General features: G+C 66.2%; 51 protein-coding genes, 1 other RNA gene and 1 pseudogene (1 of these 53 running past the window's edge). 24 read left to right on the top strand and 29 right to left on the bottom strand.

The features are described 5' to 3' along the window. The 11 genes from AX681_RS10860 to AX681_RS10810 form a co-directional block, all read right to left on the bottom strand. Positions 1-705, bottom strand: partial view of an Hsp70 family protein gene (locus AX681_RS10860; RefSeq protein WP_066660027.1) — the 5' end (the start) only. Its footprint begins 1,002 nt before the window's first position; only the first 705 of its 1,707 coding nucleotides appear in the window; the start codon lies at positions 703-705; its stop codon lies off the left edge, out of view. 82 nt (positions 706-787) lie between these two features. Then, positions 788-5,335 (bottom strand): CHAT domain-containing protein, encoded by a 4,548-nt coding sequence (locus AX681_RS10855; protein WP_066660033.1) that lies wholly within the window; start codon positions 5,333-5,335, stop codon positions 788-790. A gap of 71 nt (positions 5,336-5,406) precedes the next feature. Next, positions 5,407-5,803, bottom strand: an RNA gene (gene rnpB, locus AX681_RS10850) — RNase P RNA component class A. A 17-nt stretch (positions 5,804-5,820) separates the two neighbouring features. Further along, entirely contained in the window at positions 5,821-6,456 is a 636-nt protein-coding gene (locus AX681_RS10845) for a DUF2306 domain-containing protein (RefSeq protein WP_066660035.1), read from the bottom strand. Continuing rightward, on the bottom strand, positions 6,453-6,866 hold the full coding sequence (locus tag AX681_RS10840; RefSeq protein ID WP_066660038.1) for a hypothetical protein: 414 nt from the start codon (positions 6,864-6,866) through the stop codon (positions 6,453-6,455). Before AX681_RS10840 ends, AX681_RS10845 begins: the two co-directional genes overlap by 4 nt. Next, complete coding sequence (gene ilvD, locus AX681_RS10835; RefSeq protein ID WP_066682233.1) at positions 6,847-8,568, bottom strand: dihydroxy-acid dehydratase; 1,722 nt, start codon at positions 8,566-8,568, stop codon at positions 6,847-6,849. Before ilvD ends, AX681_RS10840 begins: the two co-directional genes overlap by 20 nt. Positions 8,569-8,575: 7 nt before the next feature. Beyond that, on the bottom strand, positions 8,576-9,307 hold the full coding sequence (locus AX681_RS10830; protein ID WP_066663090.1) for an N-formylglutamate amidohydrolase: 732 nt from the start codon (positions 9,305-9,307) through the stop codon (positions 8,576-8,578). Continuing rightward, positions 9,304-10,080 carry an enoyl-CoA hydratase/isomerase family protein gene (locus AX681_RS10825; RefSeq protein ID WP_231734940.1) on the bottom strand — a complete coding sequence of 259 codons (777 nt, stop codon included), beginning with the start codon at positions 10,078-10,080 and terminating at the stop codon, positions 9,304-9,306. The genes AX681_RS10830 and AX681_RS10825 overlap by 4 nt, the downstream gene beginning before the upstream one ends. Before the next feature lie 127 nt (positions 10,081-10,207). Continuing rightward, entirely contained in the window at positions 10,208-11,038 is an 831-nt protein-coding gene (locus tag AX681_RS10820) for a 4-(cytidine 5'-diphospho)-2-C-methyl-D-erythritol kinase (RefSeq protein WP_066663094.1), read from the bottom strand. Then, positions 11,038-12,558 carry a tetratricopeptide repeat protein gene (locus AX681_RS10815; RefSeq protein ID WP_066682231.1) on the bottom strand — a complete coding sequence of 507 codons (1,521 nt, stop codon included), beginning with the start codon at positions 12,556-12,558 and terminating at the stop codon, positions 11,038-11,040. The genes AX681_RS10820 and AX681_RS10815 overlap by 1 nt, the downstream gene beginning before the upstream one ends. 73 nt (positions 12,559-12,631) lie before the next feature. Then, positions 12,632-14,293, bottom strand: coding sequence for an electron transfer flavoprotein-ubiquinone oxidoreductase (locus tag AX681_RS10810; protein ID WP_066662526.1), 1,662 nt, complete (start codon positions 14,291-14,293; stop codon positions 12,632-12,634). A 115-nt stretch (positions 14,294-14,408) separates the two neighbouring features. On the opposite strand from AX681_RS10810, the gene AX681_RS10805 reads away from it, so the two are divergent. From AX681_RS10805 to AX681_RS10790, 4 genes are all read left to right on the top strand, one after another. Beyond that, a complete protein-coding gene (locus AX681_RS10805) occupies positions 14,409-15,143 on the top strand; it encodes a uracil-DNA glycosylase family protein (RefSeq protein WP_066662530.1) in 735 nt (244 codons plus the stop codon). Continuing rightward, the gene (locus AX681_RS10800; RefSeq protein WP_066662532.1) at positions 15,140-16,912 is read left to right on the top strand and encodes a lytic transglycosylase domain-containing protein; all 1,773 of its coding nucleotides are present in this window, start codon (positions 15,140-15,142) and stop codon (positions 16,910-16,912) included. Before AX681_RS10805 ends, AX681_RS10800 begins: the two co-directional genes overlap by 4 nt. Continuing rightward, entirely contained in the window at positions 16,902-17,429 is a 528-nt protein-coding gene (gene moaB / locus AX681_RS10795; protein WP_066662535.1) for a molybdenum cofactor biosynthesis protein B, read from the top strand. The genes AX681_RS10800 and moaB overlap by 11 nt, the downstream gene beginning before the upstream one ends. A gap of 69 nt (positions 17,430-17,498) precedes the next feature. Continuing rightward, complete coding sequence (locus AX681_RS10790; protein ID WP_066662537.1) at positions 17,499-18,569, top strand: PA0069 family radical SAM protein; 1,071 nt, start codon at positions 17,499-17,501, stop codon at positions 18,567-18,569. Positions 18,570-18,572: 3 nt separating this feature from the next. Here the strand turns inward: AX681_RS10790 and AX681_RS10785 are convergent, their stop codons facing one another. Beyond that, entirely contained in the window at positions 18,573-20,525 is a 1,953-nt protein-coding gene (locus AX681_RS10785) for an AAA family ATPase (protein ID WP_197424279.1), read from the bottom strand. A 276-nt stretch (positions 20,526-20,801) separates the two neighbouring features. On the opposite strand from AX681_RS10785, the gene AX681_RS10780 reads away from it, so the two are divergent. Both AX681_RS10780 and AX681_RS10775 read left to right on the top strand, forming a co-directional pair. After that, on the top strand, positions 20,802-21,275 hold the full coding sequence (locus AX681_RS10780; RefSeq protein ID WP_231734937.1) for a helix-turn-helix transcriptional regulator: 474 nt from the start codon (positions 20,802-20,804) through the stop codon (positions 21,273-21,275). Positions 21,276-21,377: 102 nt separating this feature from the next. Further along, positions 21,378-21,920, top strand: coding sequence for a DUF4199 domain-containing protein (locus AX681_RS10775; RefSeq protein ID WP_066662545.1), 543 nt, complete (start codon positions 21,378-21,380; stop codon positions 21,918-21,920). Positions 21,921-21,939: 19 nt separating this feature from the next. On the opposite strand, the gene AX681_RS10770 is transcribed toward AX681_RS10775, so the two are convergent. The 5 genes from AX681_RS10770 to AX681_RS10750 all read right to left on the bottom strand — a co-directional run bounded on the left by AX681_RS10770 (position 21,940) and on the right by AX681_RS10750 (position 29,689). Next, the gene (locus AX681_RS10770; protein ID WP_066662548.1) at positions 21,940-23,538 is read right to left on the bottom strand and encodes a long-chain fatty acid--CoA ligase; all 1,599 of its coding nucleotides are present in this window, start codon (positions 23,536-23,538) and stop codon (positions 21,940-21,942) included. 82 nt (positions 23,539-23,620) lie between these two features. Then, the gene (dnaE, locus tag AX681_RS10765; RefSeq protein WP_066662551.1) at positions 23,621-27,103 is read right to left on the bottom strand and encodes a DNA polymerase III subunit alpha; all 3,483 of its coding nucleotides are present in this window, start codon (positions 27,101-27,103) and stop codon (positions 23,621-23,623) included. 183 nt (positions 27,104-27,286) lie between these two features. Continuing rightward, positions 27,287-27,766 (bottom strand): glutathione peroxidase, encoded by a 480-nt coding sequence (locus AX681_RS10760; RefSeq protein ID WP_066662554.1) that lies wholly within the window; start codon positions 27,764-27,766, stop codon positions 27,287-27,289. After that, a complete protein-coding gene (locus AX681_RS10755) occupies positions 27,763-28,446 on the bottom strand; it encodes an ABC transporter ATP-binding protein (protein WP_066662556.1) in 684 nt (227 codons plus the stop codon). Before AX681_RS10755 ends, AX681_RS10760 begins: the two co-directional genes overlap by 4 nt. After that, positions 28,439-29,689, bottom strand: coding sequence for a lipoprotein-releasing ABC transporter permease subunit (locus tag AX681_RS10750; RefSeq protein ID WP_066662558.1), 1,251 nt, complete (start codon positions 29,687-29,689; stop codon positions 28,439-28,441). The genes AX681_RS10755 and AX681_RS10750 overlap by 8 nt, the downstream gene beginning before the upstream one ends. 321 nt (positions 29,690-30,010) lie before the next feature. Here AX681_RS10750 and AX681_RS21955 point away from each other — a divergent pair, with 321 nt between their 5' ends. Then, positions 30,011-30,508, top strand: coding sequence for a hypothetical protein (locus AX681_RS21955; RefSeq protein WP_156442848.1), 498 nt, complete (start codon positions 30,011-30,013; stop codon positions 30,506-30,508). A 98-nt stretch (positions 30,509-30,606) separates the two neighbouring features. Here AX681_RS21955 and AX681_RS10745 read toward each other — a convergent pair whose 3' ends face one another. Continuing rightward, complete coding sequence (locus AX681_RS10745) at positions 30,607-33,093, bottom strand: TonB-dependent receptor (RefSeq protein ID WP_231733799.1); 2,487 nt, start codon at positions 33,091-33,093, stop codon at positions 30,607-30,609. Positions 33,094-33,341: 248 nt separating this feature from the next. Here AX681_RS10745 and AX681_RS10740 point away from each other — a divergent pair, with 248 nt between their 5' ends. Then, on the top strand, positions 33,342-33,806 hold the full coding sequence (locus AX681_RS10740) for an Hsp20 family protein (RefSeq protein WP_066662567.1): 465 nt from the start codon (positions 33,342-33,344) through the stop codon (positions 33,804-33,806). Between the two features lie 107 nt (positions 33,807-33,913). Here the strand turns inward: AX681_RS10740 and AX681_RS10735 are convergent, their stop codons facing one another. Together AX681_RS10735 and secG are read right to left on the bottom strand one after the other, a co-directional pair. Continuing rightward, positions 33,914-35,551: a CTP synthase gene (locus AX681_RS10735; protein WP_066662569.1), complete on the bottom strand. Its 1,638-nt coding sequence runs from the start codon at positions 35,549-35,551 to the stop codon at positions 33,914-33,916. An 83-nt stretch (positions 35,552-35,634) separates the two neighbouring features. Beyond that, positions 35,635-35,973 carry a preprotein translocase subunit SecG gene (gene secG / locus AX681_RS10730; protein WP_066662625.1) on the bottom strand — a complete coding sequence of 113 codons (339 nt, stop codon included), beginning with the start codon at positions 35,971-35,973 and terminating at the stop codon, positions 35,635-35,637. A 202-nt stretch (positions 35,974-36,175) separates the two neighbouring features. Here secG and AX681_RS10725 point away from each other — a divergent pair, with 202 nt between their 5' ends. The 9 genes from AX681_RS10725 to AX681_RS10685 all read left to right on the top strand — a co-directional run bounded on the left by AX681_RS10725 (position 36,176) and on the right by AX681_RS10685 (position 44,942). Further along, positions 36,176-36,538, top strand: coding sequence for a MarR family transcriptional regulator (locus tag AX681_RS10725; RefSeq protein ID WP_066662571.1), 363 nt, complete (start codon positions 36,176-36,178; stop codon positions 36,536-36,538). Between the two features lie 73 nt (positions 36,539-36,611). After that, complete coding sequence (locus tag AX681_RS10720) at positions 36,612-36,848, top strand: SH3 domain-containing protein (RefSeq protein WP_231733800.1); 237 nt, start codon at positions 36,612-36,614, stop codon at positions 36,846-36,848. Further along, positions 36,845-37,777 (top strand): N-acetyl-gamma-glutamyl-phosphate reductase, encoded by a 933-nt coding sequence (gene argC, locus AX681_RS10715; RefSeq protein WP_066662574.1) that lies wholly within the window; start codon positions 36,845-36,847, stop codon positions 37,775-37,777. The genes AX681_RS10720 and argC overlap by 4 nt, the downstream gene beginning before the upstream one ends. Before the next feature lie 196 nt (positions 37,778-37,973). Continuing rightward, positions 37,974-39,431, top strand: a complete 1,458-nt coding sequence (gene zwf / locus AX681_RS10710) for a glucose-6-phosphate dehydrogenase (RefSeq protein WP_066662577.1) — start codon at positions 37,974-37,976, stop codon at positions 39,429-39,431. 41 nt (positions 39,432-39,472) lie between these two features. After that, positions 39,473-40,180 carry a 6-phosphogluconolactonase gene (gene pgl, locus AX681_RS10705; protein WP_066662580.1) on the top strand — a complete coding sequence of 236 codons (708 nt, stop codon included), beginning with the start codon at positions 39,473-39,475 and terminating at the stop codon, positions 40,178-40,180. A gap of 5 nt (positions 40,181-40,185) precedes the next feature. Continuing rightward, on the top strand, positions 40,186-42,009 hold the full coding sequence (gene edd, locus AX681_RS10700; RefSeq protein ID WP_066662586.1) for a phosphogluconate dehydratase: 1,824 nt from the start codon (positions 40,186-40,188) through the stop codon (positions 42,007-42,009). Between the two features lie 23 nt (positions 42,010-42,032). Beyond that, complete coding sequence (gene glk / locus AX681_RS10695) at positions 42,033-43,004, top strand: glucokinase (RefSeq protein ID WP_066662594.1); 972 nt, start codon at positions 42,033-42,035, stop codon at positions 43,002-43,004. Then, positions 43,001-43,609, top strand: a complete 609-nt coding sequence (gene eda / locus AX681_RS10690) for a bifunctional 4-hydroxy-2-oxoglutarate aldolase/2-dehydro-3-deoxy-phosphogluconate aldolase (protein WP_066662596.1) — start codon at positions 43,001-43,003, stop codon at positions 43,607-43,609. The genes glk and eda overlap by 4 nt, the downstream gene beginning before the upstream one ends. Before the next feature lie 52 nt (positions 43,610-43,661). Continuing rightward, entirely contained in the window at positions 43,662-44,942 is a 1,281-nt protein-coding gene (locus tag AX681_RS10685; protein ID WP_066662598.1) for an MFS transporter, read from the top strand. A gap of 3 nt (positions 44,943-44,945) precedes the next feature. Here the strand turns inward: AX681_RS10685 and mltG are convergent, their stop codons facing one another. The 6 genes from mltG to fabD all read right to left on the bottom strand — a co-directional run bounded on the left by mltG (position 44,946) and on the right by fabD (position 49,965). Further along, complete coding sequence (gene mltG / locus AX681_RS10680) at positions 44,946-45,914, bottom strand: endolytic transglycosylase MltG (RefSeq protein ID WP_066662629.1); 969 nt, start codon at positions 45,912-45,914, stop codon at positions 44,946-44,948. Between the two features lie 52 nt (positions 45,915-45,966). Beyond that, positions 45,967-47,226, bottom strand: a complete 1,260-nt coding sequence (gene fabF / locus AX681_RS10675; RefSeq protein ID WP_066662600.1) for a beta-ketoacyl-ACP synthase II — start codon at positions 47,224-47,226, stop codon at positions 45,967-45,969. A 113-nt stretch (positions 47,227-47,339) separates the two neighbouring features. Continuing rightward, positions 47,340-47,576, bottom strand: coding sequence for an acyl carrier protein (locus tag AX681_RS10670; RefSeq protein ID WP_066662604.1), 237 nt, complete (start codon positions 47,574-47,576; stop codon positions 47,340-47,342). A 103-nt stretch (positions 47,577-47,679) separates the two neighbouring features. Then, entirely contained in the window at positions 47,680-48,249 is a 570-nt protein-coding gene (locus AX681_RS10665) for a hypothetical protein (protein ID WP_156442849.1), read from the bottom strand. 31 nt (positions 48,250-48,280) lie between these two features. Continuing rightward, positions 48,281-49,018, bottom strand: a complete 738-nt coding sequence (gene fabG, locus AX681_RS10660; RefSeq protein WP_066662637.1) for a 3-oxoacyl-[acyl-carrier-protein] reductase — start codon at positions 49,016-49,018, stop codon at positions 48,281-48,283. An 11-nt stretch (positions 49,019-49,029) separates the two neighbouring features. Then, positions 49,030-49,965 carry an ACP S-malonyltransferase gene (gene fabD / locus AX681_RS10655; protein ID WP_066662608.1) on the bottom strand — a complete coding sequence of 312 codons (936 nt, stop codon included), beginning with the start codon at positions 49,963-49,965 and terminating at the stop codon, positions 49,030-49,032. Positions 49,966-50,152: 187 nt separating this feature from the next. On the opposite strand from fabD, the gene AX681_RS10650 reads away from it, so the two are divergent. From AX681_RS10650 to rplI, 5 genes are all read left to right on the top strand, one after another. Further along, a complete protein-coding gene (locus AX681_RS10650; protein ID WP_066662611.1) occupies positions 50,153-50,521 on the top strand; it encodes an RcnB family protein in 369 nt (122 codons plus the stop codon). A 175-nt stretch (positions 50,522-50,696) separates the two neighbouring features. Further along, positions 50,697-51,614: a hypothetical protein gene (locus AX681_RS10645; RefSeq protein ID WP_156442850.1), complete on the top strand. Its 918-nt coding sequence runs from the start codon at positions 50,697-50,699 to the stop codon at positions 51,612-51,614. Positions 51,615-51,757: 143 nt separating this feature from the next. Next, on the top strand, positions 51,758-52,126 hold the full coding sequence (rpsF, locus tag AX681_RS10640; protein WP_066662617.1) for a 30S ribosomal protein S6: 369 nt from the start codon (positions 51,758-51,760) through the stop codon (positions 52,124-52,126). A 5-nt stretch (positions 52,127-52,131) separates the two neighbouring features. Then, on the top strand, positions 52,132-52,356 hold the full coding sequence (rpsR, locus tag AX681_RS10635; RefSeq protein ID WP_066575653.1) for a 30S ribosomal protein S18: 225 nt from the start codon (positions 52,132-52,134) through the stop codon (positions 52,354-52,356). A gap of 12 nt (positions 52,357-52,368) precedes the next feature. Beyond that, entirely contained in the window at positions 52,369-52,959 is a 591-nt protein-coding gene (gene rplI / locus AX681_RS10630) for a 50S ribosomal protein L9 (RefSeq protein ID WP_066662620.1), read from the top strand. 256 nt (positions 52,960-53,215) lie between these two features. Here rplI and AX681_RS10625 read toward each other — a convergent pair. The 3 genes and pseudogenes from AX681_RS10625 to AX681_RS10615 form a co-directional block, all read right to left on the bottom strand. After that, positions 53,216-53,869: pseudogene (locus AX681_RS10625) on the bottom strand (DNA mismatch repair endonuclease MutL); the annotation flags it as partial. Between the two features lie 126 nt (positions 53,870-53,995). Then, a complete protein-coding gene (locus tag AX681_RS10620) occupies positions 53,996-55,243 on the bottom strand; it encodes an ABC transporter permease (protein WP_066682227.1) in 1,248 nt (415 codons plus the stop codon). Next, the gene (locus tag AX681_RS10615; RefSeq protein ID WP_066656494.1) at positions 55,240-56,166 is read right to left on the bottom strand and encodes an ABC transporter ATP-binding protein; all 927 of its coding nucleotides are present in this window, start codon (positions 56,164-56,166) and stop codon (positions 55,240-55,242) included. Before AX681_RS10615 ends, AX681_RS10620 begins: the two co-directional genes overlap by 4 nt. Before the next feature lie 41 nt (positions 56,167-56,207). Here AX681_RS10615 and queG point away from each other — a divergent pair, with 41 nt between their 5' ends. Next, positions 56,208-57,251 (top strand): tRNA epoxyqueuosine(34) reductase QueG, encoded by a 1,044-nt coding sequence (gene queG, locus AX681_RS10610; protein WP_066656493.1) that lies wholly within the window; start codon positions 56,208-56,210, stop codon positions 57,249-57,251. An 11-nt stretch (positions 57,252-57,262) separates the two neighbouring features. Then, a complete protein-coding gene (locus AX681_RS10605; protein ID WP_066656488.1) occupies positions 57,263-57,598 on the top strand; it encodes a hypothetical protein in 336 nt (111 codons plus the stop codon). Positions 57,599-57,671 lie beyond the last annotated feature (73 nt).

Raw genomic sequence — 57,671 nt, 5'->3', positions numbered from 1 at the left:
CGCTGCGCGCATCAATTCGTGCAGGACCGCCGGGCTGACCCGACTTCCGATCGTCGCCATGTCGAGCCGTGTCCGCGCGAATGCCGCCAGCATGTCATTGAAGTCTTCGCCACCCAGGCGGTTGTCTCCTGCCGAAGCGCGCACCTCGACCACACCGTCGAACACTTCGACGATCGAGACATCGAAGGTCCCGCCGCCCAGATCGAACACCAGAAACGGCTCGCGCTCCGCATTGTCCTGAATGCCGAAGGCCAGCGCCGCTGCGGTCGGCTCATTGAGCAGCCGCCGCACGTCGAGGCCGGCAAGCTCGCCGGCGCGGCGCGTTGCCTTGCGCTGGCGGTCGTTGAAATAGGCGGGCACGGTGATCACCGCCTCGGTCACCGGCTCCCCGAGAAAGGCCTCGGCATCGGCCTTCAGCCGACCCAGCACGATCGCCGACAGGTCTTCGGCGCTGAACTCGATCCCGCCGAGCCTGGTGAGTTGGCGCGTCCCCATGTAACGCTTGAACGCGGTCGCCGTGTCGCGCGGATGGGTCGACTGACGATCCCGCGCCGCGATCCCGACCAATATGGTGCCGTCTTCGGTCACGCTGACCGCCGATGGCGTCAGAAAGTCGCCGATCGCGTTCGGGATCAGCTGCGCTTGGCCATCCCGCCAAACCGCGACCGTGCTGTTGGTCGTTCCGAGATCGATCCCGATAATCATCTGAGCCCCCCACCCGGCGGAATCCGCCGTTGCGGGAGCTATCGCGAAGCGACGCCGCGCATCAAGTGCGAAGGCGTTCCGATTACTGCCAATTCCCCAGCAGCACAAACGGCGCCCAGTAAAATGGATGCGCGTAGCCGGTCACCGCCGGTCCCGTGGAGCCGCCCGGCGCCCCACGACCCTTGCCGCGATCGGCCCCCGTGCCGCCCTGCGCGCCCATCAAGGCGAGCTGCGCCTGACGCAGTGCTTCGGCCTTGCTGATCCCGCCTTTGGCATGGATCGCGTAGAAGCGCTGCATCAGCACTGCGGTCGATTCATCCGCCACCGACCAGAGCGAGGCGAGCACCGCCGACGCCCCTGCCTTTTGCGCCAGTTCGGCAAGGCTCGCATCCACCTCCGACCCGTTCTGGTTCCCGCCAGGCACGCCGGTCTGGCATGCCGATAGGGCGAGCAGATCGACATCGATCGCGGTGAAGCTCCCATCCTTGATGAACTCGGTCAGTGGCAGCTCCTTGCCCGTGCCGAGCAACAGGAAGGACTTGTCCGCACTGGCCGGGTCCAGCGCAAAGTGCGACGCGATATGGATCACGCGATAGCCACCCGCCATCGCCGCGCCGAGTGCCGCCCGGTCGAACGCGCCGTCCAGCCGAACCACGCCGGGCAGAACCCCGGTCGTCGCACCCTCGGCCCGGACGATCCCCGACAATTCGGCGGGCACTGCGGGCAAGGGGCTGAGCCCCGCCCCGCCCTGGCTCGCGCCCAGCGCCGCCACGCGCCATTCGGCCGCGTCCGACGGTCCCGTCTGCACCTCGTCGATCGACCGGAATGCGCTGAAGGCGTAACGCTCGGCGAGCCATTGCTTGCCGTCGTGGAGCGCCGCCATCGGCAGGTAGCGCAGCGCATCGTCGAGCGAGAGCATCACCTGTCGGATGCCTGCTGCCCGCAGCGCCCGGTCGACCGGCTCGAACATCGCCTTGTACAGCTTCGATGCCGGGTCGGTGATGAACACCGCCTTGTCGCTGATCGCCTGGCGGTAGAGGCCGATATCCTTCCGCATCGCGATCATGTCGACCGGCACCACGACCGACTTCTGATAATTGGCGGTGGTGATCAGCCAGTGGATACGGTCGGGCAGAACCACCGCGTGGAGCGCCGCGACGTCCTTGCCCAAGCGGCGCACGGTTGAAATGAGCCGTGGCTGGATCGCCGCCACCCGATCCGCTTTCGCCTGCTGGTCCGGGGTCAATGTGGCGTCGAGCCCGGCCACGACATTGGCCAGATCGCCAAGTTCGCTGCGGAAGGCGGTCTGCGCGGCACCCAGCGCGGTAGTCGCCGCGGCCAGTTCCTGCTGTTGCTCGGCGGTCAGCGTGCCCTGTCGCTGCAGCGCAACCAGCCGGTCGCGCGCAGCACCCGCCTGCGCCAGCGCAGCGGTCGCCGCGTCGAATGCGGCCATGCTCTGCGTCTGCTTGGCGTCGAGCGGCATCTGGTCGAACGCCTCGCCCTCGCGCCGTTTGTCGCGCGTGTAATTGTAGCTTTCGAAATCCTTGAGCATGGCCAGCACATGCTCGGCCTCGCCGAACCGGCCCATCTCCATGAAGATACCGGCAAGATAGCGGTAGCGGTCCTGATGGACGCGGATGAAGCATTCGCGGATCGACGGATCGAGGTCGGAGATGCGCTTGCGAGCGTCCTGCAGCTTGTTGACTGCGACCTTGGCGAAGAACAACGCCGCCTCGCGTCGCCCGCCCCCGCTCGCTTCCTTGGCAGCGCTCGACCAGTGGCACGAGGATTCGATCAGCGCGAAATAATTGTCGCGACTGCCGAAGCGGCTGGTGAGTGCGGCTTCCTTGATCGCGAGCGAGCGGACCTTGGTCGCCAGATACGCGTCCATCTTGCCGTAGAGAAGATAATGTTCCTCCAGGCTGCGAAACCCTTCGAACACGGCATATTCCGACCCATTGTCCACCGCAGCGTCGAGTTCCTTGCGCAGCACCGCCTCGCGCGCTTCGAACGTCGGCTCGGCGGCGGCACCCTCGGTCTCCGGGCCGATCGGGAGCGGGGTGAAGCCCTCAATCTTGGTCAGGCATCTGATCGTTGCCTGTGCCCCGCACGTGTCCTGCCATTTCTTGGCGTCGTCGCTGCCACGCCGCACCGCCTCAGCCAGCCAATAGCGCGCCTGCTTGACATCCGCGGCCATGCCCCAGCCCAGCGCCGACGCCCGGACCATCGCCTCCGCGCCCCCGCTCCATGGCGTCGCCGCCGCGTGCCGGAACCAGCGCAGCGCCATCGCCGGATCCTTGGCCACGCCGGAGCCGTATAGATAGGCTTCCCCCAATGCGACGCGCGCGCTGTAATCCCCGCAATGCACCGCCCAGCGCAGCAGGCGGATCGCCTCTTTCGGGTCGGCCTTGGTCCCGTCGCCGGCCAGATACATGCGCGCAAGCAGCACCGCATTGGCATAGCTCGCCGATGCCGCGCGCTGCATCCATTCGAATGCCTGGGCGCGGTCATAGTCCGGCGCACCGGCCCGCTCGGCCTCGCTGAACTCAAGCTCGCCTTTGTAGTAGAGCGCGAGGCTCAGCGCCGCATAACCCTCGCCGCGCCGATACGCCTCCTCCCACGCGCGCACCGCCTTGACCGCGCTCTTCTCGACCCCGAACCCCTTGAGGTGCAGATAGCCCAGCGCCCGCTGCGCATCGGCCGATCCGCGTTCTGCGGCGATGGTGAACCATTTGAGCGCGGCTGCGGTATCGCCCTTGCCATCTTCGAGCAGGCGCCAGGCCAGTTTGGCCGCCGGTTCCTTCATCCCCAGTTCGGCCAGCGCGGAGAAGGTCGCGACATGCGACGCGTCACCGTTGAAGTTGAACACCCGTGGCGTGTCGAATTGCGCGAGAAACGCAGTCCGTCGTTCCTCGGGCAACGCCTTGAACTCGGCGGTTCCGGCATAGCGTGCCAGCTCGCGCTGCGCCGCCTCCTGCAGCTGCAGGTCGATCATCAGCTTGAGCTGATATTCCTTCGCCACCGACGGATCGCTGGCAGCCTTGGTATACTGGACCGCGAGTGCGAACTGTTGTTTGGCCAGCTTGCCCGCCTGAAGCGCCTTTGCGACGCCGGTCAGCACCTTGGGGTCGGTCAGGGCGGCAATCTTTTGACGCCAGGGCGCGCTGTCGAATTTCAGTCCCCCGGTTTCGATCAAGGGGCCCGGATGCGCCAGCGCAGCCAGCGCCCAACCCGCGCCCTTGTCGGCACTGGTCGTCAACACGCGCAGCGCCGCTGCCCGGTCGCCATCATCCGGCGCGTCGCGTAGGATCACTTCGACGAGATCGGGTGCGGCATCTTCCTCACCGGCGGCGAGCGCCTTTTCATAATATTTGCGCGCCGCCTTCAGATCCATCGGCACCTGTTTGCCGGCCGCGAACACGTCCGCAGCTATCGCGATGTCCGTGGGGTCATCGCTTTCTGCCAGCTTGTGATAGAGCCGGATCGCCGCCGGATTGTCGCTCGGCACGCCGGTGAACTCGCTTGCGGCCAGATCGAAAGCGAGGCTGCGTGTCGCACTCATGCTGCCGAGATCGGCGGCTTTGCGATACCAAGCGCGGCCAGCTTCGAGGTCGCGCGGCATCCCTTTGCCATTCTGCGCCATGAAGCCAAGGCGCACCATCGCATCGGTGTCACCCGCATCCGCCGCCTTGCGATACCAGGAGATCGCCAGCTGGACATCGCTGACGAGACCAATGCCGTTTTCGTAGAACCACCCGAGGCGGTGCATCGCGCTGGTCTCGCCGCGGTCCACGGCCAGACGGACGAATTCCACTGCGCCCTTTTCGTCCTTCGGGCCGCCCCGGCCGTTCTGGAGCATCACGGCGTAGTTCTGCGCACCCCAGCCCGATCCCTGATCGGCCGCGATCCGGTACAGCCGCCGTGCTTCAACGAGATCCGTGGGCCCGCCGAGACCCGCTTCGGCCATATAGCCGAGCGCTGCCACCGCGTCCGCTTCGCCCAGCTGCACTGCGCGCTGATACCATTTGCGGGCGAGTGCAAAATCCTTCGGCACCCCCTTGCTGCCAAACCGGTAATGATCCGCGAGCGCCTTTGCCGCACCCGCATGGCCAAGCTCGGCCGCGCGCGCATAAGTGGCGATTGCGGCCGGAACATCGACCGGCGTCCCAGTGCCGTTCAGATAATAGTCCGCGAGCCGACCAAGCAGCCAGATGTTGCGCCCCTTCTCCCCCGACTTTGCGAGGGCAAAGGCGCGTGCGGGGTCCTTGGGTACGCCGCTGCCCGATTCATACATCGACGCCAGCGTGTTGACCGCCTGCAGGCTGCCGCCCGCCGCGGCACGCTCGATCAGGCGCAGCGCCGCCTTGTTCTCGCCCGCCTTGCTGAGCGCGCGCCCGAGATTGGCCATGACGGACGCATCGTCCGGGTGCGCTTCCAGCGCGCGCTGACAAAGGGCAATCGCCCGTTCGGGGACGAGATCGTCAAATTCGACGCCGGTCTTGTCATCGGGGGTCGGCAGCCGTGCTTCCTGCGCGCACGCCCTTCGCGTATCGCCGTCACGCGCTGCGGCGACGCCCGGGGTCAGCACGGCGAGCGACACGCCTGCATAAAGGACGAAGCTGCGTTTCATCGGTCCCGCCTCCGCCGCCTTTATCCAAAGCGCAGGACTTGGTGGCAAGCCCCGCAATTCAGACGAAATTGGATGCCAGAGGGCCTGTAAGCCGGGTTCTGTCCACGCGGCCCTTTCCCCGAAGGGAGGTGCGCGCGATAGGCGACCATTCCTCTAGGCCCGCATTTGCATGGGGGCTCAAGCAATCAACCCGGGCCGCCGGGCGGAACTCCCGATGCGCGGCCCCTATTCGATCTTGCTCCCGGTGGGGTTTGCCGTGCCGCTTCCGTTGCCGGCCGCGCGGTGCGCTCTTGCCGCACCCTTTCACCCTTGCCCTCAGTCCGAAGACCAGTGGGCGGTCTGCTCTCTGTGGCACTTTCCCTGACCCCGGCGAACCGGGACCGCCGGGCGTTACCCGGCACCGTGTTTCCGTGGAGCCCGGACTTTCCTCGGTGCACTTACATGCAACGCGGCCGCCCGGCCCTCTGGCGGCAGCGGCGATAGGCTCAAACGCGCTGTCGTGCAAATAGCGACTGGGCGGCTGGCCACCACGCCAGCCAGAACTCCACCGCCAGCAATGGCAGGACGAAGCTGAGCCACCCGCGCGTAGCCGCCCGCATCTCGGCATTTTCGATAAAGCCGAGCATGACTCCATCGTCGGCCGCCATCAGTCGCACCCATACGAACGACAGCGCGATCGCCGTCGCGCGGATCACGAATGCGCGGTGCAGGTCGATGTGCCGCCGCCGGGCCGCCTGCCACGCGATGAGCACGAAACCGATCCAGACGATGGCGAAGAGCGTGAGCGGCACCTGCGTCTCCTGCGCCGCAATCGTGCTGCCCAGATGCAGCGCGGACAGCCCGGCCAGCAACGACGCGCCGAGATACACCCGGCCCAGCCTACGGTGCAGCCATGGCCAACGCATGCGCACCGAAGCCGCAAACTGGATCGGCGCAAGCAACAGCACGGGAACCGCCAGCGCGACATGCGCGAAATACCAGATGCGGCGACCCCAAAATGTCTCGCCCGTCGGTGCCTGGCGCTTGGCGATGAAGGCGAACGAATCTGTGAGGACCCAGGCTGCGGACACCGCGACGATCAGCCAGAACCCCGCCCAGCCCCATCGCCGCGTTGCATTCACTTCTTGGCCGCGCCCTTGACCGTCGCGGGCAGGCGATAGCGCGCATCGTCGATCGCGACCTCGATCGCATCCTTGTCGATGATCGTCACCGTCGCCGCCTGCGCCCCGTCGGCGGCGACCACCCCGCGCCCGTCGCGGGTGACGCGCAGCCGGTGGAAGCCGCCATCGGGATGACGCACGGTCAGGATCAACCCATCCTGAGTCTGCGCGCGGTCGATCGTACAGCGCGTGCTGAAATCGTCGCCGCCCCCCAGCGCGCAAGGGATACGCCCCTCGGCTTCATCACGCGCCGCCTGGGCGCGCGCGTCTTGCGCATGCTCCGCCTTGGTCTTGACCGGGCCGGGGTCGCAGGCCGCGAGCGCGAGCAGCGCCCCCGCAGCCGCCAGAACTTCAGATATCCGCAAAGACATGCGTTTCGGACTTCGCTCCCGGATGCGTTACCGCGCCCTTATAGGCAGGTCCGACATTCTGCGCATAGCGCCACAGCGCACCCGACTGATAATCATTGGTGCGCGGCTGCCAGAGGGCGCGGCGCTCGGCGAGCACGTGTTCCGAAACGAGCAGGTCGATCGTCCCCGCCTCGGCATCGATGCGGATCGTGTCGCCGTCCTCGACCAGTGCGATCGGCCCGCCCTCGGCCGCTTCCGGCCCGACATGGCCGATGCAGAAGCCGCGCGTCGCGCCGGAGAAGCGCCCGTCGGTGATCAACGCAACCTTTTCGCCCATGCCCAAGCCATAGAGCGCGGCGGTGGTCGACAGCATCTCGCGCATGCCCGGCCCGCCCTTCGGCCCTTCGTAGCGGATCACGACGACCTCACCCTCGGCGATCGAGCGCGCTTCGACTGCGGCAAAGGCGTCTTCCTCACAATCGAAGCAGCGCGCCGGACCCTCGAACTGCAGCCGCGCCATGCCGGCGACCTTCACGATCGCGCCATCGGGCGCCAGGCTCCCGCGCAGGCCCACCACGCCCCCGGTCGGGGTGATCGGCGTCTTGACGTCGTAAATGACCTTCTGGTCCGGGTTCCAGGTGACCTGATCGATGTTCTCGCCGAGCGTCTTGCCGGTCACGGTCATGCACTCGCCATGCAGCAGGCCATTGGCGAGCATCGACTTCATCAGCATGTAGACGCCGCCCGCCTCATACATGTCCTTGGCGACATACTTGCCACCCGGCTTCAAGTCGGCAGCGTAAGGCGTTGATTTAAATACCTCGGCGACGTCGAACAGGTCGAACTCGATCCCCGCCTCGCTCGCCATCGCGGGCAGATGCAGCGCTGCATTGGTCGAGCCGCCGGTCGCGGCGACGATCCGCGCCGCATTCACGAACGCCTCGCGCGTGCAGATATCGCGCGGGCGGATGTTGCGCTCCAGCAGCTCCATCACCTGATAGCCTGCGGCGACCGCGATCTGCTCACGGCTGGTATAGGGCGCGGGGACCATGTTGCTGTTGGGCAGCGACAGGCCGATCGCCTCGCCGACGCACGCCATGGTGTTGGCGGTGTACTGGCCGCCGCACGCGCCATGACCGGGGCAGGCGACTTTTTCGAGGGCGTGCACTTCGCTGATCGGGCAGGTGCCGGCCGCGAACTTGCCGACCACTTCGAACACATCGACCACGGTGACATCGCGGTCCTGATAGCGGCCGGGCAGGATCGACCCGCCATAGACAAAGATCGACGGGATATTGAGGCGCAGCATCGCCATCATCATCCCCGGCAGAGACTTGTCGCACCCGGCAAAGCCGACCAGCGCGTCATAGCAATGGCCGCGCACGCTCAGCTCGACCGAGTCGGCGATGACCTCGCGGCTGACGAGCGAGGATTTCATCCCCTGATGCCCCATCGCGATGCCGTCGGTCACCGTGATGGTGTTGAAGCGACGCGGCATGCCGCCATTGCTCTCCACGCCCTTGCGCGCCGCATCGGCCTGGGCATCCAGCGTGGTGTTGCACGGTGCGCTGTCATTGCCAGCGCTGGCGAGCGCGACGAAGGGGCGCGCAATCTCTTCCTCGCTCAGCCCCATGGCGTAGTAATAGCTGCGGTGGGGAGCGCGCTCCGGCCCGACGGAGACGTGGCGCGAAGGCAGGCGGGATTTGTCGAAACGATCGGTCATGGCGTGCCTATGTCGCCGCTGCCCGCCCCTGCGCAAGATGATCGCGCACGAATGTTACCAGAATCGTGAGAATTTCGCACCAACGCGCCACGCCTGCGGGGTCAGAGATGCGATCGTTGCGGATTTCGATGCCCAGATAAGGGGTTCCCGTACCCTCGGCATGCCGGTTCATCGTCGCGTTGAGGATGCGCCCGGAATAGGGTTCATTGTCTCCGGTGACGATGCCCTGCCCTGTCAGCCATTCGACCGCCGGGCGCGCCGCCCGCATATCGCGATTGTAGAGCACGCCCGCCTCCCACGGCCGCGGCGCGGCAATGCCGCTTTCGAGGGCGGGCGTGAAGCTGTGGACCGAGACGATCAGCGCCGGACGCTGCGCGCGCACCTGCGCCGCGATCGCGCGATGATAGGGGGCATGGAAGCGTGCGATCCGCTCGACACGATCGGCACGCTCATTGCCCGGGATTGCGTGGCCGTCGCTGACATGCGGGATCAGGCCGGGCGCATCGACCTCCCGATTGAGGTCGATCACCAGCCGCGACACGGTGGCCAGCAGCGCGGGCGCGCCCAGCCTATCGGCCAGCCCCCGGCTTACTGCCGCCGCGCCGATATCGATCGCGATATGCTTGTCGAGCAAGGCAGGGCCGATGCCGAGGTCGATGTCGCCAGGCACATGGTTGCTGGCATGATCGCACAGGATCAGCACATCGCCAGTGCCCGCGATCCGCTCCACCACGCTCACCTTTTTCCTCCCAGAAACGCGTCGAGCCGCAGCGCAAAGCCGGAAGAGCCGAACGCATCCTCGAACGCCTGATCGTGCGCCGGATTGGCCGGATCGCACAGGATCGACTTGAGCAGGCGCACCGCGTCGGCATCGTTGGCACAGATCGTCGCCGCCATCGCCCGCGCATGTTCGCCGGCATCGCTTGCGCGGCAATGGGCCAGTCCGATCCGCAGCGCCGCATCACCGTCGACCCGGTCACCGGTGAACAACATCCGCGCCGCCTGCCCCGCCCCGACCCGCGCGCGCAACCGCGCGACATCGCTGGCTGGATAGCCGATGCCGAGCTTTGCCGGCGTGGTCGCGAACAGCGCCGCGTCCCCCGCGACGACGATGTCGCACGCCAGCGTCAGGGCAACCGCTGCGCCGAAGCATCCGCCATCCACCGCAGCGATCACCGGGATCGGGAGTGCGGCCAGCGCCTCGATCCCCGCTGCCATCGCGATGCGGAACCGGGTTCGCAGTGCCGGGTCAGCGATCAGAGCAGGAAATTCGGCGAGGTCCGCCCCGGCAGAGAAGACCGTCGGCATTGCGGACTCCACGATCAAGACCTGGGCGTCGCTCGCTGCTACCGACGCCGCTGCATCGGCGATCGCGTCCCACGCGGCGATCGGCAGCGCATTGCGCGCGCCGCCACGGTCGAGCGTCAGAAGCGCAGTGGCTTGATCGAACCGAAGCCGGATCATCGGCGGCCCGGTGGGCGAGGATGGCGCCCGCTCGAAAGCGGGGGCCATCCACGGGCGTCTCGCTCCCGGCGCATGACCCGCAGCATGACCTCAGCAAGAACGGGGCCAACCGCAAGCGCTCTCCCAGCCGCCGCCCCCGCGGCACCATCGCGTCCCGATATGGCGCAGCAACCTGTCACGACAGCACCGTTTCGAGACACCACCACCCCGGCTGCTCGCGGCGCAGACGCTCGGCCGCTGCCGCGCAACGTGCGCTATCCGCAAAGGTCGCGAAGCAGGTCGCCCCCGATCCCGACATCCGGCACAGATCGGCGCCCGCCTGGCGCTCCAGCCACGCCACCGCATCGGCAATCTGTGGTGCGACGGTCAGTGCCGGCGGATAAAGATCGTTGCGCCCAGCCTTGGCCCGCGCAATCAGGTCGCCCTTTGCCGGGATCGGCCCGCGATCGACCCGGTCCCATGCCGCGAAGACCGGCCCGGTCGCTACCGCGACCCCCGGATTGACCAGCAGCACCGGCACTCCCGGCGCCCCGTCGATCCACGCCAGCTGTTCGCCCCGCCCCATTCCGATCGCGGTCCGGCCATAGAGGCATGCAGGCACATCCGATCCGAGCGCATCCGCCACGTCGAACAGACGAGGATTCTCGATCGCGATCCCTGCCTGCTGCGCGAGCAGCCGCAGCGTCGCCGCCGCATCCGCAGACCCGCCGCCCAGCCCCGACGCGACCGGCAACCGCTTGTCGAGTGTGATCCGTCCCGGTGTTGCCACCCCGAACGCCGCGCCGAACGCATCGCGCGCGCGGGTCACGAGGTTATCGCCCTCGCCCGCCAGCGCGCCGCCGAACGGCCCCTCGACCGCAAAACCTTCGCCATCGGGATCGAGCCGCACGACATCGCCGTCGCGCACGAATGCGAACAGCGTCTCAAGCTCATGATAGCCATCGTCCCGCCGCCGCCGCACGTGCAGCGCCAGGTTGAGCTTGGCCGGGGCGGGCTCGGTCAGGATCAGTTTGCCGCCATCCTCTGCATCACGCCATCGGCCAGCTTAGCAGCGATCCGCGCCTTTTGCGCATCGTCCGCGTAGATCGAAGCCGCGCGCCAGGCATAGCGCGCCTCGAACCGCCGCCCGGCGCGCCAATAGGCATCGCCCAGATGTTCGTTGATCGTCACGCTGGACGGCTGACCCTGCGCCGCCTGTTCCAGCAGCGGAAGCGCACGCGCCAGATCGCCGCTGCGATAATAGCCCCAGCCGAGCGAGTCGGTGATGGCCGGGTCATTCGGACGCAAGCGATTGGCGCGTTCGAGCAGTGCTACCGCCGCCGCCAGATTCTCCCCGCGCTCGACCTGCGCATAGCCCAGATAATTGAGCGCTACCGGCTCGTCGGGTGCCAGCTCCACTGCCTTGCGCAGATGCGGGAGCGCACCGGCCCAGTCTCCTGATCGCTCCAGCGCGCCGCCGAGTTGCAGATGGTGGATCCAGTTGGCCTCCGCGCCAGCCCGGGCCAGCGCATCGGCATAGAGCCGAGCCGCCTCGCCGTCGCGGCCCTGATCGGACAGAAGGTCGGCATAGCGGCGGATATCACGCACGCTCGCCCCTTTCGCCGTCGCGAGCGTTTGCGCCAGTGCCAGCGCCTGTGCAGGGTCGCCCTGCTTGCGGTGGAGTTCGATCCGTTCGGCCGCCGCGGCACCAAAAAATGGGCTGGCCGGACGGATCGTGCCGAGCACCAGCTGTGCCCGGTCAAACGCGCCCTCTTCGCCGAGCGCAGCGGCGAGCAAAAGCCGCGCGCGATCGTCGCCGGCATCGAGTGACAGCGCAGAACGCGTCAGCAAAATCGACAGCGTCTGCGTTTCCTGTCCCTGCAGATCGGCGGCCAGCCGTGTCAGCAGTCGGCTTGTCCCGAATGCCGCGCCCGGACGCACCGCAACCAGCCCATCGCGCAGCCCCGCCAACATCGGATCCTCGCCCGCCAGCAACTCGCGCGCGGCACGCCGGTCGCCGATCCCCGCCAACAGGCTGGCCGCGTTCCAGCGCAGATCGATACTGCCCGGATCGGCACCCAAGGCCGCCCGCAGCGCCGCAATCCCCTCGTCCCGCCGGTTGGAGGCGAGCAGCAGCAAGGCGCGGTGCTCGGCGATGTACCGGCGGCTCAGCCCGCTTTCGGTTGCGGCGTCGAGAACCGGGAACGGATCGCCACCGCGCTCGAACGCCAGCCATGCGCGCAGCACGGGCGTCAGGAAATCGAGCGGCCCTGCCCCGATCCGCCCGAGCGCATCGTCGGCCGCAACCTTGTTCTTCGTCCGCACCGCGTCGGCCAGGGCAAGGATCGCCGTATCCGGCGGCGCGACGTCCGACCGTACCAGCACCGCCGCCGCGCGCCGCGCCAGCACCAGATCGCCAGCCGCCAGCGCATTGCGATAGGCTCGGATCGCCACGACCTCATCGCCCGGCGCCGCCATCAGCGCTGCGGCATAGCCGGCAGCGGCGGTGTCGACCGCGCCGTCCGCCGCTGCCGCCCGCGCCTTCACATAGGCGCCCAGATCGGCCTGCGCCGCCCCCGGCAGCAGGATCGCCAGCGCCGCCAGCGGCAGAGCAAGATGCTTACATGTTGGGATAATTCGGCCCTCCGCCGCCCTCGGGCACGACCCAGTTGATGTTCTGGGTCGGGTCCTTGATGTCGCACGTCTTGCAGTGGACGCAATTCTGCGCGTTGATCACGAACTTCGGATCACCCGTTTCCTCGCCCACGATCTCGTAAACCCCCGCCGGGCAATAACGCTGCGCCGGCTCGTCATACATCGGCAGGTCGTATTCGACCGGGATGTTCGGGTCCTTCAGCGTCAGATGGATCGGCTGATCCTCCTCATGGTTGGTGTTCGACATGAACACCGACGAGAGGCGGTCGAAGGTCAGCACGCCGTCGGGCTTGGGATAGTCGATCGGCTGCACCAGATCCTTGCGCCACAGGCTTTCATGGTCGGGCGTGTGGCCGAGCGTGAAGGGCAGCTTGATGCCCCAGCTTTCGAGGAACATGGTGACATTGGCGAGGCCGGAGCCGACCAGGTCGCCGAACTTCTTGACCAGCGGCACCACGTTGCGGACGACGCTGAGTTCCTTGTAGAGCCAGCTCGCCTCGAACGCTTCGGGATAGGCGGTGAGCTCGTCACCCGAACGGTCGGCGGTGACCGCCGCGAACGCCGCTTCGGCCGCCATCATGCCGCTCTTCATCGCGCCATGCGTGCCCTTGATCCGCGGCACGTTGAGGAAGCCCGCGCTGTCCCCGATCAGCGCGCCGCCGGGGAACACCAGCTTCGGGATCGACTGCAACCCGCCATCGCTGATCGCGCGCGCGCCATAGCTGACGCGCTTGCCACCCTTCAGGATTTCCGCGATCGCCGGATGCGTCTTCCAGCGCTGCATTTCCTGGAACGGCGAGAGATAGGGGTTCGAATAGTTGAGCCAGGTGACGAAGCCCAGCGCGACCTGCCCGTTCGCCTGATGATACAGGAACCCGCCGCCGTTCGATCCGGCGGTCTCGTTGAGCGGCCAGCCCTGCGTGTGGACCACGCGGCCCGGCTCGTGCACCGCGGGGTCGATGTCCCACAGTTCCTTGATGCCCAGCCCATAGATTTGCGGCTCGACGCCCTCGCACAGGTTGAACTGGCGCTGGATCTGCTTCGACAAATGCCCGCGCACGCCTTCGCCGAAGAAGGTGTAGCGGGCGTGGAGTTCCAGGCCGGGCTGATAGTCCGGCTTGTGCGTGCCGTCGCGCGCCACGCCCATGTCGCCGGTCGCGACGCCCTTTACCGACCCGTCGCCATTGTAGAGGATTTCGGCCGCAGCAAAGCCCGGGAAGATCTCGACGCCCAGCCCTTCGGCCTGCTCCGCCAGCCAGCGGCACAGATTGCCCAGGCTGCCGGTATAGGTGCCCTCATTGTGCATGAACTTGGGCGTGATGAAGTGCGGGATCGCCCATTTGCCCTTTTTCGACAGCAACCAATGCTGGTTGTCGGTCACCGGCACTTCCGCCAGCGGGCAGCCGGAGTCGCGCCACTCGGGCAGCAGCTCGTCCAGCGCCTTGGGATCGATCACCGCGCCGGACAGGATATGCGCACCGACCTCGGAGCCTTTTTCGAGCACGCAGACCGCAATCTCGCTGCCCGCCGCATTGGCCAGCTGTTTCAACCGGATCGCCGCCGCAAGGCCCGCCGGCCCCGCGCCCACGATCACCACGTCATAGGGCATCGACTCGCGTTCGCTCACTTCCTGTCTCCTCTCGGAACACCGGCGTAACATCTCGTCGTGTGTCCGGCGCGTTCCGTCCCTCCCCCGATGAAGGCAGATTGACGCTGGCGTCAAGGCATGACTCTGTGGACCGATGGGTATCGAGGGGGCAACCGACTGGCGCGCCGAAGCCGCAAGCGCACTGAACTGGTGGCGCGATGCGGGCGTGGATGTGCTGGTCGAGGATGACCCGCGCGACTGGACCGCGCGCCCTGCCCCTACGGCACAGCCGGATGCGCCGATGCGCACCGTTCCCGTCGGACCCGAGCCCGAAGCCCCGCTGCCCGCGACGATCGAGGCGTTTCTCGACTGGCGCTATGGCGCGGGTGCCCCCGAAGCGGCGATGGGTGAACCGATCGTCGCGGCAGAGGGCAATGCCGACGCCACGCTGATGGTCGTCACCGACCTGCCGGAATTCGACGGCGGCACCCCTGCCTTGCTCGACGGGTCGACAGGCAGATTGTTCGACCGCATCCTTGCCGCGATCGGCCAGTCGCGCGAATCGATCTACCTGGCCCCGCTCTGCGCCGCGCGCCCGATCACGGGTCAGGTCCCGCGCGATCTGGAGGACAAGCTCGGAGATCTCCTGCGTCATCACATCGCGCTGGCAGCCCCGGCGCGGTTGCTGCTGCTCGGCCAGGCGACGAGCCGTGCCGTTCTCGGGACTGACGCCGCGAGGAATGCTGAAGGTTTAACGCCGCTCAACTATTCCGGCGGTAAATGTGACGTCGTCGCCATCCGCCACCCGCGCTTTCTGTTGAACAAGCCGGCGGCCAAGGGCGACGCCTGGAAAGACCTGCAATTGCTGATCGGGGGGCAGAGCCTGTGACTGCGCGTATCCTGCTAGCCGCTTGTGCATTGATTGCACCGCTGACGGCGCATGCGTCGGACGAACGCTCCTCACCGATCGAGCGGCGGGAGGCGAGCGATGGCGTGCCGACCCAGCTCACCCGCGAAGAGCGCGACGCCTATCGCGCCGTGTTCGCCGCAATCCGCGAAGCGCGCTGGGCCGATGCGCAGATAAAGCTCGACGCGATGCGCCCCGGCCTGCTCCACGCGACAGCGCGCGCCGAACTCTATCTCGCCAAGGGTTCGCCCAAGGTCGAACTTCCGCAACTGATGGCACTGCTCGGCGAGGCACCCGAGCTGCCCCAGGCCGAACAGATCGCCCGCCTCGCCAAGCTGCGCGGAGCCACCGAACTGCCCAGCCTGCCCGCCGCACAGCGGATGATCTGGCACGCCGGTGCGCCGATCCGCAAACGTTACCGCTCGGCCAAGTCGGATGCCGCCGCCGCGCAGGTCGCGACCGCGATGGCGCCGCTAATCAAGCTCGACGACGCGCCCGGTGCAGAAGCGTTGCTCGACACCCGCGCCGTCGATCTCGATCCCGAAACGCTTACCGAATGGCGGCAGCGGGTCGCTTGGATGTACTACACCACCGGTCGCGATGCCGATGCTCGCCGCGTCGCCGCACTGGCCCAGACCGGGAGCGGCGAATTCGCACCGCTGGCCGACTGGGTTCAGGGCCTCGCCGCGTGGCGTCAGAATGACTGCGCCGGTGCGCAGGCGGCCTTTACGTCGGTCGCGCAGCGTGCCGCCGACACCGAAAAGCGCACCGCCGGACTCTATTGGGCTTCCCGCGCCGACATGGCATGCGGCCGCCCCGACCTTGTCAGCGCCCGCCTCAAGAGCGCGGCGCAGCACGACGAGACCTTCTACGGCATGCTCGCCCGTCAGGCGCTGGGCATGAAGGAAGCGCCCGTGCGCGCCGAGAAGTTCGTCGCCGCCGACTGGAAGGCGCTGGATCGTCGCCCCAATGTCCGCGTCGCCGCCGCGCTAGCGGAGATCGGCGAGGAGACGCTCGCCAGTGATGTCATCAAGCACCAGTCCAAGATCGGCGATGCGCGCGAACATGCCTCGCTGACCCGACTTGCCGGCCGCCTCGGCCTGCCCGCGACCCAGCTGTGGCTGACGCATAACTGCCCGGTCGGCGCGCGCCCGGTCGAGGAAGCACGTTACCCCTCGCCCGACTGGACCCCGGACGGCGGCTGGCGCGTCGACAAGGCGCTGGTCTTCGCCCACACACTCCAGGAATCGCGCTTCGACGCCAAGGTGCAGAGCCCGGCCGGTGCCTATGGCCTGATGCAGATCATGCCCGCCGCCGCGACCGATATCGGGCGCAAGCGCGGCGTCACCATCGGCCGCGCCGACCTGACCCGCCCCTCGACCAATATCGAGGTCGGCCAGTCCTATATCGAACAGTTGCGCGACCAGCCCTTCACCGGCGGCCTGCTGCCCAAGGTGATCGCCGCCTATAATGCCGGGCCCACCCCGGTCGCGAACTGGAACGCGCAGATCCGCGACAAGGGCGACCCGCTGCTCTACATCGAGAGCATTCCCTATTGGGAGACGCGCGGCTACGTCATGACAGTCCTGCGCAACTATTGGATGTACGAGAAGCAGGCCGGCCGTGACAGCAGCAGCCGGGCGGCGATGAGCCAGGGGCTTTGGCCAAAAGTGCCGGGCAGCAACGGCGCAGCGGCGGTGCGCATGACCGCTTCGGTGCCCCAGGACGACCGCGTGACCGGTGCCAATTGACGACAGCATCGCGTTCCGACCGGTCCGGATCGCGGTCCTCACCGTTTCCGACACGCGCACGCTGGCGGACGACCGCTCCGGCGACACGCTGGTCGATCGCCTGACTGGCGCAGGCCACGACCTCGCCGACCGCGCGATCATCCCCGACGACACCGACCTGATCGTCGCCCGGCTGCACAGCTGGATCGACGACCCCAGCGTCGATTGCATCATCACGACCGGCGGCACCGGTGTCACCGGTCGCGACGTCACGCCCGAGGCACTGGAGCGCGTCGCGGACAAGATGATCCCCGGCTTTGGCGAGCTGTTCCGCTGGCTGAGCTTCGCCAAGATCGGCACCTCGACAATTCAATCGCGCGCCACCGCCTGTGTCGCGCGCGGCACCTATATCTTCGCGTTTCCCGGATCGACCGGGGCGGTCAAGGACGGCTGGGACGGCATCCTCGCCACCCAGCTCGACATCCGCCATCGCCCCTGCAATTTCGTCGAGCTGATGCCGCGCCTGCGCGAACGCTGAGTGACGAAAGCACAACGTCACGCAGCCATTTGTTCTTTCTTTGTTCCGGCGGGCGCGTTATGATGCGCCATGGCCCATCCCCGCCCGGTCCGCGGCGCAACGCATAACCGCGAAAGCACCCGTTTCGCGCTTCCGGCGCGCGAGGCGGATGGCGACTGGCTCGACGCGCGCGAGGCGGTCGATGGCGCGGCCCCGCCGTTGCGCACCACCGTCACCGTCGAACATCCGCGCACCATATTGTCGCGCAACCAGTCACCCGACATCCCGTTCGACCGATCGGTAAACCCCTATCGCGGCTGTGAGCATGGCTGCATCTACTGTTTCGCGCGGCCGACCCATGCCTGGCACGACCTGTCCCCGGGATTGGACTTCGAAACGAAGCTGTTCGCCAAGCCCGATGCCCCCACCCTGCTCCGCACCGCGCTGGCAAAGCGCGGCTATGTCTGTGAACCGATCGCCTTCGGCACCAATACCGACCCCTATCAGCCGATCGAGGCGACCTGGCGGATCACGCGCGATTGCATTGCGGTGCTCGCCGAGTGCAACCATCCGATCACCATCACCTCCAAGTCCGACCGTGTGACGCGCGACATTGACCTGCTCGGCCCGATGGCGGCGAAAGGGCTGGCGGCGGTGATGCTGTCGATCACCTCGCTCGATGCGAAGGTCGCGATGACCGTCGAACCGCGCGCCCCGCACCCGGAACGCCGCCTGGCCGCTGTGGCAAAGCTGCGCGCCGCCGGTATCCCGACCTTCGTCTCGCTCTCCCCGATCATCCCTGCGATCACCGACCATGAGATCGAACATATCATGGAGCGCGTGGCGGAAGCCGGAGCGCTGGGCTGCTTCTTCCTCCCCGTCCGCCTGCCGCACGAAGTCGCGCCGCTGTTCCGCGCCTGGCTCGACGAGCATTTCCCCGACCGCGCCGCTAAAGTCATGGCGACGATCCAGTCGCTGCGTGGCGGCCGCGACAACGATCCCAATTTCCACACCCGCATGCGCGGTCAAGGCCCCTGGGCCGAACTGCTGCGCACCCGGTTCCGGATCGCGGCGAAGCGGTTCGGGCTCGACCAGCCCTTCCCCCCGCTCCGCCGCGACCTGTTCCGCCCACCCGCCGGGGATCAGGGGGAGTTGTTCTGAGCCTCAGAACCCCATCCGCCCCTGCTCGCCCGGCTTGGCCGCGACCTCCGTCTGCAGCAGCGCGATCAGCTGCTCAGGATCAGCCTTGCCGAAGCGCAACTGCCGCCGAACCACGGAAAAATCGCCCGGCGTCAGCCCGGCGATCTCGGCCAGCGCCGCCGGTGCGGCAAAACCGAAAAAGCGTTCGAACGCCCGCGCAGCCTTCACCAGACCCAGCGGCGCGAGGTCCAGCTTGAACACGAACCGCCGCAGCGCCGCCGGATCGAGCCGTCCGACATGGTTGGTCGCGGCGACCACCGGCAGCGGGTGGCGGTCGAGCCAGGTCAGCAGCTCGTTGACCTGCGTCACCTCCCAGCTCGCCTTGGCCGTGGTCCGGTCGAACAGGATCGAGTCCGCCTCATCGAACAGCAACAGCCCCTCGCGCCGTTCCGCTTCCTCGAACGCCTCGGCGATGTTCGCCTCGGTCCCGCCGACCCATTTGGACAAGAGGTCCGAAGCGCGCTTGACGATCAGCGGCCGCTCCATCGCGCGCGCGAGATGCGCGGCAAGCTCGGTTTTGCCCGTTCCCGGAGGCCCGGTAAGCAGCAGCGAGACGTCGGCCGGCGCATCCTCAGCAGTGATCGCGTCCACCAAGGCGGCCATGTCGCGATCGGCCTCATACAGATCGAGGTCGATTGCGCTGTCCGTCGCGCGCACCATGCGCCCATTGCGCAGCGCGCCGACCAGCGACCGTGCCGCCAGCATCGCGTCGTCCGGCTTGCCCGCCAGCTGCCCCGCCCGCGCCGCGACCCGGGTGATGCTCGCGGTTTCGGGCGCAGCATCGGCCAGTGCGCCGAACTCCGGCGGAAGCGCCAGCTGTTCGTCGCGCGCAATCCGTTCGATCATCGTCGTCGCCCCCTTGCCGGCAGGCGGGTCGAGCCGCAACACGAAGCTCATCCGCCGCAGGATCGCGGGGTCGATATTGCCGACCGCATTGGTGGTCCAGATGACCGGTACCGCATTGGTCTCGATCTGCCGGTTGACCCACAGCTTCGATCCCCGCCGGCCCCGCATCCAGTCGCCATCGCCCGGGTCGGCATCGCCGATCAGGTCCTCCATCTCGTCGAACAACAGCGCCGATCCACCGCGCGCCGCGAGCATACGCTGAGCCAACCGCAGCGCCGACACGCGTTCGCTGCGGGTCGGTTCCTCGCCATATTCGTCGCTCTCGCCGACGCTGAACAGGCTCGCCCCCGCCGATGCCGCCAGCGTCCGCGCGAGTTCGGTCTTTCCAGTTCCCGGCGGTCCGTGAATCAGCACGTTGATCCCCGGCGCACGTGCGGCAATCGCGCCGGCCAACAACCGGACGAGAAAGTCAACTTCAGGGGCCACCCGTGCGAAGTCGGCGGCATTCAGCCGCGCATGCTGACGCGGCCCGATCACCGCTTCGAGCAGTTCGTCGTCGGTGCCGGGGCCACGTTCCAAGACGCGCTCCAAGGTCCAGCAGCACTCGACATCGACGCCACCACCGCGCCGGTCGTGCAGGCTGACCAAGCCGAGCCGCACCGGTGCCAGTCGACGCACGGCCAGCGGATCGATGCCAGCGATACCCGCAACGATATCCCCCAGGTCCATCTCCTGCTCGATCAGCAAGCGCGACAACGTGCGCGCATGCCCGCAGCGCTCGATCGCCACAATCGCGAGCAGCGCGCGGATATCCGCATCGCTCAATCCCAACGCCATGCCGAGTCGGGCAGCCATCTCGATCGGGCGCGCCAGTTCGGTCGCCGGGGCCGGCGCCTCGGCCATCATCGGCTTCAACGCGCGCCAGCCCAGTTTGGGCATCGGCGCGCCGAACAGCCAGCGCGCATGCGCCTTCGCCCAGCCCAGCACCGCCTTCGCCAGCGGCGACGTCGCGGGAACGTCCCGCCCGGCCCGCACCAGCATGGCGCGGACGACATCATGTTCATGCAACATAACCCATCCCATCCGGACGCACGGCACGCGCCATGAACCCGGCTCAAAGTCATCGATTTCGGGATTTGCGCAGGGGCTCCATCACCCCCGCTTCGCCTGGGCAGGCGTTACGGAAGGGTGCTGGCGATACCCGGGGCAAAGCCCATTATTCGGTATTGGTCCAGCAATGACCGTCTCCAATCAGACACACGGACGCCCCGTGTGCGGGCGGGCCATTAGCTGGAATGATCGCCGCACGCAAGTCGCGCGATCGATGCCCCAAGCGAAGCGGTTGCATTGCGCCAGACGCCGGGCAATGTTCGCGTCATGGCGAAGTCCCGCTGGCCCGATCTGCTCTGGTGGCGACACGCTGCGCTTTACGGCGTACTGCTGGCGCTGGCAGCGGCGTTTTTGCAGTGGCTCGACTATCGCTGGCTGGCGCGAACCCTGTCGTTCGAATTCTATCTGCTGCTCGTCGCGATCGGCTTTCTCGCGCTCGGCCTCTATGTCGGCGCGCGGGTGCTTGGCCGTCCGGCACCGGTGCGTGAACCCGGCAATCCCGATGCGCGCAAATCGCTCGGGGTCAGCGAGCGCGAGATGGCGGTACTGCTCGAACTCGCGGCGGGCTATTCAAACAAGGAGATTGCCCGGCGGCTCGACGTGTCGCCCAACACGGTGAAAACGCATGTCGCGCGGCTGTTCGAAAAGCTCGGCGCGCGCCGACGGACCGATGCGATCGCGCGGGCGCGGGAAATCGGGTTGCTGTCCTGAACGAAATTCGGGTGATCGCGGCCAAATCACCCCTTTGGGCGATTGCCCGGCCCGGTCCCGCATGGCGAGGTCGCGCGACCTGAAGCAAAAGGAGGGACCACCATGCAACGTATCATCCTGACCTATGGCGTGATCGCCGGTTTCGTCGTCGCCGTTCCGCTGTTCCTGATGGGCACGCTGATGGCCGACAATCCGCCGAGCGGCGGGGTCGGCATGGCGATCGGCTATCTCATCATGCTGATCGCGTTCACCGCCATCTTCGTCGCGGTGAAGAAGCATCGCGACGATCACAGGGGCGGCGTCATCCGCTTTCTGCCTGCACTCGCCATGGGCGCGGCAATCGCACTGATCGCCAGCCTGTTCTACGTCGTCGCATGGGAAGCGGTGCTCGCGATCAATGGCGGCGACTTCATTGCGGACATGAGCGCGCGGATGCTCGAAGAGCGCCGTGCGGCCGGAGCCACGGCCAGCGAGCTGGCTTCGCTGCAGGCACAGATGGCGCAGATGCAGGGGCTATATTCCAACCCGCTGTTCCGCGTGTTGATCACGCTGACCGAGATCCTGCCGATCGGACTGCTGGTCGCACTCGTCTCAGCAGCGCTGCTGTGCAACCCGCGCTTCCTGCCAGCCCAGCGCGCGGCCTGATCAATTTACCGGCGGCGGGTCACCCCGCCGCCGCGAACCGGAAGTCGCGATACTGTTCGCGCAGTGCGGTCTTGAGCAGCTTGCCGGTCGCAGTGTGCGGCAGTTCGGCGACGAAGTGGATCTCGTCGGGCAGCCACCATTTCGCGACCTGCGTTGCCAGATGCTGCTGCACCTGCATCGCCGTGACGTCGCTCCCCGGCTTGCGCACCACCAGCAGCAGCGGACGCTCGTCCCATTTGGGGTGATAAATGCCGATCGCCGCCGCCTCCGCAACGCCCGGACAGCCGACCGCAGCATTTTCCAGCTCGACCGAGCTGATCCACTCACCGCCCGACTTGATCACGTCCTTGGCGCGGTCGGTGATCTGCATGATCCCATCGGGATGCAGCACCGCGACATCGCCGGTATCGAACCAGCCATCGTCGGTCAGGCACGGGCCGTTGGCATCCTGGAAATATTGCTTGATGATCCACGGCCCCTTGATCTGCAGTCGGCCCGAGCTGACGCCGTCGCGCGGCAGGATCGTGCCATCCTCATCGACCGTGCGCAGCTCGACGCCGAACGGCGCGCGCCCCTGAAACACTGTCTTCTCGACCTTCTGCTCGAAGCTCAGCTCGTCCCAGTCATGCGTCGGCGCGCCCATCGTCCCGATCGGTGAGGTTTCGGTCATGCCCCAGGCGTGGTTGACCCGCGCGCCCATCTTCATGATCCGCTCGATCATCGCGCGCGGCGCGGCCGATCCGCCGATCGTCACGACCTTCAGATGCTGCGGGGCGTCGCCGGTCGCATCGATATGCTGGAACATCGCGAACCACACGGTCGGCACCCCCGCCGTATGCGTCACCCGCTCGCGGTTCATCAGGTCGCACAAGGTCTTGCCGTCATTGACCGCCGACATGACCAGTTTCACCCCTGCCATCGGCGCGGCAAAGGGCAGGCCCCAGCCGACCGCATGGAACATCGGCACCACCGGCAGCACCACCGCCTGGGTCGACAGGTCAAAGACTGCCGGCTGCAGCTCCGCCATCGCATGGATCATCGATGAGCGGTGGGTATAGAGCACCCCCTTCGGATTGCCGGTCGTACCGCTGGTGTAGCACAGCATGCACGGCTCGCGCTCGTCGCCCTCGACCCAGGCGTAATTGCCATCCTCGGCACCGATCACGGCCTCGAAACTGTCCGGGCCATCGCCATCGAACACGATATAATGCTCGATCGTCTTCCATTGCGGCTTCAGCTTGTCGACGATCGGCTGGAACATGCGGTCATAGATCAGGACGCGATCCTCGGCATGGTTGCCGATATAGGCGAGCTGGTCCTCGAACAGGCGCGGGTTGATCGTGTGGACGATGCCACCCATGCCGATCGTGCCATGCCACGCGACCAGATGGCGGCTGTGGTTCATCGCCAGCGTCGCCACGCGATCACCCTTGCGGATCCCGCGCCGTTCCAGCGCCTGCGCCAGCTTGCGGCTGTCCCGCGCGATCCCCGCCCAATCCGTGCGCGTCTCGCTGCCATCGGCCCAGCGGCTGATGATCTCGCGCGACCCATATTCGCGCTCGGCATGCTCGATCACCCGAGGTACCCGAAGCTCGAAATCCTGCATCGCGCCCAGCATCGCTCTCTCCTTATCTGTACGGCTTTCCGTATTCGTAAGGCCATCCTGTCCGTTCGAGCGCAGGGATGCAAGGGTGGTAACGCTAGCTCGCCAGCGCCAGCCTCGGCTGCTCGGTCGGCTTGAGTTCGGCGCGCTCGATGCCCGGCAATCCTTCGATCCGCGTCGCCAGTTCGCCGTCGAGCCGGAAGTTGCGCCCCAGCACCAATTCCGCCTCCCCGCCATCGGGCAGCGGCGCGTCGATCACCACCTCGCACCGCCCGCCGCGCGCGTCCTCCAGCAGCTTGGCGACCGCCGCCAGAGCCCCGGCCTCACGCACTGCCATACGCAGCGTCAGGCGCACATCCTTCGCCATCCCCTCGAACGGCTGCACCTTGCGCACCGTCACGCGCGCGCTGTCCTCGCCCGGTCGCCGGTCGAGCTCGACCGTCAGGATGCCGCACCCGCCGACGCGCGCCGCATCCTCCATCTCCTTGGCGGTGAACTCCTCGAAGCAGGTGCACGGAACCGTTCCGCTCGCGTCCGACAGCGTCGCCATCATGTAGCGCTTGCCCCGCGCCGAGGTGCGCCAGCGCGCGTCCTCGATCAGCGCGGCGATCGTCGCCCCGGCGCGCCCGCCCTCGGCGATCTCGATCTCGTTGAGGCTGGCGATGCTCCGCGCCGAATGCAGCTTGGCGAGGTGCTGATAGCGGTCGAGCGGATGCGCCGAGAAGAAGAAGCCGAACGCCTCCTTCTCCGCCTCGATCCGCTGGCCCAGCGTCCAGTGCGCGCTCTTGGGCAGCTGGATCGCCGATCCCACCGGCTCGGCCTCGCCGAACAGCCCGCCCTGCCCGCTGGTGCGGTTCTCATGCGTGCGCTGCGCCACCGCCATAATCGTCTCGGCGGCGGCATGGACCTTGGCGCGATCCGGCGCGACGCTGTCGAATGCCCCCGCCCCGGCCAGCGCCTCGACCTGACGCTTGTTGAGCAGGCGCGGATCGACCCGCCGCGCGAAATCGTCCAGGCTCTGGAACCGCCCCTTGGCCTGCCGCTCCTCGACCAGCAGCTCCATCGCCCGCTCGCCCACGCCCTTCAGGCCCGCGAGCGCATAGCGTACGGCAAACCCGTCGCCATGTTCGGCGACCGAAAACTCGGCCTCGCTCGCGTTGATGTCGGGCGGCAGACACGGGGTGCCGAGCCGCTTCATATCCTCGACGAACACCGCTAGCTTTTCGGTCTGGCCGAGTTCGAAGCACATCGACGCCGCATAGAATTCGTGCGGATAATGCGCCTTCAGCCACGCGGTGTGATAGGCCAGCAACGCATAGGCCGCCGCGTGCGACTTGTTGAAGCCGTACCCGGCGAACTTGTCGATCAAGTCGAACAGCTCGTTCGCCTTGGCTTCGGAGATATTGTTGACCTTGGCACAGCCCTCGACGAACAGCGCGCGCTGGGCGTCCATCTCCGCCTTGATCTTCTTGCCCATCGCGCGACGCAGCAGATCGGCGCCGCCGAGCGAATAGCCCGCCAGGATCTGCGCGGCCTGCATCACCTGTTCCTGATAGACGAAGATGCCGTAGGTTTCCTTGAGGATCCCCTCCAGCAACGGGTGCGGATATTCGATCGGCTCCAGCCCCTGCTTGCGTCGCCCGAACATCGGAATATTGTCCATCGGGCCCGGGCGATAGAGCGAAACGAGCGCGATGATGTCGCCGAAATTGGTCGGCCGCACCGCCGTCAGCGTGCGCCGCATCCCTTCGGATTCGAGCTGGAACACGCCCACCGTCTCACCGCGCTGGAGCAGTTCGTACACCGCCGGATCGTCCCAGGCGAGCGCGGCAAGGTCGATGCTGATGTTGCGCGCGGCGAGCAGGTCGACCGCCTTTTGCAGCACCGACAGCGTCTTGAGGCCAAGGAAGTCGAACTTCACCAGCCCCGCGCCCTCGACATATTTCATGTCGAACTGCGTCACCGGCATGTCAGAGCGCGGGTCGCGATACAGCGGCACCAGCTCGGCCAGCGGACGGTCGCCGATCACCACGCCCGCCGCGTGGGTGGACGAGTGGCGCGGCAGCCCCTCCAGCCGCATGGCCAGATCGATCAGGTGGCGGACATCGCTCGCGCCGTCATACTCGGCCTTGAACTCGCTCACTCCGTTGAGCGAACGCGACAGCGTCCATGGGTCGGTCGGATGGTTGGGCACCAGCTTGGCGAGGCGATCGACCTGACCATAGCTCATCTGCAGCACGCGCCCGGTGTCCTTGAGCACCGCGCGCGCCTTCATCGTTCCGAAGGTGATGATCTGCGCGACCTGGTTGCGCCCATATTTCTGCTGGACGTACCGGATCACCTCGCCACGCCGGGTTTCGCAAAAGTCGATGTCGAAGTCGGGCATCGACACGCGTTCCGGGTTCAGGAAGCGCTCGAATAGCAACCCCAGCGCCAGCGGGTCGAGGTCGGTGATGGTCAGCGCCCATGCGACGACGCTGCCCGCACCCGAACCGCGCCCCGGCCCCACCGGAATCCCGTTCGCCTTGGCCCATTTGATGAAGTCCGCGACGATCAGGAAGTAGCCGGGGAACCCCATCTGGACGATGATGTCGGTTTCGAACGCAAGCCGGTCGAAATATTCCTGCCGTTTGGCCGGGTCGGTGATCCCCGCGGTCTCCAGCCGCGCCTCAAGCCCCGCCCGCGCATCGGCGCGCAGCTGCGCCGCCTCACCCTCGATATCGCCGGCCAGGCTGGGGAGGATCGGCTTGCGCTTCGGCGCGGCAAAGGCGCAGCGCTGTGCGACTACCAGCGTATTGTCGATCGCCTCGGGCAGGTCGTCGAACAGCCGCTTCATCTCGGTCGCGGGCTTCATCCACGCATCGGGCGAGGAACGCTGGCGATCGTCGCTCGCGACATAGGCCGACCCGGCAATGCACAGCATCGCGTCATGCGCCTGATGGAAATCGGGCACGGCATAGCAGGCCGGGTTGGTCGCCACGATCGGCAGGCCGCGGTCATAGGCCAGGTCGAGCAGCTTGGGCTCGGCGCGCGCCTCGACCTCGTCCAGTCGCCGGATGATCTCGATATAGAGCCGGTCGCCGAACAGCGCCTGCAGCCGGTCGGCATAGGCCAGCGCCGCATCCTCCTGCTCCTCGGCGAACAGCCGCGCCAGCGCGCCCTCTCGCCCCGCGGTCAGCGCGATCAGGCCGTCGGTCCGCCCCTCAAGCGCCGCGAACGGGACATGCGCATCCTTCTCGATCGGCCGGTCGAGATGCGCCATCGACACCAGGTGGCAGAGATTTTCATACCCCGTCGCGTCCTGCGCAAACAGCGCCAGCCAGTCGAGCGCCGGCGTCACGCCATCGGGCACGTCCGGCCGCTCGACGCACAGCAGCGATCCGACGATCGGCTGCACCCCGGCCTTCTTCGCCGCATCCGAATAGGACATGGCGGCATAGAGCCCGTTGCGATCGCACAACCCCGCCGCCGGAAACCCCAGCTCCCGCGCCCGCGAAGCAATCGCCTTCGGCTCGATCGCGCCCTCCAGCATCGTGTAGGCGGAAAAGACGCGAAGGGGCACAAAACCGGAGTGAGGCATGGGGCGGTTATATGAACCCTTTGCCCGTGGCGGAACCCGCTGACGCAGGTTCTCCACAGCTTATCAGCACAACTCACCGCCACCCCGGCCTTGTGCCGGGGTCCACTCATCCGCGCGCGTCGATTGAGCCTCTATCGCCGCGCTTGACGCACGGTGGCCCCCGGCACAAGGCCGGGGTGACCATCAGAGGAGGCGCTCGATATCCGCCGCGATATCCTCGGGCTTGGTCTGCGGGGCGTAGCGTTCCACGACGTGTCCCTCGCGATCGATCAGGAACTTGGTGAAGTTCCACTTGATCCCCTCAGTCCCGAACAGCCCCGGCGCCTGTTTCTTGAGCCAGCGATACAGCGGTGCCGCATCCGCGCCATTGACGTCGATCTTGCCGAACACCGGGAAGGTGACGTCATAGGTCAGCGAACAGAAATTCGCGATCTCCGCCGCATCCCCCGGCTCCTGCGCGCCAAACTGATTGCATGGGAAGCCCAGTACCTCGAACCCGCGCTCGCCATAGCGGCGGTGCAGGTCCTCAAGGCCCGTATATTGCGGCGTGAACCCGCATTTCGACGCGACATTGACGATCAGCAGCACCTTGCCCGCGAACTCCGACAGGTCTGCCAGTTCGCCGGTCGACGTGGTGACCGGGATTTCAGTGATCGTCGTCATGCCGTCTCCTCCAGCAACCCCTCGTGCAGGCGCACCACGCGGTCCATCTTTGCCGCCAGCCGCTCATTATGCGTCGCGATCAGCGCTGCCGCGCCCTCACCGCGCACCAGCCGCAGGAATTCGGCGAGCACCACATCGGCGGTCTTCTCGTCCAGATTGCCGGTCGGCTCGTCCGCCAGCACCAAAGCGGGCCGGTTGGCGAGCGCGCGGGCGACGGCGACACGCTGCTGCTCGCCGCCCGACAGCTGGCTCGGGCGATGCGTCAGCCGGTGGCCAAGGCCCAGCGCAGTCAGCAGCGCCTCTGCCCGGGCGCGCGCATCGGCGTGCGTCGCGTTCTGGATCAACTGCGGCAGCACGACATTCTCGGTCGCGTCGAAATCGGGGAGCAGATGGTGGAACTGATAGACGAAGCCGAGCTTGTCCCGGCGCGTCAGTGTGCGCGCATGGCTTTCCAGCTTCGCAACCTCGATGCCCGCGATGCGGATCGATCCCTCGAACCCGCCCTCGAGCAGGCCGACCGCCTGCAACAGCGTGGACTTGCCCGACCCGGACGGGCCGAGCAGCGCGACGATCTCGCCCGGTGCGACCGACAGGTCGATGCCGCGCAGCACCTCGATCGTCGCGTCGCCCTGGGTGAAGGCGCGACGCAGGCCCTGGGTCTGGAGGACGGCCTCACTCATAGCGCAGCACCTGGACCGGATCGGTGCTCGCCGCCTTGAAAGCTGGGTAGAGCGTGGCGAGGAAGCTGAAGCCCAGCGCCATCAGCGCGATGCTGACGACCTCGACCGGATCGGTCTTAGCGGGCAATTCGGTGAGGTAACGCATCGAGGGATCCCAGATTTCCTGTCCGGTGACAAAGCCGAGGAAGCTCAAGACCCCCTGCCGGAAATAAAGTAGCACGAAGCCGAGGATCAGGCCGGCAACAATCCCCAGCCCACCGATCGCGGTGCCGACAGTCACGAAGATCTTGATGAGGCCGCTGCGCGTCGCGCCCATCGTGCGCAGGATCGCGATGTCGCGGGTCTTGGCGCGCACCAGCATGATCAGCGACGACAGGATGTTGAACACCGCGACCAGGATCAGGATCGACAGCACGGTGAACGTGACCAGCCGGTCCACCGCCAGCGCTTCGAACAAGGTGGCATTCAGCGTGCGCCAGTCGCTGAGCTGCGCGGTCTGCACGACCTTCTGCGCCAGCGGGGCGAGGATTTCGCCGACCCGGTCGGGATCCTGCGTATCGATCTCGACCATGCTGACCGAATCGCCCATCAGCAGCAATGTCTGCGCGGTCTCCATCGGCATGACCACGAACGCCTTGTCATAGTCATAGACGCCGACCTCGAAGATCGCCGCGACTCGATACGACACGATGCGCGGCACGGTACCGAACGGGGTCGACGGCCCCTGCGGGCTGATCAGCTGCACGCTGCTGCCGACCGAGGCGCCCAGCGTCATGGCGAGGCGCGAGCCGATCGCCACGCATTCGCAGTCGGGCGTAAGCTCGGCCATCCGGCCGGCCACGACATTGCGGTTGAGCGTCGGGTTCGCGCGCAGGTCGCTGACTGTCATCCCGCGAATCAGCACGCCCTCGACCCGACCCTGAAAGCTCGCCATCAACGGCTGCTCGATCAGCGGGGTCGCAGTCGTCACGCCCGGCGTCTTGCGCGCCTCGGCCACCACCTCGCGCCAGTCGCGCAGCTGGCCGCCATAACCCTGCACCACCGCATGGCCATTGAGCCCGGTGATCTTGTCGAACAGCTCGGCGCGAAAGCCGTTCATCACGCTCATCACCACAACCAGCGCGGCGACGCCCAGCATCACCGCGACCAGGCTGATCGACGCGACCAGCGCGATAAAGGCCTCGCCCCGGCCCGGTAGCAGGTACCGGCGCGCGATCATGCGTTCATATCGGGAAAGGAACATGGCGCGGTGTTAGGGGGTGGCGCGGGCGCGCGCAATCGCGCTGTTGCCAAATAAACACAGCGTTGCCGCAATCCGCCGTCGTGACGTCAACGCCCCGTGACAACCGCCCGTCGCCATCCTAGCACACTCCCACGAAGCAATGGCAAAGGCCGTGGTTCGGGGAGGCTCTTCAGCCCCGTCTTGCAAAGGACGCGCGGGCAGAAGTGGCCACTTAAGGGGGCTGACGAGGCATCGTCACGCAGGGGCCCGGGTCGGAAACGGCCCGGGCCTTTGGCATTTCTGGCCATTGTCGCGGCTTAAGCAACTGGCTAACAGCCTAATATGAGCGTCGAACAGTCGACAGTCACCATTGCACGTGTGAACTGGGCGAAAGTTTTGCGCCTGCACCTGCTGCCACCGGCGATCCTCATGCTGGGATGGGCGACATTCTCGGATCTTTCACTGGCGGAAGTTTTCAGTTGGGAGAATATGGCAACCACGAGTCGATGGCGGCCAATCCCGTATATTGCTTTGCCAATGCTGGCCCTGTTCACTGTCTTTTTCTTCGCCCCCCCGCTTCTCCACTGGGCGCGACGTGGAAAGCTGATCTGGATTCGGGGATCGCGATTGCATGCGATCTATTTTCAGTCTTTCCCCATCGCTGAAATCGAACCACAGACTATTCGCTCACATTCTGATCATATGGGCAGCGAATTAGCCTTTTACCTGCGATCCGGCGGTGAAAAGTCGATCAACTTGAATTTCTCCGACGTTGACGGTGCTGAGGTAGCGCGCCGCCTCACCGTTGCGGTGCTGAACTCACGATCAAATGCCTGTTAAGGGCGGGGAGGAAGCCTTGGGAGCCATCCCGGCTCCCTCCCCTGTCCGAAGTCGCCCGGCACCCGCGTGCAAGAGCGCAAGGCAACACCGACATTCCGTCAGAAGTTGAATTTGATCGTCCCGCCAAAGGTCTGCGGATCGCCGACCTGCGCCGCGATCAGGCCGGTATTGCCACCGGTCCCCGCGAGGTAGAGGTCGATATAATCCTTGTCGAAGGCGTTACGCGCCCACAGGAACACGTCGAACTTGTCCGTCCGGAACCCGCCGCGGAAATTGTGCAGCGAATATCCGTTCACCCAGGTGTAGATCGACGGCGTCGGGTCGGACGACCAGCGCGAGCGCGAGCTGGCGTCATAGCCAAGGTAGAACTGCCCCTCGCTACCGAAGACGTTGCCCGGTGCGTTCGCCTCCGCACCCCATGAGAATGCCCATTTCGACACACCCGGAAGCACTGCGCCGGAAGCGTCATAGATGGGCGGGCTGACGGCACCCGGCGTCGCCGGCGCGCCGACCGTGCCGGTGAAGGTGCACTTGCCGGTCTGGACGATGCCGGTGGTCGATCCGCCAGCCAGCTCGGGCGGCGGCGGTGCGTCGCAGAATTTGTCGAACTTGGCGTCGGTAAAGGCACCGCTGATATAGGCGTTGAAGCGTTCGCTCGGACGGATCGAGAAATCGGCCTCTACGCCCTTGCTGCTCACCTTGTCCGCATTCGCGAGATAGCCGCGCACGGTGACCAGCTGTCCATTGCTCACGCTGGCCTGAAAGTCCTTGATCTTGGTCCAGAAGCCCGTGATGTTGAACGTCGCCTTGCGATCCCAGAACTGGGTTTTGAGGCCCACTTCGAAATGATCGACCTTTTCCGGCTTGATCGTGAAGTCCGCCGCGTTGGGAACGCCATTGGCGTCGGCGCGCACGCCGTTCAGGTTGATGCCGCCAGTTTTGAACGAGCGCGCATAGGTCGCATAGGCGTTGATGTCGTCGGTCAGCTCATACCGCAGGTTGAGGTCGTAGGAGAGGTTCCACGCGCTGAACCGCGGTTCGAAATATTGCGATGCCTGAATGCCGCGCTGCGCCGCGATCCACGGATCGGTGTAATAGGGCGAGCCCGGAACCGGCGACACCTCGCGCCGCGTCCCATCCGACGCAGTGCCAGTGACGACCGAGTTATACAGGCCGTCCTTCTTGTCATAGTTGATGCGGATACCCGGCGAGACGGTGAAGCGCTCGCCCACCTTCAGGTTCAGCTTGCCGTACAGCGCCAGGCTGGTGTTATCGAGCCGGATGTCGTTGATCGCGACCAGATTGTTGAGCACCGCCGGGTTGGTCGACAGCGCGCTGGTCGGATTGAGCAGCCAACGGCTGGCATCGCGCCCGGTTTCCTGAATGCCGCTGGTGCGGATCTTCTGATGGAACGCGAACGCGCCGACCGCGAAGTCGAACCCATCACCTTCATGGTTGAAGCGGAATTCCTGCGAATACTGGCTCTGCTCGGTCGGGTTGTTGACCTTGGTATAGATCTGCAGGCCGGTATAGTCGCGGTCGTTGGCCGGGGTCCAATCCCAGAAGCGCCACGCGGTGATGGACGTCAGCGTGTTGCCCTCGCTCACATCCCACACCGCCTTGATCGACGCGCCGCCGATCTCGTTGCGCGCCGACAGCTGCACATCGACGTCGGTGACCCGATCGTAAGGATTGGTGCTGGGCGGTGCATAGCCGGGGAAGTAGGACATCAGCGCCGGATATTGCCGGTTCGCCGCGCGCTGCGTCGGGCCATAGCCGCCGTAAGTGAAGGCGCAGCAGATCGGGTCCTGCAGGTTCCAGTCACCGGCAAAGGTGACGCTCAGATCCTCGCTCGGCTTCCACAACACCGATCCGCGAATGCCGATGCTGTCCTGCGACTGGATCCAGGTCTTGCAATAGGTATTCCACAGCGTGCCACGGCGATGCGTGGTGGTGACGCTCAGCCGCGCCGCCAGTTTCTCCGCCAGCGGGCCCGAGATCGAGGCCTTGACCTGCTTGAAGTTGAGGTTGCCGACCGAAATCTCACCGCGCCCCTCGAACTCGAAGCTCGGCGCCCGGGTGGTGATGTTGATCGCCCCGGCGGTGGTGTTCTTGCCGTATAGTGTCCCCTGCGGACCGCGCAGCGTCACGATCTGCTCGACATCGACGAAGTCGAGCGTGGCCGAGGCAATCCGGTTGTAGAAGACGTCGTCGATATAGATGCCGACGCCCTGCTCGAACCCGTCATTGGTCAGGCCGAATGGCGCGCCGATGCCGCGGATGTTGACGAAGGTGTTCCGCGGATTCTGCGAATAGAATTGCAGCGTCGGCTGCAGCTGGGTCAGCCCGGTGATGTTGTACGTGCCGCGCGCCTCCAGCGTCTCCGAACCGACGACCGAAAGGGCGAGCGGAACGTCCTGCACATTCTCGGACCGGCGGCGTGCGGTCACCACCACGGTGTTCGCATCCTGCTCGGCGGTGTCGTCAACCGCCGCGATGGGCGCAGGTGCGGGCTTCGCTTCTTCGGCCAGTGCGGCCGGCGATGCGCTGGCCAGCAACAGCGATGAAAATGTCGTCAGACTCACGCGCCGATCCCCTCTTGATGTCGTCGCGTTAAACTCCATCAATCGAGTAGGCATTAGCCAGCAAGCAATTCTATTCCCAGTGCCTCGATAGGCTTTAGGCGCGATATTCTCTCGGTTCGGCGCTCTTGAAAGCTGCACGACACTTCCCAAATCTCGATCGTTCGGCGCCGTCAGGGCCGGACGAACCTGGCATCGCGGATGAACCGGATGCCCCAAGACGTTGAAATTGCTCATTGGAGGATTACGCTATGCGTCAGATCGATTTGACCCCCTTCCGCCGCTCGACGATCGGCTTCGACCGGCTCTTCGACATGCTCGAAGCAACCGCGCGCCAGTCCAGCAGCGAGAATTATCCGCCTTTCAACCTCGAACGCGTGTCTGACGACCGCTATCGCATCACGATCGCCGTCGCCGGCTTCAAGGCTGACGAGATCGAGATCGTCGCCCAGCAGAATCTGCTGCAGGTGACCGGCAAGAAGGGCGAAACCCAGGACAACAACCCCGCGCAGATGCTGCATCTCGGCATCGCCAATCGCGGGTTCGAGCGCCGCTTCGAACTGGCAGACTTCGTCCGCGTCGAAAGTGCCGACCTCACTGACGGCCTGCTCGTGATCGAGCTGGTGCGCGAGGTGCCGGAGGCGATGAAGCCGAAGAAGATCGCGATCGGCGGCGGCACCGAAAAGACCGCGATCGAACATCGCGACGTCGCCTGATGTGACACCCTTGGGCGGTGCGCTGACCCCTTGCGCATCGCCACAAAAGAGGGCGTCCGAACTGCGGTTCGGGCGCCCTTTTTGATGCCCATATCAGGCGCTGGCGGTCACACCAGGCGCGACTGGCGCACCGCCGCCTCGATAAAGCTGGCGAACAGCGGGTGCGGATCGAACGGCTTCGACTTGAGCTCCGGGTGGAACTGCACGCCGACGAACCACGGGTGGTCGGGTCGCTCGACGATTTCGGGCAGCATCCCGTCGGGCGACATGCCGGAGAAGACGAGCCCGCCCGCTTCCAGCTGCTCGCGATAGCCCGTGTTCACTTCGTAGCGGTGGCGATGGCGCTCGCTGATCGCCTCCCCGCCATAGATCGACGCGACGACCGAATTGCCGTCGAGCTTCGCCGGATAGGCCCCCAGCCGCATCGTGCCGCCCAGATCGCCGCCTTCTTCGCGCTTCTCGATCCCGTCCTTGCTCATCCATTCGGTGATGATGCCGACCACCGGCTCCTCGGTCGGACCGAATTCGGTCGACGACGCATTGGCGATCCCGGCCATGTTCCGCGCACCTTCGACGCAGGCCATCTGCATGCCGAAGCAGATGCCGAAATAGGGCACCTTGCGCTCGCGCGCGAAGCGGACGCTGGCGATCTTGCCCTCGGCCCCGCGCGAACCGAATGCGCCCGGGACCAGAATCGCGTGGCACGGCTCCAGATTCGCCGCGACCTCGGCATCGTCGCCCTTTTCGAACAGCTCGGCGTCGATCCAGCGGATATTGACCTTCACCTTGTTGGCAATGCCGCCATGGACCAGCGCTTCGTTGAGCGACTTGTAGGCGTCGGGCAGGCCGACATATTTGCCGACCACCCCGACCGTCACTTCGCCCTCCGGATTGAACAGGCGGTCGGTAATCTCGGTCCAGCGCGACAGGTCGGGCGCCGCGCCCGGCTCGATCCCGAATGCGCGCAGCACTTCGCTGTCCAGCCCCTCGGCATGATATTGCAGCGGCACGGCATAGATGCTCGGCGCGTCGAGCGCGGGAATGACCGCGCTGGCAGGAACGTTACAGAATTGCGCGATCTTGGCGCGCTCGCTCGCTGGCAGCGGCTTTTCGGCACGGCACACCAGCACATCGGGCTGCACGCCCAGCGACGCCAGTTCGCGCACGCTATGCTGCGTCGGCTTGGTCTTCAGCTCGCCCGCCGCCGCGATGTACGGCACCAGCGTAACGTGAATGCTGATGGAGCGCCCCCGACCCAGCTCATTCTTGAGCTGGCGGATCGCTTCGATGAACGGCAGCGATTCGATGTCGCCGACGGTGCCGCCAATCTCGCACAGCACGAAATCCAGATCCTCGGTCTCGGCCTGGGCGAAGTCCTTGATCGCGTCGGTCACGTGCGGGATCACCTGCACGGTCGCGCCCAGATAATCGCCGCGCCGCTCGCGCTCGATGATCGTTTTATAGATGCGGCCGGACGTCACGTTATCCGACTGGCGGCTCGCAACCCCGGTGAACCGCTCATAATGGCCGAGATCCAGGTCGGTCTCTGCCCCGTCGTCGGTCACATAGACCTCGCCATGCTGGTACGGCGACATCGTACCCGGATCGACGTTGAGATAAGGGTCGAACTTGCGGATGCGGACCTTGTACCCGCGCGCCTGAAGCAAGGCGGCAAGGCTGGCGGCCATCAGGCCTTTGCCAAGCGAGGAGACCACGCCGCCGGTGATGAAAATATACCGCGTCATGGGAGTCACCGCTTATCCTTCAAGCACGAGTTGGGGCAAGCGCCCGACTCCGGGCGCCGCCAAATAAAGTTTGAAATTGCCGCTTAGTTGGCGAGCGGGACCGCGCTGTTGTCCGCCGGAGCCGCCGGAACCGGCTGGGCGGCCGGCGCGCTCTGCGTGGTCGGTGCCGTCGCGCGGCTGGTGTCGATCGCCGTGTCGCCGCGGGTCGCCGCCAGCACCGCCAGCGTGATGCTCATCACGATGAATGCACCGGCCAGAATCGCGGTTGCGCGGGTCAGGAAATTGGCCGCACCGCGCGCCGACATCAGGCCCGACGGGCTGCCCCCCGTGGTCAGGCCGCCGCCTTCCGACTTCTGCATCAGGATCACCGTCACCAGCAGAAACGCGATGACGGCATGAACGACGAGGAGGAAGGTGAACAGCATGGCGGTCTTTCTCGGGAAAGCGGCCACATAGGCAACCCGGGGACGCGGATCAACCGTCGATCGCGATCGGGGTCGCGCCGGGATCGTCACCGAAACGGAACATTTCGTCATCGCGCTGAAACCCGTTGGCTTTCGGGGCGTTAGTTACCCGGAATGAACGGATTCTTGCGGGCCTGTAACGATAATGACGAGTAGTGCGATGAACGCCATAACCGACCATTCGCTCGATCAGTGGAAATCGACCCTGATCGATTATGTCCGATCCGGCGAACCCGATCTGACCAACCGCCAGATGGCATTGATGCTGCTCGTCTATCTCGATCCGGGCCCGCACACGGTGCGCGGATTGGCGCGCGCGCTCAACGTGTCGAAGCCTGTAGTCACACGCGCCTTGAACAGGTTGGGCGCTCTAAGCTATCTGCGCCGCCAGCGCGACGAAACCGACAAGCGAAACATCTTTGTCGCGCGGACACCTGAAGGGGCGGAGTTTCTTGCAGAATTCGGACAATTCGTCACCGGCGACGGCGTCAGCAGCACCAGCAAACAATCCGCCCCGGCGTAACCGATTCGCACTGAGCGGCCGCTCGATCGCGATTGACCCCCGGCGTGAGGCCGCGCGCCGTGATCTCGCCGATGTGCGCCTCGCCGACCGCGTGTTCGCGCCGCATTATGCCGCGCCACTGCGGCGGATCACCACCCAGGGGACACCATTGCGCTTCGGCCGCGATGCGGATTCCGAGCAGCTTGCCGTGCTGAATCCCGGTGAAGTGTTCGAGGTGCTCGAGCTGTCGGGCGGCCTCGCCTGGGGCAGCGCACCAGAACACGGCCTGGTCGGCTATGTCGCCGCCACCGATCTCGGACTGCCTGCATGACCGTTTCGGTGTTTATAGACGGTGCCGCCGGAACCACCGGTCTCGAAATCCGCGAGCGCCTGTCCGCGCGCAGCGAGATCGACCTCGTCACGCTCGCCGAAACCGATCGCAAGGATGCGGCCAAGCGCGCCGAAGCGCTCAACGACGCAGACTTTGTCATCCTGTGCCTGCCTGATGATGCCGCGCTCGAAGCGGTCGCGCTGATCGACAATCCCCGCACCCGCGTCATTGATGCATCCACCGCACATCGCGTCGCCGATGGCTGGACCTACGGCTTTGCCGAGCTAGAACCGGCGCAGGCGCAGATGATCGCGGACGCGCCGCGCCTGTCCAATCCCGGCTGCTGGCCGACCGGCTATCTCGCGCTCGTCCGCCCGCTCGTCCGTGCCGGCCTGATCCCGGCGGACTGGCAGCTCAGCACCGGCGGCGCATCGGGCTATTCCGGCGGGGGCAAGGCAATGATCGCCGAGTTCGAGGACGGGTCCGAACCCACGGGCTTTCGCGCCTATGGCCTCCATCTGGATCACAAGCATCTGCCCGAAATGCAGAAGCATGCCCGGATGGAGCATCCCCCGATCTTCATGCCGGCGGTTGCTCATGCCTATCGCGGCATGCTGGTCGAAGTGCCGCTCGCGCTCGCCGCGCTGCCGCGCAAGCCTTCGCCCGCTCAGCTCCTGCACATCTTGGCCGATGCCTATCGCGACTCGCCGATCGTGCGCGTAATCGACGATTTCGAGACGACGCTGGTCCGGCTCGAGGACGATGCCGGTACTGACCGGCTGACGATCCGCGTGTTCGGCAATGCCGAACGCGGGCAGGCGCGCCTGATCGCGACGCTCGACAATCTCGGCAAGGGTGCGGCGGGCGCTGCGGTTCAGAACCTCAACATCATGGCAGGTTTCGACCAGACCGCCGGATTGGTGCTCTGATCGTGGGCGACCCCGGCCCGCTCCCCCACCCGGCCACCCAACGTCAGTATTTCATGGGTGGCCGGGTGGGGGAGCGGGCTGGTGCGGCAACAGGTGCGGCTAGGCTGCACCAGCTTTAGCCCCGAATAGGTATGCGCGGGTTCGCAATCCGCGCTTCCGCTGCTAGGGCGGCGGAACGATGACATTGGGAGGATCGATGCGACAGGCTTTCAGCAAGCTGCTGCTGTTCGGAGCGACGGGCGACCTCGCCCAGCGCATGCTGATTCCGTCGCTGTTCGGCCTCCACGCGGACAATCTTCTCCCCGCCGGCCTCACAATTACGGGCACCGCGCGGTCAACGCTGTCAGACAGCCAATATCGCGACTTCTGCGCCAAGGCGCTGGAGACATATCTGCCCGAAGACCGCAAGGATGCCGACGCGATCGCGCGCTTCCTCGATCGCGTGCAATATCAGCCGCTCGATGTCTCGACGGTCGAGGGGTACGACGCGCTGGCACAGAAGCTGGGCGACATTTCCGGCGGCCTTGCCATCTTCCTGTCGACCGCGCCGAAATTCTTCGAACCGACGATCAAGGGCCTGGCTGCCGCGGGACTCGCCGGTGACAATGTCCGCATCGGCCTCGAAAAGCCGCTCGGCACGGACCTGCCCTCCAGCCGCGAGATCAACGACGCGGTCGCATCGGTCTTCCCGGAGGAGCGGACGTTCCGCATAGACCATTATCTGGGCAAGGAAACCGTCCAGAACATCCTCGCGCTGCGCTTCGGCAACTCGCTGTTCGAACCGGTGTGGAACGCGGCAGGCATCGACCATGTCCAGATCACGGTCAGCGAGACGGTGGGGCTGGAAGGGCGTGCAGGCTATTATGACGATGTCGGCGCGCTGCGCGACATGGTCCAGAACCACATCCTGCAGCTGCTCGCGCTGATCGCGATGGAGCCCCCCGCCCGCTTCAACGGCACCGCGATCCGCGACGAGAAGGTCAAGGTGCTGCGCTCGCTCCGCCCGATCGCCGGGCGCGACGCCGCCGATCTGACCGTCACCGGCCAATATACGGGCGGCGCGTCGACCGGTAAGATCGTCGCAGGCTATGCCGAAGAGCTGGAAAAGCCCTCGAGAACCGAGACCTTCGTCGCGATCAAGGCGCATGTCGACAATTGGCGCTGGCAGGGCGTGCCCTTCTACCTGCGCACCGGCAAGCGGATGACCGAGCGGCGCAGCGAGATCGTCGTCCAGTTCAAGCCGGTGCCCCACTCGATCTTCGCCGAGCGTGGCGGCGTGCTTCAGTCGAACACGCTGATCATCCGCATCCAGCCGGAGGAATATGTCCGCCTGCTGGTGATGGCCAAGGAACCCGGCCTCGACCGCGACGGCGTCCGCCTGCGCGAAGTGCCGCTGAACCTAAGCCTCGATACCGAATTCGCCGGCACCCGCCGCCGCATCGCCTATGAGCGGCTGTTGCTTGACCTGATCGAAGGCGATCCCACCTTGTTCGTGCGCCGTGACGAGGTTGAGGCGCAATGGACGTGGATCGACGCGATCCGCGCCGGCTGGGACATGGCGGACGTCAAGCCGAAGCCTTATGCGTCAGGCACCTGGGGGCCGTCCGCCGCCATCGCGCTCACCGAACGCGACGGCGTGACCTGGAACGAATAAACCTCACACCGGATTGAAGTTTTCCCACTGGAGTAGTTGAAATGGCCGAAGAAATCGAATGGTGGGAATATGAGGAAGCGGGCGAGTGGGTCGATGCCCTCGCCGGCGATATCGCCTTCATCATCGAAAGCGCGATCGATGCGCGCGGCGGCGCGGTAATCGCGCTGGCGGGCGGCAAGACCCCCGCTCCGGTCTATGAAAAGCTCGCCGCGGCAAAGCTCGACTGGAAGCGCGTGACGATCGTCCCGACCGACGACCGCATCGTCCCGCTCGGCGACCCGCTGTCCAACGTCACCGGCCTCGGCAAGGTGTTCATTCCCAAGGGTGCCCGCGTCGTTCCGCTGGTGAGCGAAAAGGCCGACGATTACAAGGCCGCGGGCCGCGCCGCCGATGCGCGCCTCGCCGATCATCACTTCCCGCTCGACCTCGTCCTGCTCGGCATGGGCGCGGATGGCCATACCGCCTCGATCTTCCCAGGCCCCGATTTCGACGAAGCGCTGAACGGCCCGAAGGAGCGCCGCGCACTCGGCGTCATGCCCGACCCGCTGCCGCCCGAAGCTCCGGTCGCCCGCGTTACGCTATCGTCCGCCGCCATCGCCAACGCCAAGTCGCTGATGATCGCAATCACCGGCGCCGAGAAGCGCAAGGTGCTGGAAGCCGCAATCAAGCAGGGCGCGTCGAGCAGCTACCCGATCGGCCGCGTCCTCGCGGAGACCGAACTGCCCGTCGACGTCCACTGGCTGGAGTAAGCATCATGCCGACGCTCCACCCCGAAATTGCCGCTGTCACCGATCGCGTCATCACCCGCTCGAAAGAACGCCGCGACGCCTATCGTGCGCTGATGTCCCAGCAGCGCGAAGGCGGTGTCAGCCGCCGTAACCTCGGCTGTGCCAACCTCGCCCATGCCTATGCCGGCACGGACGAGCAGCGTGACGCAATGAAGCCTGCGAACCGGATGAATATCGGGATCGTCACGGCCTATAACGACATGCTCTCGGCGCACGCGCCCTATTACCGCTACCCCGAACAGATGAAGATCTGGGCGCTGGAGGCCGGTGCCACGGCCCAGGTTGCGGGTGGCGTACCCGCCATGTGCGACGGCGTGACGCAGGGCTATTCGGGCATGGAGCTGTCGCTGTTCAGCCGCGACACCATCGCACTGTCGACGGCGGTCGCGCTCAGCCACAACACGTTCGAGGGTGCCGCCCTGCTCGGCATCTGCGACAAGATCGTCCCGGGCCTGCTTATGGGCGCGCTGCGCTTCGGCCATCTCCCGATGATCCTGATCCCTGCCGGCCCGATGCGCACCGGCATCGCCAACAAGGAAAAGGCGCGCGTCCGCGAACTCTATGCCGAGGGCAAGGCGAGCCGCGAGGAACTGCTCGAATCCGAAATCGCCGCCTATCACGGCAAGGGCACCTGCACCTTCTATGGCACCGCCAATTCCAACCAGATGATGATGGAGGCGATGGGCCTGCACGTGCCCGGCGCGTCGTTCATCAATCCGGGCACGAAGCTGCGTCAGGAACTGACCAAGGCGGCGGTCCAGCGCCTGCCCCAGATCGGCTGGGACGGCGGCGATTACCGCCCAATCGGTGAGGTCGTGGACGAACGCGCGATCGTCAACGCCGCGATCGTGCTGCTCGCCACGGGTGGCTCGACCAACCATCTGATCCACCTGCCCGCCATTGCGCGCGCGGCGGGGATCCTGATCGACTGGGAGGATTTCGACCGCCTCTCGCGCAGCGTCCCTCTCCTTGCCCGAGTCTATCCCAACGGCTCGGCGGACGTGAACGGGTTCGAGGATGCCGGCGGCCCGACCTTCGTGATCCGTGAGCTGCTCAAGGGCGGCATCCTCCATGGCGACACGCTGACCACCTTCGGCGACGGCCTCGATGCCTATGGCAAGAAGCCAGTGCTGGAGAATGACGCACTCGCCTGGGCCGATCACGGCGACGGCAGCGGCGATGACAGCATCGTGCGCACGATCGACGCCCCCTTCTCGCCCGAGGGTGGCTTCCGCATCCTCGCCGGCAATCTCGGCCGCGCCTGCATCAAGGTCAGCGCCGTCGAGCGCGAACGCTGGACGATCGAGGCGCCGTGCCGCGTTTTCGAAACGCAGCAGGCCGTGCAGGACGCGTTCAAGGCGGGCGAACTCGACCGCGACGTGGTCGTCGTCGTGCGCTTTCAGGGGCCGCGCGCCAACGGCATGCCCGAATTGCACAAGCTCACCCCGCCGCTCGGCGTCCTGCAGAATCGCGGTTTCCGCGTCGCGCTGGTCACCGACGGGCGCATGTCGGGCGCGAGCGGCAAGGTCCCCGCCGCGATCCATCTGTCGCCAGAGGCACTGGGCGGCGGCCCGATCGGCAAGCTGCGTGACGGCGACATCGTCCGTTTGTGCGCGGAGGAAGGCGTCCTGCAGGCGCTGGTAGAACCGGCCGACTGGGACGCGCGCGACCTTGCCGCCGCACCGCCGCCCGACCTCGGCACGGGCCGCGAGCTTTTCGCGCTGATGCGCCTCGGTGCCAGCGAGGCCGAAGCCGGCGGATCGGCGATGCTCGCCGCAGCTGGCCTGTAAAAAGAAAAACAGGGAGAAGACGTTTGGAAGTCGTAGCGGTCGATATCGGCGGGACCCATGCCCGCTTCGCCATTGCCGAGGTCGAGAATGGCCGCGTCGTTTCGCTGGGCGATCCGGTCACGCAAAAGACCGCCGATCATGCCAGCTTCCAGCTCGCCTGGCAGGCGTCGGCGCGCGAATTCGCTCGCCCGATGCCGCGCGCGGCGGCAATCGCCATCGCCTCGCCGATCAATGACGAACTGATCAAGCTGACCAACAATCCCTGGATCATCCGCCCGCCGCTGATTAACGAGCGGCTCGATGTCGACAGCTATAGCCTGATCAACGATTTCGGCGCGATCGGCCATGCCGTCGCCCAGCTTCCCGACAGCGACTTCGTCCATCTGTGCGGCCCGATGACAGCGTTGCCGGAAAAGGGGTCGATCACCGTCTGCGGCCCCGGCACCGGCCTTGGCGTCGCGCAGGTCTTCCGTCCCCCCAATGGCGGCTATCACGTCATCGCGACCGAGGGCGGGCATATGGACTTCGCCCCGCTTGACAGCATCGAGGACGCCTATGTCCGCCGCCTCCGCTCGACCTATACCCGCGTGTCGGCCGAGCGGATCGTGTCCGGCCCCGGCATCGTCCCGATCTACGAAACGCTGGCGCAGATCGAGGGCAAGGCGGTGCACAGCCTGTCCGACAAGGAAATCTGGACGCTGGCGCTGGAGGGCAAGGACAGCCTCGCCGTCGCCGCGCTCGACCGATTCTGCCTCAGCCTTGGTGCCGTCGCGGGCGATCTCGCGCTCGCGCACGGCCCGACCGGCGTCGTGATCGCGGGCGGGCTCGGCTTCCGGCTGAAGGATCACCTGCTCGGCTCTGGATTTGCCCAGCGTTTCGTCGCAAAGGGGCGCTTCCAGGGATTGATGTCCTCGATCCCCGTCAAGCTGATCACCCACCCCCAGCCCGGCCTCTATGGCGCGGCGGCGGCCTATGCGCAGGAGCATACGCAATGAGCATCGAAACCATCATGCGGACCAGCGCGGTCATCCCCGTCCTCGTCATCGACGACGCGGCGACCGCCAAGCCCCTCGCCGAAGCGCTGGTCGCCGGTGGTCTCAAGGTGCTCGAAGTCACGATGCGCACCCCCGCCGCGCTCGACGCGATCCGGGAGATGAAGAAGGTCGAAGGCGCGATCGTCGGCGCCGGCACCGTCGTCAATCCCGACCAGTTCGCGCAGGTGATGGATGCGGGCGCCGAATTCATCGTCTCGCCAGGCCTGACCGAACGGCTCGGCCAGGTGATCGTCGAAAGCGGCGTGCCGTTCCTGCCCGGCGTCGCCAATGCCGGCGACATCATGCGCGGCTACGACCTCGGCCTGCGCCACTTCAAATTCTTCCCGGCGGAAACCAGCGGCGGCCTGAAGGCGCTCAAGGCGCTCGCCGCCCCCTTCTACGAAGCAAAATTCTGCCCCACCGGCGGCATTTCGGCGGCGACCGCACCCGACTGGCTCGGCTTCGACCCCGTCCTTTGCGTCGGCGGCAGCTGGGTGACGCCGAAGGGCGCGAGCATGGCCGAAGTCGAAGCACTGGCGCGGGAAGCGAACGGCCTGCGGCGATAGATTTCAGCTGGCACGGCGGCAAACGTCGGCCAGCATATAGGAGGGGGATAGCATGGACGATGCGGTTTCGCCGCAGGCGACGCTTGCCAAGATCAGCCGGCGGCTGATGCCGTTGCTTTGCACCATGTACCTCCTCGCTTACATCGACCGCCAGAACGTTTCCTACGCCAAGCTCGAAATGGTCGATGCGCTCGGCATGTCCGAAGCCGCCTATGGCTTGGGCGCCAGCCTGTTCTTCCTCGGCTATTTCCTGTTCGAGGCGCCCGCGAACATGATCCTCGCCCGCGTCGGCGCGCGGGTGTGGTTCACGCGGATCATGCTCACCTGGGGCCTCATCACCATCGCGCTCGGCTACACGCAGAGCCCGACGATGTTCTACGTCCTGCGCTTCCTGCTCGGCATGGCGGAGGCCGGTTTCTTCCCCGGCGTCCTCTACCTCCTCACCCTCTGGTATCCGCAGGCGCACCGCGCGCGGATGGTCGGCCTGTTCATGATCGCCAGCGCGTTTGCCAATGCGGTGGGGTCGCTGATCGGCGGCGCGCTGCTTGAGCTCGACGGGCTGGCCGGGCTCGCCGGTTGGCAATGGGTGTTCGTCGCCACCGGCCTGCCCCCGGTGCTGCTTGCCCCCGTGGTGCTGTGGAAGCTGCCCAGCACGCCGGGCGAAGCGAAATGGCTGAGTGCTGGCGAGAAGAAATGGCTCACCGGGTCCCTCACCGCTGAAACCCCGGCCGGCGACCCCGGTTCGGCATGGCGCGCGCTCACCGATCCACGCGTGCTGCTGCTCTCTTTGCTCTATTTCGCGATGCCGCTCGGTGCCTATGGCCTCAGCTACTGGCTGCCGACCATCGTCAAGAGCTTCGGCGCGTCGAACATCCAGAACGGCATCATCAACGTGGTCCCGTGGATCCTCGTCGCGATCGCGCTCTGGGCCGTCCCCCGCCATGCGGCGAAGCACGGCACCAGCCGCTGGCACGTCGCCGGCCCGATGCTCGTCGCCGCCACCTTCTTCCTCGCCAGCGTCATGCTGCCCGGCGCAGCGATCAAGTTCGCCTGCCTGTGCATCGCCGCCGCCGCGATCTTCTCCGCCCAACCGGTCTTCTGGAGCGTACCTCAAGGCCTGCTGCGCGGCGCCCACGCCGCCGCTGGGCTCGCGGTGATCAACTCGGTCGGCAATCTCGGCGGCTTCGCCGCGCAGAACGCGGTCCCGATGGTGCGCGACTATACCGGCAGCACGCTCGCGCCCATGGCGATGCTGGCGGGGGTCCTGGCAGTGGGAGGGCTCGCCTTCCTGCTCGTCCTGCCACGACTTGGGGTCGGACGTCCGGCGGCCTGATCCCTACATCTCCCCCCGCGCCCGCCGCAGCGCATACCATTTCTGCACATTCGCGTTGTGCTGCTCGAGCGTATCGGCGAAGATGTGCCCGCCGGTGCCGTCGGCGACAAAATACAGCGCATTGGTCGTTTCCGGGTCGAGCACCGCGTCGATGCTCGCGCGGCCCGGATTGGCGATCGGCCCCTCGGGCAGGCCGGCCATCGCATAGGTGTTATACCCGTTCTTCGCCTGCAGCTCGGAGCGCAGGATGCGGCGGCCCAGCGGCTTGCCCTTGGTCACCGGATAGATCACCGTCGGATCGGCCTGCAGCGGCATCCCACGCTTGAGCCGGTTGGAATAGACCCCCGCGACCATCCGCCGCTCCTCGGGCTTCCCCGTTTCCTTCTCGACGATCGAGGCGAGGATCAGCGCCTCCTGCGGCGTGCTGACCGCGATATTCGGCTTGCGACGCTCCCATGCCTCGGCAAGGTATTTGTCCATCGCGCTCTGCATGCGATCGAGCACCTGCTGCCGCGTATCGCCGCGATTATAGGCATAGCTGTCGGGCAGGATGCTGCCCTCCAACGGCACCGCGACCTCGCCCTGCAGCTGCTCGGCCGCCATCAGCCGCTCGTGGACCAGGATCGACGGCATCCCCTCCGGGATCATCACGAAGCGCTGGAGCGTACGCCCGCCCTGCAGCATCTTGAGGATGTCCGCCTGGCTGATCTTCGCCGGCACGCGATATTCGCCCGCCTGGATCGGCGTGTCGTCGCCAAACACCCGCGCCATCCACAGGAACAGGTCCGCATCGCGGATCGCGCCCTGCTTCTCCAGCTCGCGCGCGGCAGTGGTGAGGGTCGATCCCTGCGCCACCATCAGCGTCGTGTTTTGAGCGCCCGGTCCGGGTCCACCCCATAGCTGCGCTGCCCAGAATGCCGCGCCGACCAGCGCAAGGATCAGGAGAACGCCGAAACAGCCGAACTTGCGCAACGCCAATCTCCGTCCCGAAGAATCTCCCCTCCCGCACGCGGGAGGGAACAGATCAGACCGCCTTCATCACCAGCGACGCGTTGGTGCCGCCAAAGCCGAACGAGTTGTTCAGCACCGCGCGCACCTTGCGCTCCTTGGCCTTGTGCGGGACCAGGTCGACGCCCACGCAATTCTCGCTCGGATTGTCGAGGTTCAGCGTCGGCGGCACGATGCCATCACGCATCGCCAGGATGCAGAAGATGCTCTCCACCGCGCCCGCGCCGCCCAGCAGATGGCCGATCGCCGACTTGGTCGAGCTCATCGACAGGTCGCCGATCGCATCGCCGAACAGACGGCGCACGCCACCCAGCTCAAGCTCGTCGCCCAGCGGGGTCGAGGTGCCGTGCGCGTTGATGTAATCGATGTCCGACAGCGCCAGGCCCGACTTCTTCATCGCCATCTGCATCGACCGGAACGCGCCTGACCCCTCGGGGTGCGGCGCGGTCACGTGATAGGCGTCGCCCGACAGGCCATAACCGACCACTTCGGCATAGATTTTCGCGCCGCGCGCCTTGGCCCGCTCATATTCCTCGAGCACCACAACGCCCGCGCCCTCGCCCATGACGAAGCCGTCGCGGCCCTGATCCCACGGGCGGCTCGCCCGCCACGGTTCATCGCGAAAGCCCGTCGACAGCGCGCGCGCCTGACCGAAGCCGGCGATGCCGATCGGACAGATCGTGCTTTCCGCACCGCCCGCCAGCATGACATCGGCATCGTCCATCGCGATCATCCGTGCGGCATCACCGATCGAATGCGCGCCGGTCGAACAGGCGGTGACGACCGCATGGTTCGGCCCCATCAGCCCATATTTGATCGACACCTGGCCCGAGATCAGGTTGATCAGGCGACCATGCACGAAGTGCGGTGAAACGCGCTTCGGACCCTTTTCGGCCAGCACCAGCGATTCGCTTTCGATGCCCGGGAGGCCACCGATGCCCGACCCGATCGAACAGCCGGCGCGGAACCGCTCTTCCTCGCTCATGTCGAGCAGGCCGGCATCCTCGATCGCCTGTCCGGCGGCGTCGATGCCATAGATGATGAACGGATCGACCTGACGCTGGATCTTGTGATCGACGCGCTTGCCAGGGTCGAAGCCATATTCATGGTCGGCGGGTTTCACTTCGCAGGCATAGTTGCTCTGGAAGTCGGTCGCATCGAACCGCGTGATCGTCCCCGCGCCGGACTTGGCGGCAAGGATGTTTTTCCAGCTGGTTTCGACATCCCCGCCCAGCGGGGTGACAAGGCCGAGGCCGGTGACGACGACGCGGCGCATAGTGACTCTCCGGTGTTGATCGCTACAAAACAAAACGGCTCCCCACCCCTTTCCGGGACCGGGAGCCGTTCGTCAAATCCTGCCCAAGCGGGCGGCCATCCGGGAAACCCGAATTAGCCCTGATTCTCGTCGATATAGGTGATCGCGTCCTTGACGGTCGTGATCTTCTCGGCGGCATCGTCGGGGATCTCGACGCCGAATTCCTCTTCGAACGCCATGACCAGCTCGACGATGTCGAGGCTGTCCGCACCCAGATCGTCGATGAAGCTCGCATCTTCGGTGACCTTGTCAGCCTCGACGCCGAGATGCTCGACGACGATCTTTTTCACGCGATCGGCGGTCTCGCTCATGTACCCTGTTCCTTCTTGATTAGACCGTTGAAACTCGAATCCTGAACGCACGTAGAACGCCGCCCGCGCCCGCGCAAGGGGGCCGGGCGGTGTTGGCGCAGGTTCAGCGTGTGCGATAGGCGGCTTCGGCCTCAGCCATGATCGTCACGCCGGCCAGTCCCTGCAGGATCAGCCCCGCCACTGCACCACGCTGATCGGCGGGCACCGCATCGAGCTTGGCCCCGCCCGCGACCAGCGCATTCCACGCGACCGTCATGTCCGCACCGGCAATCGATCCGCGCGCAACGGCCTGCTGCGCCTGGGGCGACAGTGCCGCATGCGCCGCCTCGATCTGCGCCGTCGTTACCGAATGGCTGCGCAACTGGTAGCGCGCATTGGACAGCAGCACCCGGCCGGTCAGGTACCGAAACGCCGCCTGACGGCTGCGCTCGCCCCAGCCATTGCTGCCCTGGCAGGCCGCAATACGTTGGCCGACCATCTGGAATGCGCGCTTTTCGGCGTCGGTCTTCGGCTCGAAGCCGGACCGTGCAAGGTTCGCCAGCGCATCGCGGTCGATCGTGCGCGGCAGCGTGCGATACGGGCACGCGATCGGCGTCTCGTCGCGCGGTCGGCGCGCTTCTTCTTCCTGCACGCCGCCCGCGAACAAGGCCGCGGTGATCAACATTAGCGACATGATTATTCCCCTTCCCCGGTTACCCCGCCGGTCACAGCATCGCCATCCCGCCATTCACATGCAGCGTCTGGCCGGTGACGTAACCCGCTTCCTTCGACGCCAGATAGACGACTGCCGCGCCGATGTCTTCGCCACTGCCCAGATCGCCCGCAGGGATCTTGGTCAGCAGCGCCGTCTTCTGGGCTTCGGGCAGCACATCGGTCATCGCCGAGCGGATGAAGCCCGGCGCGACGCAGTTCACGGTGATGTTGCGGCTCGCTAGTTCCTGCGCCAGCGCCTTGGACATGCCCACCAGCCCCGCCTTCGACGCGGCATAGTTGGCCTGCCCCGGATTGCCGGTCGCGCCCACGACCGAGGTGATCGAGATCATCCGGCCGAACCGCGCCTTCATCATCGGCTTGGCGGCGGCGCGCATCAGACGGAACGCCGCCTCAAGATTGACGCGGATCACCTGATCCCATTCCTCGTCCTTCATCCGCATCGCGAGGTTGTCGCGCGTCACGCCGGCATTGTTGACCAAGATGTCGAGCTTGCCGAGCGCCTCGACCGCCGACGGAACGAGCGCGTCCACCGCCGCCGCGTCGCTCAGATTGCACGCCAGCGCGACATGATCCCCGCCCAGTTCAGCGCGGAATGCCTCCAGCTTCTCGGCATTGGACCCCGAAACCGCCAGTCGCGCACCTTGCGCGGCAAGTGCCTTGGCGATCGCGGAACCGATGCCACCGGAAGCGCCAGTCACCAGCGCCGTCATGCCTGTAAGGTCGAACATGTTCATTCTCCTCAGAGCGCTTTCTCAAGCGCTTCGATATCATCCATTGTCACCACGCTGGTCACGCTCGCATCCGGCGCGATCCGCTTCACCATCGCGCCCAGCACCTTGCCGCCGAGCTCCACGAACTCATGCACGCCCGCATCGAACATCGCCGACACCGACTCGCGCCAGCGCACCATGCCCGTCACCTGATCGACCAACAGGCCGCGGATCGTATCGGGATCGCTCACCGCAGCGGCGGTGACATTGGCATAGACCGGCACCAGCGGCGTGCGAATCGCGACATCGGCCAGCGCCTTGGCCATCGCGTCGGCGGCAGGCTGCATCATCGGGCAGTGGAACGGCGCGGAGACTGGCAACAGCACGGCGCGCTTGGCGCCATGGTCCTTGGCAATCGCCACCGCCCGGTCGATCGCGCCCTTGGCTCCCGAGATCACGACCTGCGACGGATCATTGTCGTTGGCAACGGTGCACACCTCACCCTCGGCGGCGGCATCGGCAATCGCCTGGGCCTTCACCAGATCGGCACCGAGCAGCGCCGCCATCGCCCCCTCGCCCACCGGCACCGCCGCCTGCATCGCCCGCCCACGCAACTTGAGCAGCCGGGCAGTCGTCGACAGGTCCAGCGCGCCCGCGGCACACAGCGCGGTATATTCACCCAGCGAATGGCCCGCCACGAAGTCCGCCTTGTCGGCCAGCCGCACCCCGCCTTCCTTTTCCAGCACGCGAAGCACTGCGATGGCATGCGCCATGATCGCCGGCTGGGCATTCTCGGTCAGCAACAGGTCGCCTTCGGGGCCTTCGGTCATCAGCTTGAACAGCTTCTGGCCCAGCGCGTCGTCCACTTCCTGAAACACCTCGCGCGCCGCCGCACTGGCCTGGCTCAGCGCCAGCCCCATGCCGACGGATTGGCTTCCCTGCCCCGGAAAGATGAAGGCTCGCATTGTTCTGGCTCCTAGAAATCAGGCCCCGCGCCCTATGCGCGTCGGCCCGATCCCGCAAGATGAACGAAGCTGAACGGGTTGCGACACAAGGCGACCATTTTGCGCACCTCCCGCGAAACCCCTGCGACACGCGGCCCCCAGATTGGACTCGTCGCCCGATACCGGGCTTGAACGCAGGAGACTGAAGATGAAGAAATTGGTTCTCGTTGCCGTCGCCGCATCGGTTGCGGTCAGCCCGATCCTCGCCGCAGCGCCCGCCGCCGCCGCCCCGGCGCAGCAGACCCGCACGGTGATCAAGCACAAGCCGAACGGGAAGGTCGTGGTCAAGAAGACGGTCAAGAAGGCACCCCAGCAGCGCTACCGCACCAGCTGGAAGCGCGGCGAGCGGTTCGACTATCGCCAGGCGCGCAACTATCGCCAGGTAGATTATCGTCACTATCGCGGTCTGAAGGCCCCGCCGCGCGGCTATCGCTACGTCCAGTCGGGCAACGACATTGTGATGGTCAGCATCGCCAGCGGCATCATCGGCGCGATCTTCGGCAACATGATCCGCTAAGCGTGTCACGGTTACCGGCCTATGTCCTCCCGGGCCGGAGCAACAAGGCGGCGGTGCCGATGGGCATCGCCGCCTTCTGCTGCCCGGAATCAAGACCCGCCACATGCAGCATACGCAATCGTCGTTAACGCGGGCTCATGATACGTCCCGCTGCGGGACAGGATGAGGCGCGCGCATGGTTCGGACCCTGGTTTGCATGCTCGCCCTGCTCGTCCTAGCTTCGCCCGCCCGGTCGCAGTCGGCAGAGTCTGCGCTCGATCCGCAGTTCGAGGGGCAGATCGCATATTTCGGTAACTATACTGGCGCGACCTCGCTGCCGGTCGAGGGCCGTGAGGCGCAGCGCGCCTGCCCGGGCCGCGAGCGGCGTTGCGGCGAGCGCATCGTGGGCGGCGGGGTCAAGGTCGTGCTGAGCTTTGCCGGCGAGCGCGTTACCGGCTTTTTCCTGTCGGTGGGCGGGTTTACCGGTCCCAACGGCCTTGCCGAAGGGACGTTGGTCGGTCGGCGGACCAGCACCGGCTGCGAACTTTACCAAGCAGATGGCACGATGTGGCAGGCAAGTACCTGCAATGCGCGCGGTTTTCGCGGCACGATCGCCTCGGTCCCCGGCATCCCCAAACAGGCGTCGATCGAATTTTCCACCGTCGGCATGTATCTGCGCGACACCGGCGGGATCAGTCGGCTCGCTGAAGAGGCGGCACAGCGTGCGCGACGCATCGACTGGCTGCGCAACCGGATCGCGCGCGGTGGGTCCGCCGAAGCCATCTTCCGCCTGTCGGTCGAGCTCGATTCCTATTCACGACACCATCGCGGTCTTGATCCCGATCGGCTCGGGGAGCCGATTGCGGGCGGCAGACCCGGGCGAAATCGCCCGTGGACGCTGGAAAGCACCTACTCCATCGGGCCCGCAACCGGCATGGTGCGTGCGACAATGCTGGGCGACCGGGTCACTTGCCTCGCCTGGGACGGCGGGGAGTGCCTGCCGATCGGCGATCCGCTGCCATTCCCGGCCCTCGACCCCGCCGACGACGATGACGGCTGGCTTTCGCGCAGCCCGGCTCCGATCACCGACCCCGCCCCCCCTCGGGGCCGCTAGCGGGACTTGCCAGCAGCGACTGCTTGCGCTAGGGGCGCACGCTTCGCGGACGGGCTGACCCTCCGCGTGAATACGGAACGACAGCCGGAGGGGCGACCGCATGGGGCGGCGTCAGCGATCGGCCAACAAGTGAGAACAGACGCATGGCTCTGTACGAGCATGTGTTCCTTGCGCGCCAGGATCTGGCACAGGCGCAGGTGGACGCACTGGCGGAAACCGCCACCAAGATCGTCGAGGATAATCAGGGCAAGGTTGTCAAGACCGAGACCTGGGGTCTTCGCAGCCTCGCCTACAAGATCGCGAAGAACCGCAAGGCGCATTACGTGATGCTCGAAATCGACGCCCCCGCCGGTGTCGTCGCCGAGCTCGAGCGCCAGACGCAGATCAACGAAGACGTGATCCGCTACATGACGGTCCGCGTGGACGAGCTGGAGCAGGGTCCTTCGGTGATGATGCGCAAGGGTGACCGCGAACGCCGCGGTCGTCGCGACCGTGACGGTGGTGAGGAGTAAGAAACATGGCACGTCCCTTTTTCCGCCGCCGCAAGAGCTGCCCCTTCTCCGCGAAGGATGCCCCCCGGATCGACTATAAGGATGTCCGGCTGCTGCAGGGCTTCGTTTCCGAGCGCGGCAAGATCGTCCCCTCGCGCATCACGTCGGTGAGCGCGAAGAAGCAGCGCGAGCTGGCCATCGCCATCAAGCGTGCGCGCCACCTGGGCCTTCTGCCCTTCATCGTGAAGTAAGGAGCGCAGCTCATGGAAATCATTCTGCTCGAGCGCGTCGAGAAGCTCGGCCATATCGGCGACGTGGTGAAGGTGAAGGACGGGTTCGCTCGTAACTACCTGCTCCCGAACAAGAAGGCGCTCCGCGCCAACGAAGCCAACCGCAAGGTGTTCGAGGCGAACCGCGAGCGCATCGTCGCCGAGAACGCCGCCAAGCGCACCGAAGCCGAGAAGGAATCGAAGGGCCTTGAGGGCGTTTCGGTCACCCTGATCCGCCAGGCGTCGAACACCGGCCAGCTCTACGGCTCGGTCGCGGTGCGCGACATCGTCGAATCGCTCAACGCCGATGGCCACAAGGTCAGCAAGGCGCAGGTCGTGCTCGACAAGCCGATCAAGGCGATCGGCCTGTACGAAGTCCGCGTCGCCCTGCACGCCGAGGTTGTCGTGACCGTCAAGGTCAACGTCGCCCGCTCGCCGGAAGAAGCCGAGATGCAGGCACAGGGCGTCAACGTGATGGAGGCGATGTTCGAGAAGGACGAAGCCGGCTTCACCGAAGACTATGACCCCAACGCCGAACCCGGCGAGATCGCCGTCGAGGCGTCCGAGGAGCAGGCCGAGGGCTAACCCCCTCGCCGCTTCCGGCCCAGACAAAGAGAAGGCCGCCCGGACACGAAGTCCGGGCGGCCTCTTTTTTTTCGCTTGGGAGCGAAACTCTTGAGGTTACGGCGCGACCGCCATCGCGCCCAGCACCGCCACCAGCGGAATGGCGGCCAAAGCCACCGACATCAACTTACCCATCTGTTTTCTACCTGAAGCGTCGTTCAGGGTTAACAATGCGTAGTCGAGGGGAAGGTTGCATCGGACGAAGTCGGACGCAGCTTCACTTCCTCCCGAACAGCTTCTCGATATCGCCGTGCGCCAGTTTCACCCAGGTCGGACGGCCATGGTTGCACTGGCCCGAATGCGGCGTGACCTCCATCTCGCGGAGCAGCGCGTTCATCTCTGCGACCGAGAGCACGCGGCCCGCGCGCACCGATCCGTGGCACGCCATCGTCGCGGCGACATGGTCGAGCTTCTCCTTGAGGCTCAGCGCAGAATCGAACGCCGCCAGCTCATCGGCGATGTCGGTGATGAGCGCGATCACATCGCCCTTGCCCAGCAATGCCGGGGTCGCGCGGACCAGCATGGCACGCGGTCCGAACCGCTCCAGCTCCAGCCCGAACTCCGCCAGCTCAGCAGCGCGCGCCTCGAGGCGGTCGCACGCCGGTTCGTCCAGCTCGACCACTTCGGGCAGCAGCAAGGCCTGGCTGGCCACCCCGCCATTGCTCATCGCGCGGCGCATGCGTTCGAGAACCAGCCGTTCGTGCGCGGCGTGCTGGTCGACCAGCACCAGCCCGTCCTCCGCCTCCGCGACGATATAAGTGCGCGCCACCTGCCCCCGCGCAACGCCGAGCGGGTAGCTGATCGATGCCGGAACCGGCTCGGCGGCCGGCTCGGCGCGGGCTTGGGGAGGCGGCGTGAAGAAGGTTGGGCGGTCGCGAACATATCTAAGCCCCTCCCCTTCAGGGGAGGGGTTGGGGTGGGGCCTATCCTCCTGGCGCGTCGGCCCCGGTGAGACTGAGACGCCCCACCCCCAACCCCTCCCCTAAAGGGGAGGGGCTTAAGAAGTAGCCGCCACCACCTTCTTCCGCCGGATCTTCGGGCTCCCCGATTGCAGCACCCCGCGCCGGAACAGGCGTGCGGCGATCGTCACGGTGATGATCACCCACATCGCCTGCCATGCCAGCGCCGCGAAATGCCGCCACAATTCGGGCGAATTGGCCGCGCGCGCCGCCATCGCAAAGGGCGAGCTGAACGGGAACAGCTCCGCTGCGGTCGCGACCCAACTGTCGGGATTCGCCGCAGCAGCGGCGGCAAAGCCGAACATCGCGACCTGGAAAATCGTGATCGGCAGCGACAGCATCTGCAACTCACGCTGCGTTGCCGCCTGCGCGCCCAGCCCCAGAAACATCGCGCCAAGCAGCATATAGGCCATGACGAAATAGGCGAGGAACAGCATCCCATAGGGGACAAGGCCCACCGCAGGGCCGATCTCTGAAAGCCCGGCGGCCAGGCGCGGCGGCATCACGCTGGCGGCATTAGCGCCCAGATTGACCACCACCGTGCCCCAGAACAGCAGGAACAGCAACGCCACCCCGAACATGCCGAGCAGCTTTCCAAAGAACACACTTTCCAGCGGCACGGCGGCGGCGAGGATTTCGATCACCTTGTTCGACCGCTCCTCCGCCATCGTGCCGACTACCTGTCCGGCCAGCATCAACGAAACGAGGAACAGCGCGAACACGGAGACGAACGCCGCCTGACCCTGCCCGCTGGATGAGGTGGTGGTGCGCGATACCACCGTCTTCGTCGCCTCACTCAACGGCGCGTCGGTCCCGGCACGCTCGGCGCGCAGCACCTGGCTCGCCAGTTCGGCGAGATATTCGGCCGATCGCGGGGCGTTCTCAACGTGCAGGATCTGGGGCCGCTCGAGCGGGCCGTAGAGCACCGCATAGGTATCGACACCCTTGCGGTCGATCAGCGCCTTGGCCTGTGCGCGCGGATTGGCGCTCGGCGCTTCGACGATCAGATCGGAGGGCTGCTCGCTGGTGCGGAACATCCGACGCAGCTGCTTGTCCATCGCAACCACGGTCCGCGCCTGTTCGCCGCCGACGATGAACACGATGCGCGATTTCGCATCGCCGCTTTTCGCCATCGTCGCCGCGCCCAGCCCGCCGATCGTGCCGAACCCCAGCATCAGCAGCGGCGCGAGCAGGAACAGCAGAAAGGTGGGGGTGAACACCGTCGCCACGAAATCGCGGCGCGCGATCGTCATCGTCTGGCGCACCAGTCGGGAAAAGCCGTTCATGCCGCTGCTGCCTCTTCCAGTGCCTTGGCCCCGACGATCCGCACGAACACGTCGTGCAGCGACGGGCGCTCGATCGACAGCCCCGAAATGCCGTATCCAGCGTCGATCAGCCGCACCAGCAACGCCTCGATCCCCTCATCGGGCAGGGTGAAGCGCCAGCCGCCCGCGTTATCCGAAACCGCGTCGGCGGGTAACAACGCAGCGATGCCCGCGTCAGGATTGTGCGGCACATAATGCGCCTTGTGCGGCAAAGTGCCGCGCGCATCGGCCATGCTGCCCTCGAACCGCACCTTGCCGCCGGCGATGATCGTCAGCCGGTCGCACAGCCGCTCGGCATGCGCCATCACATGCGTCGAAAACAGGATCGTCGCGCCGCGATCGCGCGCGGCCAGGATCAGCGTCTCCAGCCGCTCCTGATTGACCGGGTCGAGGCCGGAAAAGGGTTCGTCGAGCACCAGCAGGTCGGGCTGGTGCACCACCGATCCCAACAGCTGGACCAGCTGCGCCATGCCCTTGGACAATTTGCGGATCTTCTGGTCGGTGGCATGGCCCAGCCCCGCCGCCTCCATCAGCTCCACCGCGCGCTTGCGTCCGGTCTTCCAGTCCAGCCCGCGCAGCGCGCCCATGAACGCAATCGCGTGCGTCGCCTTCATGCTGGGATACAGGCCGCGCTCCTCGGGAAGGTATCCGACGCGGTCGCTCATCTCGCGCGGGCGGTCGCTGCCCAGCATGGTGCGATCGCCCTCATCCGGCTCGATGATGCCCAGCAGCATGCGCAGTGTCGTGGTCTTGCCCGCGCCATTGGGACCCAGCACGCCATAGATCATGCCCTTGGGCACCGCGATATCCACGCCGTCGACGACGCGGCGGTCGCCGAAGCGTTTGACGAGGCCTTGGGCGGTGACCGCCAATTCGTGATGCAACTGGAATCCCCTCGCTTGGCTTACCGTGGTAGCGGGGGGTGATGCAGCAAGGCAAGCCACTCGAACTCCTTATCCGCGAAAAGGCCGCTGAACTCGGTTTTGCGGCCTGTGGCTTTGCGTCTGCCGATGCGGCGCCTTTGGCCGGGAAGCGGCTGCGCGAGTGGCTCGCGGAGGGCCGCCATGGCGACATGATCTGGATGGAGGAGCGCGCGCACCACCGCGAAAGCCCTGCCGGGCTATGGCCGGACGTGCGCAGCGTGATCGCGCTCGGCATGAGCTACGCCCCCGCGCTCGATCCGCTCGCGCTGGCGGAGGAGGGGGACCGCGGCCGCATCTCGGTCTATGCCCAGGGCGCGGACTATCATGACGTGGTCAAGAAGGCGCTGAAGGCGCTCGGCCGCTGGCTGGCGCAGGAGGCAGGCTGCGATCTCAAGGTGTTCGTCGATACCGCGCCCGTCATGGAAAAGCCGCTCGCCGAAGCCGCCGGCCTTGGCTGGCAGGGCAAGCACACCAATCTCGTCAGCCGCAGCCATGGCAGCTGGCTGTTCCTCGGTGCGATCTACACCACGCTCGATCTGGCATCCGATACGCCGGGCCGCGACCGCTGCGGATCGTGCGATGCGTGCCAGCGCGCCTGCCCGACCGACGCCTTCCCCGCGCCCTACACGCTCGATGCGCGGCGCTGCATTTCCTACCTGACGATCGAGCACAAGGGGCCGATCCCGGAAGAGTTCCGCGCAGGCATCGGAAACCGCATCTATGGCTGCGACGATTGCTTGGCGGTCTGCCCCTGGAACAAGTTCGCACAGGTTGCCGCGCGCAACATCGCCTTCGCCCCGCGCGCCGAGCTGACTGCCCCAGAACTCGCCGACCTGCTCGCGCTCGACGATGCCGGGTTTCGCGAAGTCTTTTCCGGATCCCCGATCAAGCGCATCGGGCGCGACCGCATGGTGCGAAACTGCCTGATCGCGGCGGGCAATAGCGGCGATCCGGCGCTGCGCCCCGCGGTCGCGGCACTGGTGACCGACCCCGATCCGGTGGTAAGCGAGGCGGCGGGCTGGGCGCTCAGGAAGCTCGGCGGATAGGGGAGGCTGCGATGCGCGCGTTTCAACTGTTGCTGATTGCCCTGTGGCTGGTGCTGGCGGGCTATACCGGCGTCGTGATCGCGCGGCACGGCCTCGATCTGTTGCCGATCTTCTTTGGCGACATGGCAAAGCTGGGCTGGCCGGGGCAGTTCAACCTCGATTTCCTGTGCTTCCTCGTCCTTTCGGCGCTGTGGACTGCGTGGCGGAGCGGCTTTTCTGCGGGCGGTCTCGCACTAGCGCTGGTCGCCTTTTTCGGCGGCGCCGGGTTCCTGCTGCCTTACCTGCTGTGGCTGACGATCAGCGAGCGCGGAGACATGCGCCGCGTGCTGCTGGGCATTCGGGCTTAAGCACACCTCCACAATCTAAAGCCCCTCCCGCTTGCGGGAGGGGTTGGGGAGGGTCTTCTTCTTCTTCTTCTTC

Origin of the sequence: Sphingomonas sp. CCH9-E2 (assembly GCF_001557215.1) — a bacterium.
GTDB lineage: Bacteria > Pseudomonadota > Alphaproteobacteria > Sphingomonadales > Sphingomonadaceae > Sphingomonas.
This window is presented reverse-complemented; position numbering and strand designations above follow the sequence as displayed.

Bases quoted from the DNA above. Each gene is read 5' to 3' on its own strand.
- AX681_RS10855 (WP_066660033.1), bottom strand. From the start codon at position 5,335: ATGAAACGCAGCTTCGTCCTTTATGCAGGCGTGTCGCTCGCCGTGCTG.
- AX681_RS10840 (WP_066660038.1), bottom strand. From the start codon at position 6,866: ATGTCTTTGCGGATATCTGAAGTTCTGGCGGCTGCGGGGGCGCTGCTC.
- ilvD (WP_066682233.1), bottom strand. From the start codon at position 8,568: ATGACCGATCGTTTCGACAAATCCCGCCTGCCTTCGCGCCACGTCTCC.
- AX681_RS10825 (WP_231734940.1), bottom strand. From the start codon at position 10,080: ATGGCCCCCGCTTTCGAGCGGGCGCCATCCTCGCCCACCGGGCCGCCG.
- AX681_RS10805 (WP_066662530.1), top strand. From the start codon at position 14,409: ATGGGTATCGAGGGGGCAACCGACTGGCGCGCCGAAGCCGCAAGCGCA.
- AX681_RS10790 (WP_066662537.1), top strand. From the start codon at position 17,499: ATGGCCCATCCCCGCCCGGTCCGCGGCGCAACGCATAACCGCGAAAGC.
- AX681_RS10785 (WP_197424279.1), bottom strand. From the start codon at position 20,525: ATGTTGCATGAACATGATGTCGTCCGCGCCATGCTGGTGCGGGCCGGG.
- AX681_RS10775 (WP_066662545.1), top strand. From the start codon at position 21,378: ATGCAACGTATCATCCTGACCTATGGCGTGATCGCCGGTTTCGTCGTC.
- AX681_RS10770 (WP_066662548.1), bottom strand. From the start codon at position 23,538: ATGCTGGGCGCGATGCAGGATTTCGAGCTTCGGGTACCTCGGGTGATC.
- dnaE (WP_066662551.1), bottom strand. From the start codon at position 27,103: ATGCCTCACTCCGGTTTTGTGCCCCTTCGCGTCTTTTCCGCCTACACG.
- AX681_RS10760 (WP_066662554.1), bottom strand. From the start codon at position 27,766: ATGACGACGATCACTGAAATCCCGGTCACCACGTCGACCGGCGAACTG.
- AX681_RS10755 (WP_066662556.1), bottom strand. From the start codon at position 28,446: ATGAGTGAGGCCGTCCTCCAGACCCAGGGCCTGCGTCGCGCCTTCACC.
- AX681_RS10750 (WP_066662558.1), bottom strand. From the start codon at position 29,689: ATGTTCCTTTCCCGATATGAACGCATGATCGCGCGCCGGTACCTGCTA.
- AX681_RS21955 (WP_156442848.1), top strand. From the start codon at position 30,011: ATGAGCGTCGAACAGTCGACAGTCACCATTGCACGTGTGAACTGGGCG.
- AX681_RS10740 (WP_066662567.1), top strand. From the start codon at position 33,342: ATGCGTCAGATCGATTTGACCCCCTTCCGCCGCTCGACGATCGGCTTC.
- AX681_RS10735 (WP_066662569.1), bottom strand. From the start codon at position 35,551: ATGACGCGGTATATTTTCATCACCGGCGGCGTGGTCTCCTCGCTTGGC.
- AX681_RS10725 (WP_066662571.1), top strand. From the start codon at position 36,176: ATGAACGCCATAACCGACCATTCGCTCGATCAGTGGAAATCGACCCTG.
- argC (WP_066662574.1), top strand. From the start codon at position 36,845: ATGACCGTTTCGGTGTTTATAGACGGTGCCGCCGGAACCACCGGTCTC.
- zwf (WP_066662577.1), top strand. From the start codon at position 37,974: ATGCGACAGGCTTTCAGCAAGCTGCTGCTGTTCGGAGCGACGGGCGAC.
- pgl (WP_066662580.1), top strand. From the start codon at position 39,473: ATGGCCGAAGAAATCGAATGGTGGGAATATGAGGAAGCGGGCGAGTGG.
- edd (WP_066662586.1), top strand. From the start codon at position 40,186: ATGCCGACGCTCCACCCCGAAATTGCCGCTGTCACCGATCGCGTCATC.
- eda (WP_066662596.1), top strand. From the start codon at position 43,001: ATGAGCATCGAAACCATCATGCGGACCAGCGCGGTCATCCCCGTCCTC.
- AX681_RS10685 (WP_066662598.1), top strand. From the start codon at position 43,662: ATGGACGATGCGGTTTCGCCGCAGGCGACGCTTGCCAAGATCAGCCGG.
- fabF (WP_066662600.1), bottom strand. From the start codon at position 47,226: ATGCGCCGCGTCGTCGTCACCGGCCTCGGCCTTGTCACCCCGCTGGGC.
- AX681_RS10670 (WP_066662604.1), bottom strand. From the start codon at position 47,576: ATGAGCGAGACCGCCGATCGCGTGAAAAAGATCGTCGTCGAGCATCTC.
- AX681_RS10665 (WP_156442849.1), bottom strand. From the start codon at position 48,249: ATGTCGCTAATGTTGATCACCGCGGCCTTGTTCGCGGGCGGCGTGCAG.
- fabG (WP_066662637.1), bottom strand. From the start codon at position 49,018: ATGTTCGACCTTACAGGCATGACGGCGCTGGTGACTGGCGCTTCCGGT.
- fabD (WP_066662608.1), bottom strand. From the start codon at position 49,965: ATGCGAGCCTTCATCTTTCCGGGGCAGGGAAGCCAATCCGTCGGCATG.
- AX681_RS10650 (WP_066662611.1), top strand. From the start codon at position 50,153: ATGAAGAAATTGGTTCTCGTTGCCGTCGCCGCATCGGTTGCGGTCAGC.
- AX681_RS10645 (WP_156442850.1), top strand. From the start codon at position 50,697: ATGGTTCGGACCCTGGTTTGCATGCTCGCCCTGCTCGTCCTAGCTTCG.
- rpsF (WP_066662617.1), top strand. From the start codon at position 51,758: ATGGCTCTGTACGAGCATGTGTTCCTTGCGCGCCAGGATCTGGCACAG.
- rpsR (WP_066575653.1), top strand. From the start codon at position 52,132: ATGGCACGTCCCTTTTTCCGCCGCCGCAAGAGCTGCCCCTTCTCCGCG.
- rplI (WP_066662620.1), top strand. From the start codon at position 52,369: ATGGAAATCATTCTGCTCGAGCGCGTCGAGAAGCTCGGCCATATCGGC.
- AX681_RS10620 (WP_066682227.1), bottom strand. From the start codon at position 55,243: ATGAACGGCTTTTCCCGACTGGTGCGCCAGACGATGACGATCGCGCGC.
- queG (WP_066656493.1), top strand. From the start codon at position 56,208: ATGCAGCAAGGCAAGCCACTCGAACTCCTTATCCGCGAAAAGGCCGCT.
- AX681_RS10605 (WP_066656488.1), top strand. From the start codon at position 57,263: ATGCGCGCGTTTCAACTGTTGCTGATTGCCCTGTGGCTGGTGCTGGCG.